Source organism: Saccharothrix sabaoui, assembly GCF_051756985.1.
Lineage (GTDB): Bacteria > Actinomycetota > Actinomycetes > Mycobacteriales > Pseudonocardiaceae > Actinosynnema.
This window is the reverse complement of record NZ_JBPKJK010000072.1, coordinates 1-43,464: the sequence shown is the minus strand read 5'-3', so window position 1 is coordinate 43,464 and position 43,464 is coordinate 1. Positions and strand designations below refer to the sequence as shown.

At 75.9% G+C, this 43,464-nt stretch carries 11 protein-coding genes and 3 pseudogenes; 3 read left to right on the top strand and 11 right to left on the bottom strand.

Annotation, left to right across the window (positions count from 1 at the left end; all coding sequences use genetic code 11):
* Window positions 1-49: 49 nt before the first annotated feature.
* A complete protein-coding gene (locus tag ACR807_RS22530) occupies window positions 50-8,128 on the bottom strand; it encodes a type I polyketide synthase (RefSeq protein WP_438923362.1) in 8,079 nt (2,692 codons plus the stop codon).
* A 283-nt stretch (window positions 8,129-8,411) separates the two neighbouring features.
* Between ACR807_RS22530 and ACR807_RS22525 the strand changes: the two genes are divergently transcribed.
* Window positions 8,412-8,909 carry a flavin reductase family protein gene (locus ACR807_RS22525; RefSeq protein ID WP_438923361.1) on the top strand — a complete coding sequence of 166 codons (498 nt, stop codon included), beginning with the start codon at window positions 8,412-8,414 and terminating at the stop codon, window positions 8,907-8,909.
* A 9-nt stretch (window positions 8,910-8,918) separates the two neighbouring features.
* Here ACR807_RS22525 and ACR807_RS22520 read toward each other — a convergent pair whose 3' ends face one another.
* From ACR807_RS22520 to ACR807_RS22505, 4 genes are all read right to left on the bottom strand, one after another.
* Entirely contained in the window at window positions 8,919-9,713 is a 795-nt protein-coding gene (locus ACR807_RS22520) for an AfsR/SARP family transcriptional regulator (protein WP_438923360.1), read from the bottom strand.
* Between the two features lie 373 nt (window positions 9,714-10,086).
* Window positions 10,087-11,079, bottom strand: a complete 993-nt coding sequence (locus ACR807_RS22515; RefSeq protein WP_438923359.1) for a helix-turn-helix transcriptional regulator — start codon at window positions 11,077-11,079, stop codon at window positions 10,087-10,089.
* 30 nt (window positions 11,080-11,109) lie between these two features.
* Window positions 11,110-12,339: an Nramp family divalent metal transporter gene (locus ACR807_RS22510; RefSeq protein ID WP_438923358.1), complete on the bottom strand. Its 1,230-nt coding sequence runs from the start codon at window positions 12,337-12,339 to the stop codon at window positions 11,110-11,112.
* 234 nt (window positions 12,340-12,573) lie between these two features.
* A complete protein-coding gene (locus ACR807_RS22505) occupies window positions 12,574-13,434 on the bottom strand; it encodes a helix-turn-helix transcriptional regulator (RefSeq protein WP_438923357.1) in 861 nt (286 codons plus the stop codon).
* Between the two features lie 458 nt (window positions 13,435-13,892).
* On the opposite strand from ACR807_RS22505, the gene ACR807_RS22500 reads away from it, so the two are divergent.
* Window positions 13,893-14,669, top strand: a complete 777-nt coding sequence (locus ACR807_RS22500; RefSeq protein WP_438923356.1) for a helix-turn-helix transcriptional regulator — start codon at window positions 13,893-13,895, stop codon at window positions 14,667-14,669.
* A gap of 42 nt (window positions 14,670-14,711) precedes the next feature.
* Here ACR807_RS22500 and ACR807_RS22495 read toward each other — a convergent pair whose 3' ends face one another.
* From ACR807_RS22495 to ACR807_RS22470, 6 genes and pseudogenes are all read right to left on the bottom strand, one after another.
* Window positions 14,712-14,918: a DUF5988 family protein gene (locus tag ACR807_RS22495; RefSeq protein WP_438923355.1), complete on the bottom strand. Its 207-nt coding sequence runs from the start codon at window positions 14,916-14,918 to the stop codon at window positions 14,712-14,714.
* A gap of 121 nt (window positions 14,919-15,039) precedes the next feature.
* Window positions 15,040-21,285 (bottom strand): annotated as a pseudogene (locus tag ACR807_RS22490) (type I polyketide synthase); the annotation flags it as partial.
* Window positions 21,286-21,580: 295 nt separating this feature from the next.
* Window positions 21,581-29,665, bottom strand: a pseudogene (locus tag ACR807_RS22485) (SDR family NAD(P)-dependent oxidoreductase); the annotation flags it as partial.
* A gap of 37 nt (window positions 29,666-29,702) precedes the next feature.
* Window positions 29,703-39,848 (bottom strand): annotated as a pseudogene (locus ACR807_RS22480) (SDR family NAD(P)-dependent oxidoreductase); the annotation flags it as partial.
* 197 nt (window positions 39,849-40,045) lie between these two features.
* A complete protein-coding gene (locus tag ACR807_RS22475; RefSeq protein WP_438923354.1) occupies window positions 40,046-41,332 on the bottom strand; it encodes a PucR family transcriptional regulator in 1,287 nt (428 codons plus the stop codon).
* Window positions 41,333-41,340: 8 nt separating this feature from the next.
* Window positions 41,341-42,909 (bottom strand): aminotransferase class III-fold pyridoxal phosphate-dependent enzyme, encoded by a 1,569-nt coding sequence (locus ACR807_RS22470; protein ID WP_438923353.1) that lies wholly within the window; start codon window positions 42,907-42,909, stop codon window positions 41,341-41,343.
* 177 nt (window positions 42,910-43,086) lie between these two features.
* Between ACR807_RS22470 and ACR807_RS22465 the strand changes: the two genes are divergently transcribed.
* The coding region (locus ACR807_RS22465) for a YybH family protein (protein WP_438923352.1) at window positions 43,087-43,464 on the top strand (378 nt) is incomplete at its 3' end.

Genomic DNA, 43,464 nt, shown 5'->3' with positions numbered 1-43,464 from the left:
TACGGCGACGACGAGGGCCGCGTGCCGCCCGCCGGTGGTCCCGCGCGGGTCAGGGCGCGTGCAGCTCCTGGTCGATCAGGGCGAACAGCTCGTCGTCGGAGGACCCGGCCAGCTCGGCCACGGCCGTGGCCTCCGGGTCGAGGCGGCGCAGCAGGTCGCCCAGCCTGGTGACGACGGCCGCGCGGTCGGCGGTCGGGTCGGCCAGCACGGCGTCCACCGCGGCGTCGATCCGCTCCACGCCGGTCGCCGGTCGGTCGCCGGCCAGCAGTTCGTCCAGGTGCGCGGCCACCGCCCTCGGGGTCGGGTGGTCGAACACGAGCGTCGTGGACAGCCGCGCGCCCACCGCCGCGGCGAGCCGGGTGCGCAGTTCCAGGGCGGTCAGCGAGTCGAACCCGTCGTCCAGGAAACCGGCGTCCGGGCGGACGGCGCCGGGGTCGTCGTGCCCGAGGACGCCCGCGGCGGTGCTCTGCACCAGGTCCAGCAGCAGGGCGAGCCGGTCCTCGTCCGCGAGCCCGACCAGGTCGTCGGCCACGGACCGGGTGGGCGGGGCGGGCCGGCGGGGCGCGGCGCGCACCAGGCCGGCCACCAGCGGCGACCCGGTGTCGGCCGACCAGCCGGCGGTGTCCAGGCGGGCCGTCACGAGCAGCGGTCCCGGTGCGGCGAGGGCGGAGTCGAGCAGCGCGAGGCCGTGCGCGGCGGACATGGTCGCGAGGCCCCGCCTGCCCAGCCGGGCGACGTCGGCGGCGGACACCCCGTCCGCCATGCCGCCCGCCCCGGCCCACGGGCCCCACGCCAGGGAGGTCGCGGGCAGGCCGCGGGCCGTGCGGTGGTGGGCCAGCGCGTCGAGGAACGCGTTGGCCGCCGCGTAGGCGGACTGGCCCTGGTTGCCGAGCACGCCGACCGCCGAGGAGAACAGCACGAACGCGGCCAGGTCGGCGTCGCGGGTGAGCCGGTGCAGGTGCCAGGCGGCGTCGGCCTTGGGCCGCAGCACGGCGTCGGCGTCGGCCTCGGTCAGGCGGTCGAACGTGGCGTCGGCGAGCACGCCCGCCGCGTGCACGACGGCGGTCAGCGGGTGGGCGGCGGGGACGCCCGCCACCAGCGCGGCCAGGTCGTCCGGGTCGCCCGCGTCGCAGGCGACCACCCTGGCCTCCGCGCCCAGCGCCGCCAGGTCGGCGACCAGGTCGGCCGCACCGGGCGCGCCCGGTCCCCGCCGGCTGGTGAGCAGCAGGTGCCGGGCGCCGTGCGCGGTGACCAGGTGCCGGGCGGTGAGCGCGCCGAGCGTGCCGGTGCCGCCGGTGACCAGGACCGTGCCGGCCGGGTCGAGCGGCCGTCCCGGCGCGCCGCCGGTCGCGCGGGCCAGGCGGGGCGCCAGCACGACCCCGCGCCGCACGGCCACCTGGGGCTCGCCGGCGGCGAGGGCGGCCGACACGTGCCGGTCGCCGTGGTCGTCCACGTCGAGCAGCACGACCCGGCCGGGTTCCTCGGCCTGCACCGCGCGCACCAGGCCCCACAGCGCGGACGCCGCCAGGTCGGGCACGTCCTCCCCGGGCGCGGTGGCCACCGCGCCGGAGGTCAGCACCACCAGCGGCCGGTCCCGCACCGCCGCCGCCCGCAGCGCGCCGACCACGTCGGCCAGCACGCGCCGCGCCTCGGCGGGCACGTCGTCGCCGCGCGCGCCGCGCGTGTCGAGCACCAGTGCCGACCGGCCGGGCGGCACCGGGTCACCGGGCCGGACCAGCGCGAACGGCTCGGTGCCCGCGGTGGGCACCGGCGACCAGGCCACGACGTGCGGCCGGGCGCCACCGGCGGCGACCTGGTCGGGCGTCACGGGCACCAGGCGCAGCGACCGCGCGGACGCCACCGGCCGGCCGTCGACGTCCACGACCGCCAGCGCCACCCCGTCGGGCGACGGCGTCAGCCTGGCGCGCAGCACCGCGCCGGTCGGCCCCGCCACCCCGACGCCGGACCAGGAGAACGGCAGCGCCACGCCCTCGCCGACGCCCACCAGCGGGTGCAGGGCGGCGTCGAGCAGCACGGGGTGCAGCGCGAACCCGCCCGGCACGCCCTCGGGCAGCTCCACCTCGGCGAACAGCTCGTCGCCGTGCCGCCAGGCCGCGCGCAGCGCCCGGAAGGCGGGCCCGTAGTCGTAGCCGCGGTCCGCCAGGTCGCGGTAGAGCGCGTCCACGTCGAGCCGCTCCGCCCCGGCCGGCACGTCGACCGGTCCGGGCGCGGCCACCGGGTCCGGGGCCAGCAGGCCCTCGGCGTGCCGGACCCACTCGTCGTCGCCCGCGCGGGCGTGCACGGCCACCGGCCGCCGGCCGTCGCCGTCCGGGTCGCCCACCTCGACCTGCACCCGCACCACGCCGTCCTCCGGCAGCACCAGCGGGCGCAGCAGGGTCAGCTCCTCGACCGCCGCGCAGCCCGCGTCGGCGGCGGCGCGCAGCGCGAGGTCGAGGAACGCGGTGCCGGGCAGCAGCGGGCCGCCGAGCACGGCGTGGTCGACCAGCCAGGGGTGCGCGCGGAGCGACAGCCGCCCGGTGAGCACCGCGCCGCCGCCCGCCAGCCCGACGGAGGCGTCGAGCAGCGGGTGCCCGTCGACCGGCGCGTCGGCGCCCGCGTCCAGCCAGTGCCGGCGGCGCTGGAACGGGTAGGTCGGCAGCGCCGCGCGCGCCGCGCCCGCGCCGAACACCGCCACCGGGTCGAACCCGACGCCCGCGACCCACAGCTCGCCGAGCGCGCGGACCGCGGCCACCGCCTCGTCCTGGTCGGCCCGCGAGGCGGGCACCACCGCGGCGTCCTCGGCGGTCCGCCGCGCCTGCGCGGTCAGCGCCCCGTCCGGCCCGACCTCCAGGAAGCGACCGGCGTCCACCGAGGACAGTGCCTCGTGGAAGCGGACCGTGCCGCGCACGTGGCGCACCCAGTGGTCGGCGTCGAAGGACCGCGCCGGCTCACCGGTCACGGTGGACACGATCGGGATTTCCGGTGCGCCGAACGGGATCGCGGCGACGACCTCGCGGAACTCGTCGAGCACCGGGTCCATCAGCGGCGAGTGGAACGCGTGGCTCACCCGCAGCCGCTTCACCCGGCGCCCCGCACCCGTGAAGTGCCCGACGACCTCGTCCAGCCGCCGCGCGTCGCCCGAGACGACCACCGAGGACGGCCCGTTCACCGCCGCCACCGCCAGCCCCTCCCCCAGCAGCGGCAGGACCTCGTCCTCGGTGGCCTCCACGGCCGCCATCGCCCCGCCGCCCGGCAGCCCGTCCATCAACCGGCCGCGGGCGGCCACCAGCCGCGCCGCGTCCTCCAGCGGCACGACGCCGGCCACGTGCGCGGCGGCGATCTCCCCCACCGAGTGCCCGATCAGCCGGTCGGGGCGCACGCCCCACGACTCGAACAGCCGGAACAGGGCGGTCTGGAAGGCGAACAGCGCGCCCTGGGCGTAGACCGTGCGGTCGAGCCGGTCGGCGTCGTCCGCGACCACCTCGCGCAGCGGGCGGTCGACGTGGCCCGCCAGCGCGGCGTCCACCGCCGCCACGGCCTCGTCGAACGCCGACGCGAACACGGGGAACGCCCCGCGCAGCCCCGAGCCCATGCCGACCCGCTGCCCGCCCTGCCCCGAGAACAGGAACACCAGCCCGGCCGGGGCCGGTCCACCGACCGGGCCGCCCGTCGCGAGCGCGCGCAACCCCGCGACCAGCTCGTCCGGGGTCCGGCCGGCGACCGCGGCGCGCCGCTCGTGCACCGCCCGCGACGCCAGGGTCAGGCCCGCGTCGGCGGGCCGGTGCGCGCCGACGCGCTCGGCCAGGCGGGCGGCGAGGTCGCGCACCGCCTCGTCCGTGCGGCCGGACAGCACCAGCGGCACCACCGGGGCCACCTCGCCCGCCGGGAGCGCGGCGCCCGGCGCCTGCTCCAGCACCACGTGCGCGTTCGTCCCGCTGATCCCGAACGACGACACGCCCGCCCGGCGCGGCCGGTCCACCTCCGGCCACGGCCGGGCGCCGGTCAGCAGTTCGACCGGACCGGCCGCCCAGTCCACGTGCCGGGACGGGACGTCCAGGTGCAGGGTGCCGGGCAGGGTGCCCTCGCGCAGCGCGTGCACCATCTTGATCACGCCGGTGACGCCGGCGGCGGCCTGGGTGTGGCCGATGTTCGACTTCACCGAGCCCAGCAGCAGCGGCCGGTCGGCGGGCCGGTCGCCGTACGCCGTGATGAGGGCCCGCGCCTCGACCGGGTCGCCGAGCGCGGTGCCGGTGCCGTGCGCCTCCACCGCGTCCACGTCGGCCGGGCGCAGGCCCGCGTCGGCCAGCGCGGCGCGGACCACCCGCTCCTGGGCGGGCCCGCTGGGCGCGGTGAGGCCGTTGGACGCGCCGTCCGAGTTGACCGCCGTGCCGCGCACCAGCGCCAGCACGGGCCGGCCGAGCCGCCGCGCGTCGGACAGCCGGGCCAGCAGCACGAGGCCGACGCCCTCCGCCCACGCCGTGCCGTCCGCCCGGTCGGAGAACGGTTTGCAGCGGCCGTCCGCGGCCAGCCCGCGCTGGCGGCTGAACTCGGTGAACATGCCGGGCGACGACATCACCGCCACCCCGCCGGCCAGCGCCAGGTCGGACTCGCCGCGCCGCAGCGACTGCACCGCCAGGTGCACCGACACCAGCGACGACGAGCACGCGGTGTCCACGCTGAGCGACGGGCCCTCCAGCCCGTAGACGTAGGACAGCCGGCCGGAGGCGACGCTCGCCGTGCCGCCGGTCAGGGCGTGCCCCTCGTGGCCGCGCGGCGTGCGGTGCAGGGGCGGTCCGTAGTCGTGGGGCGTGAGGCCGACGAACACGCCGGTCCGGCTGCCGCGCAGCGATCCCGGCTCGATGCCCGCGTTCTCCAGCAGCTCCCAGGACGACTCCAGCAGCAGCCGCTGCTGGGGGTCCATGACGGCGGCCTCGCGCGGCGGCACCCCGAAGAAGTCGCCGTCGAACCGGTCGGCGTCGTGCAGGAAGCCGCCCTGCCGGGTGTAGGTGGTGCCGGGCGCGCCGCCCGGGTCGTACAGGGCGTCCAGGTCCCAGCCGCGGTTGTCCGGGAACGGCCCGATCGCGTCGACCCCGTCCAGGGCCAGCCGCCACAGCGCGTCGGGCGTGTCCGCGCCACCGGGCCACCGGCCGCTCACCGCCACGATCGCGATGGGCTCGTCCTCGACGACCCGTGCGGCCGGGGGCGGCGCGGGCGCGGGGGTGTCGCCGGAGAGGTGGCGGACCACGGCGGCGGGCGTCGGGTGCTCGAAGGTCAAGGTGGCGGGCAGGCGCAGGCCGGTGGCCTGGCCGAGCAGGTCGCGGAACTCGACCACGCCCGCCGAGTCGAACCCGAGGTCGCGGAACGGCCGGTCGAGGTCGAGCGGGTCCGGCGCGGTGCCGAGGACGACGGCGGCCGTCTGCCGCACCAGCGCCGCGAAGTCGACCCGGTCGGGCGCGGGCCCGTCCACCGCTCGCCCGACGCCGGCCGGTTCCGCGAGGTCCGGCTCCACGACGTCGGCCCGATCCGCGAGGGGCGCGGCCGGTCCGGGGGCGCCCGGCAGCCAGTGCCGCCGCCGGTCGAACGCGTAGGTCGGCAGTTCCACGCGGCGGGCGCCGGCGCGCGCGGTCGCCCGCCAGTCCACCTCGACGCCGCTCGCGTGCACGCGCCCCAGCGAGGTCAGGAACGTGCCCCGCCCGCCGTGGTCGCGGCGCAGCGTGCCGGTGACGAGGCCGTCCACGCCGGCCTCCGCCAGCAGCGCCTCGATGCCGACCCCCAGCACGGGGTGGGCGCTGACCTCGACGAACGTCCGGTGCCCGGCCTGCACCGCCCGGGACGCCGCGCCCTGGAAGTCGACGGTGCCGCGCAGGTTGCGGTACCAGTACCCGGCGGTCAGGCCGGTGGTGTCCAGGGGGCCGGCGGTCACCGTCGAGTAGAACGGCAGCTCGGCGGCGCGCGGCCGGACGCCGGACAGCACGCCCAGCAGCTCGTCGCGGATCTCCTCCACGTGGTCGCAGTGCGAGGCGTAGTCCACCGGCACGACGCGGGCGTTGACCCCCTCGTCCCGGTAGTCCGCGACGAGCCGCTCCAGCGCGTCCCGGTCGCCGGAGACGACGGTGGACGACGGCCCGTTCACGGCGGCGACGGCGAGCGGCCCGCCCGCGACCCGGTCGCGCACCCCGGCCGCCGGCAGCGGCACGGACGCCATGCCGCCGGCCCGGGTGATGCCGGTGAGGGCCCTGCTGCGCAGCGCCACCACCGCCGCCGCGTCGGCCAGCGTCAGCGCGCCCGCGACGTGCGCGGCGGCGATCTCGCCCTGGGAGTGGCCGATCACCGCGTCCGGCCGCACGCCCGCCGAGCGCCACAGCGCGGCCAGCGACACCATGACCGCGAACAGCACCGGCTGCACCACGTCCACCCGGTCGAGCGACGGCGAGCCGGGCCGTTCCCGCAGCACGTCGAACAGCGACCAGTCCACGTGCGGGGCGAGCGCGTCGGCGCAGTCGACCAGGGAGGCGGCGAACACCGGTTCGTCGGCGAGCAGGGCGCGGGCCATGCCCGGCCACTGGGTGCCCTGACCGGGGAAGACGAACACCGTGCCGCCGGTGGTGCTCCGGCGCCGGCCGCGCACCAGGCCCGCGGCCTGGCCCCCGTCGCGCAGCGCGGCGAGCCCGTCCAGCAGGGCCTCCCGGTCGGCGCCGACCACGACGGCGCGGTGGTCGAGGTGCGGGCGGTCCACGGCGAGGGACAGGGCGACGTCGTGCGGCGGCAGGTGCTCGTGCGCGGCGACGTGGTCGTGCAGCCGCCCGGCCTGGCCGCGCAGCGCGGCGGGCGAGGCCGCCGACACCGGCCAGGCGACGGCGGTCGGGCGGCGCCGGGCGCGGAACGGCACCGGGGTGCGCGGCGGGCTCGCCACGACGACGTGGCAGTTCGTGCCGCCCATGCCGAACGCGGACACACCGGCGACCGCGGGACCGGGCAGCTCCCGGTACTCCCGCTGCACGGCGAGGCCCAGCGCGTCGAGCGGCACGTCCGGGTGGGGGCGCTCGAAGTTCAGGCTGGGCGGCAGGCCGCCGTTGGCCAGCGACAGCAGCACCTTGAGCAGGCCGGTGATGCCCGCCGCGCCCTCCAGGTGGCCGGTGTTGGTCTTCACCGAGCCCACGGCGAGCGGGGTGGCGGCGTCGCGCCCGAACACCGCGCCCAGCGCCGCCGCCTCGACCGGGTCGCCGACCCTGGTGCCGGTGCCGTGCAGCTCCACGTAGGCGACGTCGGCGGGGTCCACCCCCGCCCGGCGGTGCGCGGCGGTGATCACGGCGGCCTGGCCGCGCGCGTCCGGGGTGGTGAGCCCGTCGGTCGCGCCGTCGCTGTTCACCGCGCTGCCCAGCAGCACGCCGAGCACCCGGTCGCCGTCGGCCTCGGCCGCCGCGAGCGGTTTGAGCAGCAGGGCCACGCCGCCCTCGCCGCGCACGTAGCCGTTGGCGCGGGCGTCGAAGGTGAAGCTGCGGCCGTCCGGGGACAGCGCGCCCAGCCGTTCGACGCGGACCGTGCTGTCCGGTGCGAGGTTGAGGTGCACGCCCGCCACCAGGGCCAGCTCGGACTCGCCGCGGCGCAGGCTCTCGCACGCCAGGTGCACCGCGACCAGCGACGAGGACTGCCCGGAGTCGACGGTCAGGCTGGGGCCGTGCAGGCCGAGGGCGTGGGACAGGCGGTTGGCGAGCATCCCGCGGTTGAGGCCGGTCAGCGTGTGCCGGGTGATCGCGCCGGTGCCGCCGCGCGCCGCGAGCACCGCGTAGTCGTCGGCCATCGCGCCGACGAACACACCGGTCGCCGTGCCGCGCAGCGCGGTGGGCGGGGTGCCCGCCCGTTCGACGGCCTCCCAGCCCAGCTCCAGCACCAGCCGCTGCTGCGGGTCGAGGTCGGCGGCCTCCCTCGGGGTGATGCCGAAGAACGCCGCGTCGAACAGGTCCGCACCGGGCACCACGCCCGCCCAGCGGCCGGGTTCGACCTCGACCACCGCGCTGCGGCCCTCGGCCAGCTGCCGCCAGAACCCGGCCGGGTCGTCGGCGCCGGGCAGGCGGCAGGCCGCGCCGACGACCGCGATGGCGTCGGTCCGGGTGATCGGTGCGCTCATGTGTACCCCGTTCTCGCTCGGGAAGGGCGGGCCCGCGCCGTCGCGGCGCACGGGGCTCGCGGAGTGGCGCCCGAGCCGTTCGGCTGCCGCGTCCACTTCATCCTGGTGATCCCGGATAACCCACCGCTAACCCGCGGATAACGCGGCGCGGGTGGCGTTCCCGGGCGGTCCGGCGCGCCGGGGGACCAAATCCGCGGCGGACTTTGGTGCCGCGGCCACAGCTGTCGCGGCGGGCGCGGGACTACCGTTTCCCCACGACCGCGCGAGAAGAACGGGGACGAACGTGGGCAGGATCGACGCAACGCGTTTCCGGAACACCCTGGGGCACCTGCCGACCGGGGTCGTGGTGATCACCGCGACCGACCGGCTCGGGCTCCCGGTGGGCCTGGCGTGCAACTCGTTCACCTCGGTGTCGCTGGAGCCCCCGCTGGTGCTGTTCTGCGTGGGGCTCGGCTCGTCCACCTGGCCCGCGGTCCGGGCGGCGGGCAGGTTCCGGGTGAACGTCCTGGACCGCGGCCACGAGCACCTGAGCCGCCGGTTCGCCGCGCGCGGCGTGGACCGGTTCGCCGGCGTGCCGTGGACGCCCACCCCGTTCGGGCCGGCCCTGGAGGGGGCGGTCGCGGGCATCGGGTGCGAGGTGGCGGCGGAGCACCCCGGCGGCGACCACGTGATCGTCGTCGCCGGGGTGCTCGCGCTGGAGGTCGGCGAGTCGCCCGCCGAGCCCCTGGTGTTCCACCGCGGCCGCTACGGCTCCTTCGCCGAGTTCGACCCGGCGCGGTGAGGTGGGCCCTCAGCGCCCGCCTCGGGTGCCCGCCGGGGCGAGTGCCGCGTCGGGGCCGGGCTCGCGGTCGAGGATCGCCCGCTCCAGCTCCCGCAGCGGCGGGCTGGGTTCCAGCCCGAGCCCCTCGACGAGGGCGGCCCGGGTGCGCCGGTAGACGCCCAGGGCGTCCGACCGCCGCCCGCACCGGTAGAGCGCGAGCATGAGGTTGCCGCACGCCCGCTCGCGCAGGGGTTCGGCCTCGACCAGCGCCGCCAGGTCGCCGATGACGTCGCGGTAGCGGCGCATCGCCATGTCCGCCTCGACCCGGTGCTCCACGGCCGCGGTCCGGGCGTCGCGCAGCGCCCTCATCTCCGGCCAGTCGTAGCCGTGCTCGACGAGGTCGGCCAGCGCCGGTCCCCGCCAGCAGTCCAGCGCCGCGCTCAACGTGGCCGACGCCCGTTCCCACAGCCCGGCCGACAGCTCGGCCCGGCCCTGCTCGGACAGGGTGCGGAAGCGGGCGAGGTCCACCCGGTCGTCGTCCACGCTGAGCAGGTAGCCGGGTCCCCGCCGCAGCAGCAGCGGCGGGTCGGCACCGGGCGCGCCCGCCAGGGCGGTGCGCAGCCGGAACACCGCGTTGTGCAGCACCTGCTTGCCCGACGGCGGTGCCGCCGCCGGCCAGACCGCGTCCATCAACCTGCTCACCGGGACCATCTCGTTGCTGTACAGCAGCAGGTAGCAGAGGGTGGCGGTCCGCCGGACGCCGCCGAGCCGCACCTGCCGATCACCGTCGTGGACCCGGAGCGGGCCCAGCACCTCGAACCACATGACTCACCTCGATGGGGTGTCGCCGTGCTCGTGCGCGGGAGGGAAGTCGTGCCGGGGCGACCACCGGTCAGTCCTGCGCGCCCCAGCCGGTGTCGAGCGCGGTGCGGTTTCCACGGTTTCGATCGAACATTTCTTCTCCCAAGTACCGGTTGATTCGGTCGGGCAAAACGCCCGGGATGTACCCCCGAGGTCTTCCCGCAGCCATTTCGAGGTTAAACACGGAATCAGCCGGACTTCCACCGCGCCCCTGCGCAGGAAGCTGCACTTCATCTTCCGGAACGACTCGGGCGGTCGGCCGGGAAACGCGCCGGGAGCGGGCACGGCGGACGGCGGAACCGCCGAGGGCGGTTCCGCCGTCCCGAGCACGGGTGGGTCAGGACTCGTCGTACCGCATCTCCCGCACGGCGTAGCCCAGCTGGAAGCGGCTCGTCGCGCCGAACCGCTGCATGAGCTGGCCGATGTGCTTGCGGCAGGTGCGCACGGACAGGCCCAGCCGTCGGGCGATGGCGTCGTCCTTGGCGCCCGCCTCCAGCATCTTGACGATCTCGACCTTGAGGTCGTCGCCGATCACGTCGGGCGCCGCGCGGCGCGTGTCGAACTCCTTGGCGCCGCCCCACGCCTGCTCGAAGCAGGAGTGCAGGAACCCCACGAGGGCGGGGTCGCGGACCACCGCCGCGGCGCCGGGGCCCGCCGCCGGGGCGGGCACGAAGGCCGTGGCCTGGTCGAAGATGATGAGCCTGCCGAACAGCGCCTCGGCGGTCCGGAACTCGGCGCCCTCGGTGATGAGCTTCTCGGCGTGCTCGCGGGTGTTCGGGTCGAAGCGGGCGGTGTGCTGGTAGAGCACCCGCATCCGCACGCCACGGGCCAGCATCCGCCGGTCGCGTTCCTCGGCCTCGTGCAGCTCCTGCGCCGAGCGCGGTCCGCCCGGTTGCACGGACACCACCTCGATGGTGCAGTTCGCGGCCGCCTCACGGAGGAGCGCGAGGACCGAGACGACGTCCGGCACCACACCCCACCCGGACGCGCCGCGGATGCCGAAACGGCTCTCGCGGAATTGTTCAGCGGCATTCCTCAACTCTTCCCGGAAATGATCGAGCTCGGCTTGCCGTTCCAGCACCTCGAGTTCCGCCGACGGCAGGAGGGTGTTCACCGCGACGCTCGGGTTGCTCGGCACGTAACGTCCCGAGGCCGTTCTCCTGATCAACCTCATGGCGAGCAGGTTGGCGATCACCCGCTCGCCCTCGTCGAGGGTGCGGCCCAGTGCGCCGGCCGCCTCCGCGGCGCTGAAGTCGTCCTGGCCGAGCGCCCACCGGTAGACCTCGAAACTGCCGTCCAGCGGTTTCGGGATACCTTCCGCCCAGTCCACTGCCGTCCTCCTGGTGATCGCGCGCGCCGCTCATGCCGTGAACCCCCGGACGACCAGGAAGAGGTTGAGCCCGGACACCAGCGCGGCCGCGACCACGCCGACCGCCGTCGTCGCGCGGCGGTTCACCAGGGCTCCCATCACGTCGCGCCGCCTGCCGAGCAGCACCAGCGGGACGAGCGCGAACGGGATGCCGAAGGACAGCACCACCTGGCTGAGCACGAGGGCGCGCGTCGGGTCGACGCCGGACGCCAGCACGGCCAGCGGGGGCACCATGGTCAGCAGCCGGCGCAGCCACAGGGGTATGCGCCGGCGCAGGAAGCCCTCCATGATCACCTGACCGGAGTAGGTGCCGACGCTGGACGCGGCCAGCCCCGAGGCCAGCAGCGCCAGGGCGAACGCCAGCGCCGCGCCCGTCCCGAGCACGGCGCCGAGCCCGGCGTGCACCTCCTCCAGCGACTCGCCGACGCCGGTGCCGTGCAGCGCGTCGGCCGCCACCACCAGCATGGTGGCGTTGACCAGCGCCGCGAGGCCCAGGGCGACCGCGATGTCCACCCGGGCCGCGCGCACCAGCACCCGTCGACGGTCCACATCGGACGAGTGCAGGTGCTGGGTGAGCGCCGAGTGCAGGTAGATCACGTGCGGCATCACCGTCGCGCCGAGCATCCCGGTGGCCAGCAGCACGCTGTCCACGCCCGCGAAGCCCGGCACCAGCCCGCCCGCCAGGCCGTCGAGCGGCCCGAGCTGCAACGCCTGGTAGAGGAAGCCGGCGAGCACGACCGCCAGCATCCCGCCGATCACCGTCTCGAAGCGCCGGCGTCCCGAGGGCGCCAGCGCCAGCACCCCCGCCGAGACCACCGCCGCGATGACCGCGCCGACCAGCAGGGGCACGTCGAACAGCAGGTTCAACGCCACCGCCGCGCCGACGAACTCGGCCAGGTCGGTGGCCATGGCCACCAGTTCCGCCTGCACCCACAGCAGGCGGGTGACCGGCCGCGGGTAGTGCTCCCGGCACAGCTCCGCCAGGTTCCGGCCGGTCGCCACGCCGAGCTTGGCCGACTGGTGCTGCACGAACATCGCCAACGCGCTCGCGCTCACGATCACCCACAGCAGCAGGTAGCCGTGCGCGGCGCCCCCAGCCGTGTTGGTCGCGAAGTTGCCCGGGTCGACGTAGGCCACCGCCACCACGAACGCGGGCCCGATCGCCACCGCGGCGGACCCGATCCCGGTCCGCCCCGTTCGGCGACGCAAGGTCCAAACCATGCTCGCATCCTCTCCGCCGCGAAGTCCACGCACCGGGCGGCCAGGGGCCGGTCCGGAGCCGAGGGGAGCCTGCGCGGGCGGAAGGCGGTGCGCCCGCGACATCGGAGACGGGGAGCGCGGCGGCACGCGGCGGCCCCGACGAATCCTCTTCCGGCCGGTGGCGCACCGCTCACACCCGCGCCGACCCCCGCAGACGAACGTATTCACAGTTGAAGGAGTGCAACCAGTGTCGTCTTATCGTGGTACTGGCACCACCAGTCGCTCCAGGTAGGTCAACCGCTCGACCGTGTCGGAGGCGGGATCGGGCATGTAGAGCATGAGCCGGTGGTCCGGCCGGTCGATCGGGGTCAGGGCCACGTGCTCGAAGGCGAGGACGCCCACGACGGGGTGGCGGAACCGCAGCAGCCGCAACGGGGTCTCGACCAGTTCCTGCAACCCCCACAGGGACACGAAGCGGTCGCTGGACGCGGACAGGTCCAGCACCAGCCGCTCCAGCACCGGGTCGTCCGGGTAGCGGGCGACCTGGGCGCGCAGCTGCGCCACGAGTTCCCGGGCCAGCTCCTCCTCCTGGGGGTAGAAGTCCGTGACGCCCTCTTCGAGGAAGAACGAGTGGAAGCAGTTCTCGTGCGGCGCGGCGAGGTTGAACGCGCGCTGCGCCACCACGTTGGCGGCGACGACGTTCCAGTGGCGGTCCAGGACGTAGGCCGGGTTGGGCGACCAGCCGTCGGCCAGCAGGACCAGGTCGCGGACGTCGCGGCCGGGTGGCTCGACGTGCCGGGCCGGTGGTACCAGGCCGACCAGGTTGTAGAGGTGCGCGCGTTCGGCGTGCGACAGCTTCAGCGCCTGACTGACGGAGTCGAGGACGCGCTCGGACACGTTGATGTCCTTGCCCTGCTCCAGCAGCGTGTACCAGGACAGCCCCACGTTGGCCAGCACCGCCACCTCCTCGCGGCGCAGGCCCGGCGTGCGGCGGCGGCCGTCGACCGCGAGCCCCACGTCGGAGGGGGCGAGCCTCGCCCGGCGAGAACGGAGGAAATCGCGCAACTCGTGCCGGCGGGCGGGCGCGCTCAGCGCCGGCGAGGTTCTCTTGTCCATACTTCGAAAGTAGGACGGCCACCGACCGCGCGGCAACATCCCGGGAAGCGCGGAGGAATCACGGGATTGACGCGGAAGACGTGCCGAAGTGTGCACCAAAAGGCACCACACAAAGTCTTCACCCGGACGGACGAAAAAGAATCTTGGACACCGGGGGGACGTCACAGCGCGCACACGGAAGATGCCGCAAATGGGGCACGACTAGGCTGATCGAGCCGGTCCCCCGAGCGCCGGCCACCCACCAAAGACGCTCTGAGCAGCGAGAAAAGCCTTGTTCGACGCGGTTTACGGAGCGGAACCGAAAGACTTTCCCAACACTGAGAAAGGAGTGATCCTAATCACATCCAATTGGCGGAACAAGATCGAAGCTTTCCACCGGTGCGCCTGATGGACAGGCCGCGCGGCAGCGAATAGGCTGACCGGTGTTCGACCACGTCGACTCGGGGGATGCGGTGGTCTTGCGTGAGAATGCGGTGAAGAAGACCATGCGCCGGGAGTTCCTGCATTCACGGAGGGCACGCCTTTCCCCGAGCGACGTCGGGTTGCCGTCCAGCGGCCGGCGCGGCACCCCGGGGTTGCGGCGCGAAGAGGTGGCGGCGCTCGCCGGGGTCAGCGCGTCCTGGTACACGTGGCTGGAGCAGGGCCGCGACATCAAGGTCTCCGACGCGGTGCTCGACGCGGTCAGCGAGGCGCTGCGGCTCAGCCCGGCCGAGCGCGCGCACCTGTACCGGCTGGCCGACCGCACCCCGCCGCCGCACGCCGCCCCGACCGGCCTCCAGGCGGCCGGGCTGGCCCGGTTGGCGCACGGCTGGCGCACCGGACCGGCCTACGTGCTGGGCCGCCTCTGGGCGGTCGAGGCGGCGAACGCCGAGGCGCGCGACACCCTGGGCGTGCGGGTCGGCCGCAACCGCCTGGTCGACTTCTTCACCGACGCCGCGTTCGGCGAGCGGCACCACCGCTGGCTCGACACCGCCGAACTGCTGCTCGGCGCGTTCCGGGTGCAGGCGGCCCGCTTCCCCGGCGACCCGGGGGTGGCCGCCCTCGTGCGCGAGCTGTCCGCCACCAGCCCGGTGTTCCGCGAGCTGTGGCGCGAGCAGCACATCACCGACGGCGCGTGCGCGGTGGTCGAGGTCCGGCGGGCGGACGGCGCGCACACCCGGCTGCGGCGGGCCGTGCTCGGCGCGGACGAGCGCGGCGACGCCTGCCTGGTCGTGTACTCCCCCGCCGACGCGTGAGGCGGGCGGACGGGCCCTCGCCGAGGACCCGTCCGCCGGGGCTCACTCCGCGATCTTCGTCCGGTACGACCAGGTGAACACCGGGAGGTGCTCCCCGTCCACCAGCCTGCTCTCCTCGCTGCGCGTGAAGTGCTCGTGGCCCGAGGCGTGCGGGACGCGGACCTTCGCGTCGAGCCCGTCCACCAGCTCGACGACCTCGCCGTCGAACGTCCGGGGCCCGCCGGTCAGCACTGCCTTCCTGCTCTGCACGATGTCCACCTTTCGCCGGGCCCGCCTCGGCGGGCCGCCCGGTGTGCGCGAATCCACTGTGTGCCGGCAGGGCCGGGGAACGGCCCCGCGGAGGTGCTCGGGAACCTGCACGCGACGAGCCTCAGCGGCCCGGCGGCGGCGGGAAGTAGCCGCTGCGCACGAAGAACCCCAGGTAGGTGTCCAGCAGCTCGCGGGTCACCCGCGGGCAGCCGACGGAGGTGCCCGCCAGCGCCGCGTCGAGCTTCTTGGTGTCGATGTCGGGGTAGCCGCCGCCCACCGCGAACGCGGTCTCGAACACGTCGAGCAGCGGGGTGAGCGCGTTCGCCGGGTCGCGGCGGACCAGCCGCACCCACTCCTCCCTCGGCAGCTCGGCGATGTCGTAGCCCGACTCCCGCAGCCGGTCGACGACCTGGCCGAAGGTCAGCGCGTCCTCGTTGGACACGTTGTAGGTCTCGCCGACGCTCTCCGGCCTGCCGAGCAGCGCGACGACCGCGCGGCTGACGAAGTCCACGGGCGTGGGGTGGAAGGCGAGGGCGGCGCCGGCCGGTGCCGCCCCGGCCTGGAGCATCCCGCGGACGCTCAGCCAGACGAAGTCCTGCGTCTGGCAGGTGCCGCGCTCGTGGTCGCCGGAGACCGAGTCCACCCGGTACACCGAGACCGGGACGCCGCGCTCCCTGGCCAGCTCGATCATCCCCTCCGCGACCCACTTGGACCGGCGGTAGCCGTTGGACAGGGCCTCCGGCGGGCCGATGGGGTCCGACTCGGTGACGGGCGCGCCGCCGGGCAGCTGGCCGTAGACGCCGGTGGACGACACGTAGTGCACCGGCACCGTGCGGTGCCGGGCGGCCAGCCGGAGGACCTCCTCGGTGCCGCGCACGTTGACCGGCTTCAGCTCCGGGTACGGGTAGATCCAGTTGACGTTCGCGCCCGCGTGCACCACCACGTCCGCGGTGCGGGCCAGCTCGTCGAAGACGCCCTCGGCGAGGCCCAGGCCCGGTCGGCCGAGGTCGCCGCGGACGACGCGGACCCGGTCGTCCAGCTCGACGCCGGTGTCGTACTGGACGACCGCCCGGCGCAGCCGGTCCTCGGCCTCCCGGTCGTCGGCGCCGCGCACCAGGCAGTGCACCCGGGCCCCGGTGTGCCGCAGCAGGTCGCGCAGCAGGAACGACCCGAGGAAACCGGTCGCCCCGGTGAGCAGCACGTGCCGGGGGTCGGCGGTGCGGTGCGGCGACGTCGCCGCGGTGATGTCCGGCGCCAGGACGACCTCGCCCGCGAAGTCGACGCCCGCGGTGTCCGCCGCCGGCTCGCCGAGCAGGTCGGCGAGCAGCCGCTCGACCAGGGCGTCCGGCGTGCGGTGGTCGAACACCGCGGTGGCCGGGAGCTGCACGGGCACCGCCTTGGCCAGGCGGTTGCGCAGGTCCACGGCGGTCAGCGAGTCGAAGCCCGCCTCCTGGAACACCTGGTCGGCGGTCAGTCGCTCGTCCCGGCCCAGCACCGCCGTGGCGTGGTCCAGCACGACGTCGCGCAGCAGGGCGCGGCGGTCGGCGTCGCCCAGCGCGGACAGCCGGTCCAGCAGCGCGCCACCGCCGACCACCCCCGCCGCGGCCGACCCCGGCCTGACCCGGGTGCGGGTCAGGCCGCGCATCAGCACGGGCTGCGCGGGGTGGGTGCGGGTGGCGGACAGGTCCACCGGCATGCCGATCACCGCGGGTTCCGGCTGCGCGGCGGCGGCGTCCAGCACGGCCATGCCCAGCTCGACGGGGAGCAGCAGCAGACCTTCCTTGGCCATGCGCTGGAGGTGCACCTCGGTCAGGTGCCCGGTCATGGCGCTGGTGCCCTCCCACAGGCCCCAGGCCACGGACACCGCGGGCAGGCCCCGCGCGGCGCGGCGCGCGGCCAGGGCGTCCATGAAGCTGTTGGCCGCGGCGTAGTTCGCCTGCCCCGGCGTCCCCATCACGCCGCTCACCGAGGAGAACAGCACGAACGCGGACAGGTCCAGGTGCTCGGTCAGCTCGTGCAGGTGCCAGGCGGCGTCCACCTTGGGCCGCAGCACCGCGTCCAGGTCGTCGGCGGTCAGCGAGGTGAGCAGGCCGTCCGCCAGCACGCCCGCGGTGTGCACGACGGCGGTCAGCGGGTGGGCGTCCGGGACGCCGGCCAGCAGGTCGCGCACGGCCTCCCGCCGGTCGACGTCGCAGGCGGCCACGGTGACCCGGGCGCCGGCGGCCTCCAGTTCGGCGACCAGCTCGGCGGCGCCCGTCGCCGCCGGGCCGCGCCGACCGGCCAGCAGCAGGTGCCGGACCCCGTGCCGGGTGACCAGGTGCCGGGCCACGGTCGCGCCCAGCGCGCCCGTGCCGCCGGTGATGAGCACGGTGCCGTCCGACCGCCAGGTGGCGGCCGGGGAGGCCGGCAGCGGCAGTCGGGCCATCCGGGGCACCAGCACGCGGTCGGCCCGCAGCGCGAACTGGGGTTCGCCGACGGCCAGGGCGGCGGCGAGCACCCGGTCGACGTCCGGTTCGCGGCCGGGCTCGGTGTCCACCAGCACGACCCGGTCCGGGTGTTCGGACTGCGCGGACCGCACCAGCCCGCACAGCGCCGCACCCGCGAGGTCCGCCTCCTCGCCGGGGGCGGTGGCGACCGCGCCCTCGGTGAGCACGACCAGCCTGGTGCCGGCGAGCCCCGGTTCCGCCAGCAGGTCGCGCAGTTCGACCAGGGCGCGGTGGAGCACGGCGTGGGCGGACCCGACCGGGTCGTCCGGCGACCCGGCGGGGTACGGGCCGACGAGCAGCACCTCCGGCGGGTCGTCGAGGGCGCCGGGGTCCGTCGCCCGCGCCCAGCCGGGCCGCCGGGCCGGGGTGGGCAGCGCGGTGGGCACCCAGGTCACCCGGAACACCGCGTCGCGCTCCGGCCCGCGGGCCGCGGTGGCCGGCGCGGTGCCGATCTCGTCGACGGTGAGCACGGGCTGCCCGGCGGGGTCGGTGGCCCGCAGCGCCCACGCGTGCTCACCGGTCGCGGTGAGGCGCACCCGCAGGCCGGACGCGACGGACGCGTGCAGCCGGACGCCCCGCCAGCGGCGCGGCACCAGCGCGCCCCCGCCGGGTCGCGGGCGCAGCGCGGCGTGCAGGAGCAGCGGGTGGACGGCGAACCCGGCGACCGCGCCGAGGTGCTCGGCGGGCAGGGCCAGCTCCGCGAACAGCTCGTCCCCGCGGCGCAGCACGGCGGTCACGCCCAGCGCGGCCGACTCCGCGTCGACCTCCTCGGCGACCGCGCCGGCCGGTGGCCAGTCGGCGTCGGGCGGTTCGGCCAGCGCCACCTGCCTGGCCAGCGTGCCGTCGGCCACCAGCACCCACGCGCCGTCCACGGTGTCCTCGCGGGCGTGGACGGTGAACCGGCGCTCGCCGAGCTCCCCCGGCGGTTCCACGGCCAGCCGCACCCCGGTGGCGGACCGCGCGGCCGGCCGGATCGGGCTGTGCAGGACGAGGTCCCGGACCACGTCGCAGTCGGTCTGGTCGGCGGCGTGCAGGGCCAGGTCGGCCACGACCGCGTCGGCCACGTCGGGCACGTCGGCCAGCCACGGGTGCGCGGAGGTGGACAGCCGCCCGGTGAACAGCACCCCGGCCCCGTCCGGGTGCTGCGCGAGCGAGCCGAGCAGCGCGTGCCCGGCCGGGACGAGGCCGAGGTCGCCCGCCTCGGCCGGGGACCCGGCCGGCAGCCAGTACCGGCGTCGCTGGAACGGGTAGGTGGGCAGGTCCACCGCGGCCGCGGAACCGCCGAACACCGCGGACCAGTCCGGGGTGGCGCCGGCCTCGTACAGGCTGCCCAGCGCGCCCAAGGCGGTGCGCGGCTCGTCCTGGTCGGGCCGCAGCGCCGGCACCACCAGGTGCCGGTCGCGCGGCGAGTCGTCCAGGACGCGCTGGGCCTGCGCGGACAGCGTGCCGTCCGGGCCGAGTTCGACCAGCGCCGTCACGCCCGCCGCGTCCAGCGCGGTCACCGCGTCCAGGAACCGGACGGCGTGCCGGGCGTGCCGGACCCAGTAGTCCGGGTCGGCCATGTCGTCCTCGACCGGGCGGCCGGTCACCGTGGACAGGATCGGGATGTCCGGTTCGCCGAAGGACAGCGTGCCGAGCACCTCGCGGAACCTGTCCAGCACCGGCGTCATCAGCGGCGAGTGGAACGCGTGGCTCACCCGCAGCGCCTTGGTCCGACGTCCCTGGGCGGCGAACCGGACCGCCGCCGCCTCGACGGCCTCCCGGTTGCCGGACAGGACGACCGAGCGGGGTCCGTTGACCGCCGCGAGGCCCACCTCGTCGTCCAGCAGGGGCAACACTTCGTCCTCGGTGGCCTCGACGGCGATCATCGCGCCACCCTCCGGCAGGGCCGCCATCAACCTGCCCCGTGCCGTGACCAGTCGCGCCGCGTCCTTGAGGGAGAAGACACCGGCGACGTGCGCCGCCGCGATCTCGCCCACCGAGTGCCCGACCAACCAGTCCGGCCTGAGCCCCCAGGACTCGTAGAGCCGGAACAACGCCGTCTGCACCACGAACAACCCGGCCTGCGCGTAATCCGTGCGGTCCAACAACTCCGGGCGCCCGGCCAACACCTCCCGCACCGACGGGGACACACCGTCCTCCACCGCGTCCAACGCCGCGTCCCACGCCGCCGCGAACACCGGGTACGCCGCGTACAACCCCTGCCCCATGCCGACCCGCTGCCCGCCCTGACCCGAGAACAGGTAGGCCAAGCCGCCGGGACGCGCAGACACGCCCTCACCGCTCTCGGCGAACTCCTCCAGCCCCGCCACCAACTCCTCCCGATCCGCACCGACCACAGCGGCCCGCAACGGGAACGCCGTGCGCGTCGTGGCCAGGGAGAAACCGACATCCACCGGCGGCACGTCCGGACGCTCACGCAGGAACGCGGCGATCCGCTCCGCCTGCGCCCGCAACGCCGGTGCGGTCCGCGCGGACAGCACCAGGGGCGTCACCGCGATGGACGGCGCGCTCCGCTCCTCCGCCGGTTCCACCTCCTGTTCGACGATCACGTGGGCGTTGGTGCCGCTGATCCCGAACGACGACACCCCCGCCCGACGAGGACGACCCACCTCAGGCCACGGCCGCGACTCCGACAACAACCGCACCGCACCCGACTCCCAATCCACCTCCGAACTCGGCCGATCCACGTGCAACGTCCTCGGCAACACACCGTGCCGCATCGCCTGCACCACCTTGATCACACCCGCCACACCCGCCGCGGCCTGCGTATGACCGAAATTCGACTTCACCGACCCCAACCACAACGGACCACCACCGGAACGCCGCCCATAAGTCGCCAACAACGCCTGCGCCTCAATCGGATCACCCAACGTCGTACCCGTCCCGTGACCCTCCACCAAGTCCACGTCCTCCGGGCGCAGCCCCGAGGCGGCCAGCGCCTGGTTGATCACCCGCTCCTGCGCGGGGCCGTTGGGCGCGGTCATGCCGTTGCTCGCGCCGTCCTGGTTCACCGCGCTGCCCCGGATCACCGCCAGCACCGGGTGGCCGAGCCGGCGCGCGTCGGACAGCCGGGCCAGCAGCAGCAGGCCCACGCCCTCCGACCAGCCGGTGCCGTCGGCGGTGTCGGCGAAGGACTTGCACCGGCCGTCCGGGGCCAGGTTGCCCTGCGCGCTGAACTCCAGCCAGCCGTCCAGGCTGCCGGTGACGGAGGCCCCGCCGGCCAGCGCGAGGGAGCACTCCCCGCTCCGCAGCGCCTGCGCCGCCAGGTGCATCGCCACCAACGACGACGAGCACGCGGTGTCGACGGTGACCGCCGGCCCCTCCAGCCCGAGGGTGTAGGCGATGCGGCCGGAGGCGACGCTGCCGATCACGCCGGTCGCCAGGTAGCCGGCGTACTCCTCCTGGTCCAGGGACTGGTTGTAGGTCTGGGCGGCGATACCGGTGAACACACCGGTCTTGGTGCCGCTCAACGAGCGCGGGTCGATGCCGGCGTGCTCCACCGCCTCCCAGGCGACCTCCAGCAGCAGGCGGTGCTGCGGGTCCATGACGGTGGCCTCGCGGGGCGAGATCCGGAAGAAGTCGGCGTCGAACTCGGCCGCGTCGTGCAGGAAGCCGCCGTGCCTGGTGTAGGTCTTGCCGGGCTTGCCGGGCTGCGGGTCGTACCGCCCGGCGACGTCCCAGCCCCGGTCGGCGGGGAACTCGGTGATCGCGTCCCGTTCGTCCGCCACCAGCCGCCACAGCTGCTCGGGCCCGGCGACCCCGCCGGGGAACCGGCAGCCCATGCCGATGATCGCGATCGGCTCGCGTTGCGCGCTCTCCAGTTCGGACAGGCGTTCACGGGTGCGCCGCAGGTCCGCGGTCACCCACTTGAGGTACTCGACGGCCTTGTTGTCGTCGGACACCGGCTCGTCCTCCTTCGGGCTGGCTTGGTCAGCGGGTCGCTCGGCCGAGCTGGTTGTCGATGAAGTCGAAGATCTCCTCGGTCGAGGCGGTCGCCAGCTCACCGGGCACGGCCCGCTCGCCGGTCAGCGCCGTGAGCAGGTCCCGCAGCCGGTCGGCGATGGCGACGCGGTCGTCCGGGTCCAGGTCGGCCCGGGTGAGCCGGCCCTCCCACTCGTCGAGCCCGGTCCGCAGCCCGGTCAGCGGGTCGTCGTCCGGCACGAGCAGCGTCCGCAGGTGCGCGGCGACCGCTCGGGGCGTGGGGTGGTCGAACACGGTGGTGGCGGGCAGCCGCACGCCGGTGCGGGCACCGAGCAGGTTGCGCAGCTCCACCGCAGTCACCGAGTCGAAGCCGAGGTCCTGGAACGGGAAGTCCGGGTCGACGTCGGCGATCCCGTCGTGGTCCAGCACGGCCGCCACGTGCTCCCGCACCAGGTCGAGCACCAGTTCCTGCTGCTCGGCCGGCGGCAGCCCGGTGAGGCGGTCCGCCAGGGTCGCCGGGTCCGCCGGGTCCGGCGGGGTGGCCGCCGGGTCCGGTCCGGGCGCGGGGGTGTCGCGCCGGGCGCTCCGGGGCGCGGAGCCGTCCGCCGGCACCGGCGTCCCGTCGACGTCCAGCCAGAACCGCCGTCCCCGGAAGGCGTAGGTGGGCAGCGGGACCGCGACGGCGTCCTCCCCGAAGACCGCGCGCCAGCGCGGGGCGACCCCGGCGGAGTGCAGCGCGCCCAGGGCGGTGAGCGCGGTGCGCGCCTCGTCCTTGCCGGCGCGCAGCGCGGCGGTGAGCACGTGGTCGCCGCCGTCGAGGACGCGTTCCGCCTGCGTGGCCAGCACGGTGTCCGGGCCGATCTCCAGGAACTTCGTGCCGCCCGCGACGTCCACCGCGCGCACCGCGTCGGCGAAGCGGACGGTGTCCCGGACGTGCCGGACCCAGTACTCCGGGTCGGACATGTCGCCGTCGACCGGCTGCCCGGTCACCGTGGACAGGATCGGGATGGCCGGTTTCCCGAAGGACAGCGTGCCGAGCACCTCGCGGAACTCGTCCAGCACCGGCGTCATGAGCGGCGAGTGGAACGCGTGGCTCACCCGCAGCCGCTTCACCCGGCGGCCGGTGAACCGACCGGCGACGGCCGACACCCGCTCCTCGCTGCCGGACAGGACGACCGAGCGGGGTCCGTTGACCGCCGCGAGCCCCACCTCGTCGTCCAGCAGGGGCAACACTTCGTCCTCGGTGGCCTCGACGGCGATCATCGCGCCACCCTCCGGCAGGGCCGCCATCAACCTGCCCCGTACCGCGACCAGTCGCGCCGCGTCCTTGAGGGAGAAGACACCGGCGACGTGCGCCGCCGCGATCTCCCCCACCGAATGACCCACCAACCAGTCCGGCCTGAGCCCCCACGACTCGTAGAGCCGGAACAACGCCGTCTGCACCACGAACAACCCGGCCTGCGCGTAATCCGTGCGGTCCAACAACTCCGGGCGCCCGGCCAACACCTCCCGCACCGACGGGGACACACCGTCCTCCACCGCGTCCAACGCCGCGTCCCACGCCGCCGCGAACACCGGGTACGCCGCGTACAACCCCTGCCCCATCCCGACCCGCTGACCACCCTGACCCGAGAACAGGTAGGCCAGACCACCGGGGCGCGGGGTGGTCGGGGTGATGTCGGCGAGGCGGTCCGCCAGCTCGTCGACGTCCTCGCCGACCACGAACGCCCGCCGGTCGAACGGGGTGCGCGTGGTGGCCAGCGACCAGCCGGTGTCCGCCGGTCGCCGGTCCGGGTGCCGACGCGCGTGCTCCGCCAACCGGGCGGCCTGGGCGCGCAGCGCGTCGTCGTCGCGGGCCGACAGCACCCACAGCACCGGACCGCGCCGCTCCTCGGCGGTCGTGGTGGTGGGCGCGGGCTCGTCCGGCGCCTGCTCCAGGATGAGGTGCGCGTTGGTGCCGCTGATCCCGAAGGCGGAGACGCCGGCCCGGCGCGGGCGGCCCGTCTCGGGCCACTCGCGGTTCTCGGTGAGCAGGGCGACCTCGCCGGTGCCCCAGTCGACCTGCGGGGTGGGCTCGTCCGCGTGCAGGGTCTTGGGCAGCACGCCGTGCCGCATGGCCTGCACCACCTTGATGACGCCCGCGACCCCGGCCGCGGCCTGGGTGTGGCCGATGTTGGACTTGACCGCGCCCAGCCACAGCGGGCGGTCGGCGGGGCGCTGCCCGTAGGTGGCCAGCAGCGCCTGCGCCTCGATCGGGTCGCCGAGCGTGGTGCCGGTGCCGTGCGCCTCCACCGCGTCCACGTCCTCCGGCCGCAGCCCGGCGACGGCCAGCGCCTGGCTGATCACCCGCTCCTGCGCGGGACCGTTGGGCGCGGTCAGGCCGTTGCTCGCGCCGTCCTGGTTCACCGCGCTGCCCCGGATCACCGCCAGCACCGGGTGGCCGTTGCGCCGCGCGTCGGACAGCCGCTCCAGCAGCAGGAACCCGACGCCCTCGGCGAACCCGGTCCCGTCCGCACCGGCGCCGAACGCCTTGCACCGGCCGTCCGGGGACAGCCCGCGCTGCCGGCTGAACCCGGTGAACAGGCCGGGCGTGCCCATGACGGTGGCGCCGCCGGCGATGGCCAGCCCGCACTCCCCCGCGCGCAGGGACTGCGCCGCCACGTGCATCGCGGTCAGCGAGGAGGAGCACGCGGTGTCCAGCGTCAGGGCCGGGCCCTCCAGCCCGAGCGCGTAGGCGATGCGGCCGGAGGCGATGCTGGCGGCCCCGCCGGTGAGGAAGTGGGTCTCGTGCTGGTCGGCGATCACGTCCGACCGGGGGCCGTACTCCTGCCGGATCAGGCCGACGAACACGCCCGTGCGGCTGCCGCGCAGGTCGGCGGGGTCGAGGCCGCCCGCCTCCAGCACCTCCCAGGCCGACTCCAGGAGCACCCGCTGCTGCGGGTCCATGATCGCCGCCTCGCGGGGGCTGATGCCGAAGAAGTCGCTGTCGAAGGTGGCGGCGTCGTGCAGGAAGCCGCCGGTGCGGGCGTAGGTGCTGCGCGGGCGTTCGCCGGTGGGGTCGTACAGGCCGTCGACGTCCCAGCCCCGGTCGGTGGGGAACTCGCCGATGGCGTCGACCCCCTCGACCACCAGCCGCCACAGGTCGTCCGGGTTGCGCACGCCGCCGGGGTAGCGGCAGGCCATGCCCACGATGGCGATGGGTTCGTCCGCGGCGGCCACCGCCGTCACCGGTGCCGCGGCGGCCCGCCCGCCCAGCAGGGCGGTGCGCAGGTGGTCGGCCAGGGCCACCGGGGTCGGGTAGTCGAAGGCGAGCGTGGCGCGCAGGCGCAGGCCGGTGGCCCCGTTGAGGCGGTTGCGCAGCTCGACGGCGGTCAGCGAGTCGAAGCCCAGCTCCCCGAACGCCTGGTCGGCCCGGATGGCCGCCGGGTCGGCGTGGCCGAGGACCGTGCCGACGTGCTCGGTGACCACGCGGAGCAGCAGGTCGCGCTGCTCCGCCTCGGGCAGCCGGGCGATCCGCTCGGCCAGGGCGCTCCCGCCGGGTCCGCGCCCCGCGGCGGTCCGCCGGGTGGTGCCGCGCACCAGGCCGCGCAGCAGGGCGGGCACGTCCGGCCGGGCCCGGAGCGCGACGAGGTCCACCGGCACGGCCGCGAGCGCGGGCACGTCGCCCGGCAGCGCCGCGTCGAGCATGGTCATGCCCTGCGCGGCGGTGACGGGCCGCAGGCCGTCCCTGGCCATCCGGGCGTGGTCGGCCGCCGACAGGGCCTCGACCATCCCCTCGGCGACGTCCCACAGCCCCCACGCCAGCGACAGGCCGGGCAGCCCCAGGCCGGCGCGGTGCTCGGCGAGGGCGTCCAGGAAGGAGTTGGCGGCGGCGTAGTTGGCCATGCCGGGGTTGCCCATCGCGCCGGCCGTCGAGGAGTACAGCACGAAGGCGGCCAGGTCGTGGCCCTCCGTCAGCTCGTGCAGGTGCCAGGCGGCGTCGGCCTTGGTCCGGAGGACGCCGGTCAGCTGGTCCTCGGTCATCGCGGTGACCAGCGCGTTGTCGCCCACGCCCGCGACGTGCACGACCGCCGTGAGGGGGTGCTCGGCGGGGATGCCCGCCAGCAGCCCGGCCACGGCCCGCCGGTCGGTGACGTCGCAGGAGGCCACGGTGACCTCCGCGCCGAGCGCCGTCAGCTCCGCCACCAGCTCCGCCGCGCCGGGTGCGGCGGCACCGCGGCGGCTGGTCAGCAGCAGGTGCCCGACGCCGTGCCCGGTCACCAGGTGGCGGGCCGTGATGGCGCCCAGCGCCCCGGTGCCGCCGGTCACCAGCACGGTGCCGGTCGGGTCGAGGGTCCGGCGGGCGTCCCGGTCGGCGGGCGGGCCCTGCGCGACCAGCCTGGGGACGAGCACGGCGCCCTCCCGCACGGCCACCTGCGGCTCGTCCAGCGCCAGGGCGGTGGCCACCGCGTCGGCCAGCTCCACGGTCGCGCCCGGCGCGGTGTCCACCAGGACCAGGCGGTCGGGGTGCTCGGTGCGCGCGGTGCGCACCAGGCCCGCGACGGCGGCGGCGGCCGGGTCCACGGCCTCCCCGGGTCGCACGGCCGCGGCGCGCTCGGTGCGCACCACGACGAGCCCGTCCCCGGCGAGCAGTTCCCGCAGCGCCGCCAGGGTCTCGCGGGTCGCGGCGTGGGCGGCGGTCAGCGGGTTGCCGGTGGTGTCAGGGGTGAGCACGGTGTGCCCGCCGATCGGCGCGGTGCTCACGGGCACCGGGGACCAGGTCGTCCGGAACAGCGACGGGTGGGCGGACGCCGCGCTGGGCGCGGTCAGCCGGTCCGCCGTCACGGGGCGCGTGGTCAGCGCCTCCACCGTGCACACCGGGGCGCCGGTCGGGTCCGCGACGTGCAGCCGCACGCCGTCCGCGCCCCGCGGGGTCAGCCGGACGCGCAGCGCGGTGGCGCCGGTGGCGTGCAGCCGGGCGCCCGACCAGGCGAAGGCCAGCGCGGCCTGCCCGGCACCCAGGTTGTCGTGCGCGTACAGGTGCAGCGCGGCGTCGAGCAGCGCGGGGTGGATGCCGAAGCCCTCGGTGGGCGCGGCGGGCAGCTCCAGTTCGGCGTACAGCTCCTCGCCCCGCCGCCAGCCGGCGACCAGGCACCGGAACAGCGGGCCGTAGTCCAGGCCGTGGTCGGCGAGGTCCGGGTAGACCGCGCCGACGTCGAGGGGTTCGGCCCCCGGCGGCGGCCAGGCCGCGAGGTCGTCGTCGGGTGGGGCGGTGCCGGGGCCGAGCACCGCGGTGGCGTGCCGCGTCCACGGGGTGTCCGGGACGTCCGGTCGCGAGTGGACGGTCAGCGACCAGCCGTCGTCGTCGCCGGGGGTGGCCACGAGCTGGAGCTGGAGCGCGCCGTCCACGGGCAGCACCAGGGGCGATTCGGTGATCAGCTCCTCCACGGCCGGTGAGCCGAGCTGGTCGCCGACGTGGAGGGCCAGGTCGATCAGCGCCGAGCCGGGCAGGACCACCCCGCCGAGCACGGTGTGGTCGGCCAGCCAGGGCTGGGACGCCGGGCTGATCCGGCCGGTGAACACCGCGCCGTCGCCCTCGGCGGGCCGCAGCACGCCGCTGAGCAGCGGGTGCCCGGCGGGTGCGAGGCCCAGGTCGGCGGGGTCGGCGGGCCGGGTGCCGGTGAGCCAGTGGCGCTGCCGCTGGAAGGCGTAGGTGGGCAGCTCCACGGTGGTCGCCGGGCCGAGCAGCGCCGACCAGTCCGGGGTGACGCCGCGGGTGTGCGCCCGGCCGACGGCGGTGAGCCACTGGCGCTGGTCGCCGTGGTCGCGGCGCAGGGTGCCCAGCGCGGCCACCGGGGCGTCCGCCAGGGTGTCCTCGATGGCGGCCACCAACACCGGGTGGGCGCTCACCTCGATGAACACCGCGGGTCCGAGCGCGTCGGCGACGGCCCGGGTGGTGTCGGCGAACAGCACGGGCCGCCGCAGGTTGCGGTACCAGTACCCGGCGTCCAGCCCGGCCGTGTCGGTGAGCGCGCCGGTCACCGTGGAGTACAGCGGCACCCCGCCCGAGCGGGGGGTGATCCCCGCCAACTGCTCCAGCAGCCGCGTCTCGACCGACTCGACCTGCGAGCTGTGGGAGGCGTAGTCCACGGCCAGCAGCCGGTGCCGGGTGCCGCGCTCGGCGCACCGCGCGGCGAGCACGGCGAGGTCGTCGGGCGCCCCGGCCACCACGACCGAGGTCGGCCCGTTGACGACCGCGACCTCGGCCAGTCCCCCGGCCAGTTCGGCGGCCTCCGCCGGGGAGAGGGCCAGGGACAGCATGCCGCCCTTGCCGCTGAGGTCCTCGGCGATGGCCTTGGCGCGCAGGGCGACCACGCGGGCGGCGTCGGCGAGCGACAGGCCGCCGGCCACGACGGCCGCCGCGATCTCGCCCTGCGAATGACCCACCACCGCCGACGGCTCCACACCCACCGAACGCCACAACGCCGCCAACGCCACCATCACCGCGAACGACACCGGCTGCACCACATCCACCCGGTCCAACCCCGGCGCACCCGGCACACACCGCACCACATCCACCACAGACCAACCCACGAAGGACGACAACGCCGCATCACACTCGACCAACGCGTCCCGGAACACCGGCAACCCCAACAACCCCGCCGCCATCCCCACCCACTGCGCCCCCTGACCCGGGAACACGAACACCACGTCGGGGTCCGCGCCCACGGTCCGCGCGGTGTCCTCGGCGGTCACCGCGCGGAGCCTGCCGATCAGCTCCGCGGTGTCCCGGCCGACCACCGCCGCGCGCACCCCGAGGTGGGCGCGGGTGGTGGCGAGGGAGTGGGCGACGTCGGCCGGGTGCTCGCCCGGGCGGCCCGCCAGGTGCTCGGCGAGCTTGGCGACCTGGGCGAGCACCGCCTCCCCGGTCCGCCCGGACACCACCCACGGCACGAGGTCGGGCAGGTCGCGGGGGCCGACCGGGTCCGGTTCGGGCGCCTGCTCGACGACCACGTGCGCGTTGGTGCCGCTGATGCCGAACGACGACACCCCGGCCCGACGCGGCCGACCCACCTCCGGCCACGGCCGCGACCCGGTCAGCAGCTCCACGCCGCCGGCCGACCAGTCCACCCGGCGGGTCGGCTCGTCCACGTGCAGCGTGCCGGGCAGCACGCCGTGGCGCATGGCCTGCACCACCTTGATCACCCCGGCCACGCCCGCCGCCGCCTGGGTGTGCCCGAGGTTGGACTTCACCGACCCGAGCCACAGCGGGCGGTCGGCGGGCCGACCGCGACCGTAGGTCGCCAACAACGCCTGCGCCTCGATCGGATCACCCAACGGCGTACCCGTACCGTGCGCCTCCACCACGTCCACATCGGACACCGACAACCCCGCCGACGCCAACGCACCCAGGATCACCCGCTGCTGCGACGGCCCGTTCGGCGCGGTGAGGCCGTTGCTGGCGCCGTCCTGGTTGACCGCGCTGCCCCGGACCACGGCCAGGACGCGCCGCCCGTTGCGCCGGGCGTCCGACAGCCGCTCCAGCGCGAGCAGGCCGACGCCCTCCGACCAGCCGGTGCCGTCCGCCGCGTCCGCGAACGCCTTGCACCGCCCGTCCGGGGCCAGTCCCCGCTGCCTGCTGAACTCCAGGAACACCGTCGGGGTGGCCATGACGGTGACGCCGCCGGCCAGCGCCAGGTCGCACTCCCCGGCGCGCAGCGCCTGCGCGGCCAGGTGGAGGGCCACCAGCGACGACGAGCACGCCGTGTCGACGGTGACCGCCGGCCCCTCCAGCCCGAGGGTGTAGGCGACCCGCCCGGAGACCACGCTCCCGGCGGTGCCGGCGGCCAACAGGCCCTCGACCTCCGGCGGTGCCTGGCCCGCGGGCGGCGCGTAGTCCTGGTACATGGCGCCGGCGAAGACACCGGTGCGGCTGCCGCGCAGGCCGCTCGGGTCGATCCCGGCGTGCTCCAGCGCCTCCCACGAGGTCTCCAGGAGCAGGCGGTGCTGCGGGTCCACGGCCTGCGCCTCGCGCGGCGAGATGCCGAAGAACCCGGCGTCGAACTCGCCGGCCCGGTAGAGGAAGCCGCCGTTGCGGGTGTAGGTGCTGCCGGTGCGGTCCGGGTCCGGGTGGTGGATGCGGTCGGTGTCCCAGCCGCGGTCCGCGGGGAACTCGCCGATGGCGTCCCGGCCGTCGCGCACCAGCTCCCACAGCTCGTCCGGTGAGCCGACGTCGCCGGGGTACCGGCACGCCATGCCCACGATCGCGATGGGTTCCCTGGCCTGCTCCTCCAGCTCGCGCAGCCGGCCCTGGGCCTGCCTGGTGTCGGAGATCGCCTTCTTCAGGTACTCGCGGAGCTTCGCCTCGGTGGACTTCGCCTCGGTGGACATCGCCTCACTCCTTCCCGGTGGCGTCGACGAGGCGGAACAGCTCGTCATCGCTCGCACTGTCCAAATCGGGTTCGTCCGCCGCCGCGTCGACCTCGCGCCAGCGCTGGAGGACCTGCTCCAACCGCTCGGTGACCCGGCCCCGGGCGTCGGCGTCCAGCGCCACGTCCGCCAGCAGCACGTCCACCTCGTCGATCTTCGACCGGACCACGTCCGCGACCTCCGGGGCGAGCTGCGCGCGCAGGTGCTTCGCCAGCGCGGCGGGCGTGGGGTGGTCGAACACCAGGCTCGCGGGCAGCCGCAGGCCGGTGCCGGCCGCGAGCAGGTTGCGCAGCTCGACGGCGGTCAACGAGTCGAAGCCCAGGTCCAGGAAGGCCTGGTCCCGGTCGATCGCCGCGGGGTCGCGGTGGCCCAGCACCCGGGAGATCCCGGTGCGCACCACCTCCAGCAGCAGTTGGTCCTGCTCCCGCTCGCCCAGCCCGCGCACGCGGTCGGCCAGGTCGGCCACCGGTTCGGCGGCGGCCCGGCGCGGCGCGGTGGGGACCAGCCCGCGCAGCAGGGCGGGCACCTCCCCGGAGCGCGACGCGGCCCGGTCCACCGGGGCCAGGACGACCACCGGGTCCGGACCGGCCAGCGCCAGGTCGAACAGCGCGGCGCCCTCCGGGTCGGTGATGGGCAGCAGCCCGCCCCGGCGCAGCCGGTCGCGGTCGCCGCCCGACAGCCGGTCCGCCATGCCGCCGCCCGACCACGGCCCCCACACCAGCGACCGGGCGGGCAGCCCGAGGCGCGCGCGGTGGGTGGCCAGCGCGTCGAGCGCCGCGTTCGCCGCGGCGTAGTTGGCCTGGCCGGGGCCGCCCAGCAGACCCGCCACGGAGGAGAACAGCACGAACGCCTCGACCGGCCCGGCCAGCTCGTGCAGGTGCCAGGCCGCGTCCACCTTGGCCCGCAGCACGTTGTCGAACCGCTCCTCGGTGAGCGCGGTCAGCACGCCGTCGTCGAGCACCCCGGCCGCGTGCACCACGGCCGTGACCGGGTGCTCGCCCAGCAGGTCGGCCACGGCCGCGCGGTCGGACACGTCGCAGGCGACCGCCGTGACCTCGGCACCCCGGTCGGTCAGCTCCCCGACCAGCTCGGCGGGCACGCCGCGCCGACCGACCAGGACCAGTCGCCGCACGCCGTGGGCGAGCACCAGGTGCCGCGCGATCACCGAGCCGAGCGCGCCGCCCGCCCCGGTGACCAGCACCCGGCTGCCCGGCGTCCACGGGGAGCCGTCCGCCGCGACCGGCACGGCGGTCAGCCGGGGCGTGCTCGCCCGGCCCGCCCGCACGGCGACCTGCGGCTCCCCGGTGGCGGCGAGCGCGGCCAGGTCGGGTTCGGCGCCCGGTTCGGCGTCGACGAGCACGATCCGGCCGGGGTGCTCGGCCTGCGCGGACCGCACCAGCCCCCAGACCGCGGCACCGGCCGGGTCCGGTGTCTCCCGGTCGTCCACCGCCACCGCCGAGGTGGTGCGCACCACGATCGTCCCCTCGGAGCGGGTCAGCTCGTCCCGCAGCCCGAGCAGCACGGCGTTCAGCGCCTGCCGGATGTCCGAGAGGGGTTCGGCGGCCGGTTCCGGCAGCTCGACCACCCGGACGTCGGTCCGCCCGGCGTCCCGGTCCGCCAGGGGGTGCCAGGCGAGCACGTGCACCGCGTGGCCGGTCCGGGGCCGGGTGGCCAACTGGTCCGCGCTGACGGGCCGGGTGGTCAACCGGTCGACGGTCAGCACGGGCAGCCCGGCGGCGTCCACCGCGTGCAGGGTCAGCGAGTCCTCGCCGTGCCTGGTCAGCCGAACCCGCAGCAGCCGCGCGCCGGTGGCGTGCAGGTGGACGCCGGTCCAGCCGAACGGCAGGCGCAACCGGCCGTCGGCGTGCGCCGCCGGGTGCAGCGCCGCGTCCAGCAGGGCCGGGTGCAGGCCGTAGCCGTCCTGGTCCAGGGCCACCTCGGCGTACAGGTCCGCCCCGTGCCGCCAGGCGGCGCGCAGCCCCCGGAAGGTGGGCCCGTAGTCCAGGCCGCGGTCGGCCAGGTCCTCGTACAGCTCGGCCACCCCGACCGGCGTCGCACCGGCGGGCGGCCACTGGCCGATCGGCGTCGGCGTCGGGACCGGCGCGTCCACCAGGGTCGCGGTGGCGTGCGGGACCCAGTCCGCGTGCGGGTCGTCCGGCCGGGAGTGCACCCGGACCCGCGTCCGGTCGTCCGCCGAGGACACCGTCAGCTGCACCTGGCGCGGTCCGTCCAGCTCCAACGGGGTCTCGACGAGCAGTTCCTCGATGGTGGTCGCGCCGGTCCGCGCCGCCGCGTGCAGGGTCAGCTCCACCAGCGCCGCGCCGGGCAGGACCACCCGGCCGAGGACGCGGTGCTCGGCGAGCCAGCCCGGCTCGTCCGGCGTCAACCGCCCGGTGAACACCAGCGCGCCGTCCTCCGCCAGCGGCACGGCCGCGCCCAGCAGCGGGTGGTCGGCGGACTGCTGGCCGACCGCGGCCGGGACGCCGGTGACCGGCGGGCTGTCCAGCCAGTAGCGCTCGTGCTGGAACGGGTAGGTCGGCAGGTCCGCGACCCTGGCCCCGGCGAACACCGCGGCCCAGTCCGGTTCGTGCCCCGCCGAGCGCAGCGCGCCGAGCGCGGTCGTCGCGCTGCGCTCCTCGTCCTGCCCGGCGCGCAGCGCGTGCGCCACGACGCGGTCGTCCAGCACCCGCTGGGCCTGCGCCGCCAGCACGCCGTCCGGCCCCAGCTCCAGGTAGGTCGACACGGACCGGCCGTCCACCGCCGTCAGCGCGGTGTGGAAGCGGACCGGGTCGGTGACGTGCCGGAGCCAGTACCCAGGGTCGGCCATGTCGCCGTCGACCGGCTGCCCGGTCACCGTGGACAGGATCGGGATGGCCGGTTCGCCGAAGGACAGCTCACCGAGCACCTCGCGGAACCTGTCCAGCACCGGCGTCATCAGCGGCGAGTGGAACGCGTGGCTCACCCGCAGCGCCTTGGTCCGACGTCCCTGGGCGGTGAACCGGGCCGCCACCGCCTCGACGGCCTCCCGGTTCCCGGACACCACCACCGCGTCCGGGCCGTTGACGGCCGCGAGGCCCACCTCGTCGTCCAGCAGGGGCAACACTTCATCCTCGGTGGCCTGCACGGCGATCATCGCGCCACCCTCCGGCAGGGCCGCCATCAACCTGCCCCGTACCGCCACCAACCGCGCCGCGTCCTTGAGGGAGAAGACCCCGGCGACGTGCGCCGCCGCGATCTCCCCCACCGAATGACCCACCAACCAGTCCGGCTTGATCCCCCACGACTCGTAGAGCCGGAACAACGCCGTCTGCACCACGAACAACCCGGCCTGCGCGTAATCCGTGCGGTCCAACAACTCCGGGTGCTCGGCCAGCACGGTGCGCACGGGCAGCGGTACCCAGTCCGCCAGTTCGGCGTCCACGGCGTCCAGCGCCGCGTCCCACGCTTCGGCGAACGCCGGATATGCCGCGTAGAGCCCCTGCCCCATCCCGACCCGCTGACCACCCTGACCCGAGAACAGGTAGGCCAGACCACCGGGGCGCGCGGTCACACTCTCACCGCTCTCGGCGAACTCCTCCAGCCCCGCCAGCAACTCCTCCCGATCCGCACCGACCACAGCGGCCCGCAACGGGAACGCCGTGCGCGTCGTGGCCAGGGAGAAACCGACATCCACCGGCGGCACGTCCGGGCGCTCACGCAGGAACGCGGCGATCCGCTCCGCCTGCGCCCGCAACGCCGGCACCGTCCGCGCGGACAGCACCAACGGCACGGTCGCGGTCGGTGGGGTGGTCCGCTCCTCGGCCGCCTCCTCCGCCTGCTCCACGATCACGTGGGCGTTGGTGCCGCTGATCCCGAACGACGACACCCCCGCCCGACGAGGACGACCCACCTCCGGCCACGGCCGCGCCTCCGACAACAACCGCACCGCACCCGACTCCCAATCCACCTCCGAACTCGGCCGATCCACGTGCAACGTCCTCGGCAACACACCGTGCCGCATCGCCTGCACCACCTTGATCACACCCGCCACACCCGCAGCGGCCTGCGTATGACCGAAATTCGACTTCACCGACCCCAACCACAACGGACCACCGGAACGCCGCCCATAAGTCGCCAACAACGCCTGCGCCTCAATCGGATCACCCAACGTCGTACCCGTCCCGTGACCCTCCACCACGTCCACATCGGACGGACCGAGCCCGGCGGCGGCCAACGCCGCCCGGATCACCCGCTCCTGCGACGGACCGTTCGGCGCGGTCATCCCGTTGCTCGCACCGTCCTGGTTCACCGCGCTGCCCCGGATCACCGCCAGTACCCGACGCCCGTTGCGCCGCGCGTCGGACAGCCGCTCCAGCAGGAGCAGCCCGACGCCCTCGGACAGGCCGGTGCCGTCGGCGGCGTCGGCGAACGACTTGGAGCGCCCGTCCGCCGCCAGGTTGCCCTGCCTGCCGAACTCCGCGAACGTCTCCGGGGTGGCCATCACCGTGACGCCGCCGGCCAGCGCGAGGGAGCACTCCCCGCTCCGCAGCGCCTGCGCCGCCAGGTGCATCGCCACCAACGACGACGAGCACGCGGTGTCGATGCTCATCGCCGGTCCCTCCAGGCCGAGCACGTAGGACAGGCGGCCGGACAGCACGCCGCCCGCGTTGGCCGCGCCGAGCACGTCCTCGTAGCCGCCGGCGGTACCGGTGAACCGGGCGCTGTAGTCCCGGTACATGGAGCCGGCGAACACGCCGGTGGCGGTGCCGCGCAGGGACGCCGGGTCGATGCCCGCGCGTTCCACGGCCTCCCACGCGGTCTCCAGCAGCAGCCGCTGCTGCGGGTCGATGGCCACGGCCTCGCGGGGCGAGATGCCGAAGAACGCGGGGTCGAAGTCGGCCGCGCCGGCGAGGAAGCCGCCGCGCCCGGTGGGGACGGTGTCCAGGGTCGGCCAGTTCCGGTCCGCCGGGAACGCCGACAGCCCTTCCCGCCCGGCCGCGAGCAGCTCCCACAGCTGCTCGGGGTCGTGCACGTCGCCGGGGAACCGGCAGGCCATGCCGATGATGGCGACGGGTTCGTCGGCGGCGGACCCGGCGGTGGGCCCGGCGGTCGGCGCGGTCGGCGCGGCTGGCGCGACGCCCAGGGTGGCGAGCAGGAACCCGGCCAGCGCCGCGGGGGTGGGGTGGTCGAACACCAGCGTGGCGGGCAGTCGTGCGTCGATCGCCCTGGACAGCCGGTTGCGCAGCTCGACCGAGGTCAGCGAGTCGAACCCGAGGTCGCGGAACGCCTGGTCGGCGGGCACGGCGGCCGGGTCGGCGTGGCCGAGGATGTTCGCCACGTGGCCGCGCACCACGTCGAGCAGCGCGGCGTGCCGCCGCGGTTCGGTGAGCGCGCGCAGCCGGTCGGCCAGGTCGGTGGCGTCGCCGGGGACGGCCCGGCGACGGGCGGGCGGCACGAGGCCCCGCAGCAGCACCGGCACCTCCTCGGCGGTGCGCAGCGCGGCCAGGTCCAGCGGCGTGACGGCCAGCACCGGCCGGTCGGCGGCCACGGCGGCGTCGAAGGCCGCCAGGCCGGCCCCGGTGTCGAGCGCGGCGAGGCCGTCGCGGGCCAGCCGGGCGTGGTCGGTGCCGTCGAGGTGGCCGGTCATCCCGCTGGCCTGCGCCCACAGCCCCCAGGCGAGCGAGGTCGCGGGCAGCCCGAGGTCGCGGCGGTGGCGGGCCAGGGCGTCGAGCGCCGTGTTGGCCGCCGCGTAGTTGGCCTGGCCGGCGCTGCCGATCAGGCCGGCCAGCGAGGAGTAGAGCACGAAGGCGTCCAGGTCGCCGGTCAGGTCGTGCAGGTGCCAGGCGGCGTCCACCTTGGCCCGCAGCACCCGGTCGACCTGCTCGTGGGTCAGCTCGGTGAAGGTCGCGTCGTCGAGCACCCCGGCGGTGTGGACCACGGCGGTCGGCGGCCGGTCGAGGTCGGCCAGCAGCGCCCGCACGGCCTCGCGGTCCGCCACGTCGCAGGCCGCCACGCGCACCGCCGCGCCCAGCCCGGTCAGCTCGTCGGCCAGTTCCCGGGCGCCAGGGGCGTCCGGGCCGCGCCGGCCGGCCAGCACCAGGTGCCGGACGCCGTGCTCGCGGACCAGGTGCCGGGCCAGGGCCGCGCCGAGCACGCCGGTGCCCCCGGTGATCAGCACGACGCCGTCCGGCCGCCACCCGGCAGCGGGGGCGGCGGGTGCGGTGAGCCGGGCCAGTCGGGGCACCAGCGCGGTGGCCGCGTCGGCGTCCCGGACGGCGAGCTGCGGCTCCCCGGTCGCGGCCACCCGCGCGAGGTCGGTCCCGGTGGGCGCGTCCACCAGCACGATCCGCCCGGGGTTCTCCGACTGGGCGGAGCGGAGCAGCCCCCAGACCGCGGCGGCGGCCGGGTCCACCCGGTCCCCCGGTGCGGCGGCCACCGCGTGCCGCGTGGTCACCACGAGGGTGGAGTCGGCGAACCGGTCCTCGGCGAGGAACCGCCGGACCGCGTCGAGGGCCTGCCCGACGACCTGCCGCACGGCCGTCGCGGGGTCGGCGTCGGCGGCGGGCGCGTCCCAGCGGACCAGCGGGCCGGGCCGGTCGTCGTCCAGCGCGGACACGACGGCCGCGGTGCTCCCCGGCACGGCCACCGGCCGCCAGGTCTCCTCCAGCAGCAGGTCGCCGCCGGGCACGCGGGTGGTGAACGGCTCGGCGGGCCGGGTGGTGAGCGAGTCCGCGGTGAACACCGGCTGCCCCGCCGGGTCGGTGGCGCGCACCGCGACCGCGCCCTCCCCGGCCGGGGTGAGCCGGACCCTCAGCCGGGTCGCCCCGACCGCGTGCAGCCGCACGCCGTGCCAGCTGAACGGCAACCGGACGCCGTCGGTGAAGTCCTCGTGCGCGAACAGGTGCAGCGCGGCGTCGAGCAGCGCCGGGTGGATGCCGAAGCCCTCGTCCGGCTCGGCGGGCAGCTCCACCTCCGCGCACAGCTCGTCGCCGAGGCGCCAGGCGGCGGTGAGGCCCTGGAAGGCGGGCCCGTACCGCAGGCCGCGACCGGCCAGCTCGGCGTAGGCGCCGGTGACGTCCACGGGCCGCGCGTCGGCCGGTGGCCACTGGTCGGTGTCGGCGGGTTCCGGGCGCTGCCCGCCGCTCAGCACGCCGACGGCGTGCAGCACCCACGGCTCGTCCTCGGCGCGGGAGTGGACGGTCACCGTCGCCCGGCCGTCCCCGTCGCGGTGCGCGTCGACCTGGAGCCGGCGCGGCTCGGTCAGGTCCAGGGGCGCTTCGACGACCAGCTCGTCCACGGTCGGCAGGCCGAGGTGGTCCCCGGCGTGCACGGCCAGTTCGACGAGGGCCGCGCCCGGCAGGACGACGGTGTCGCCCACCGCGTGGTCGGCGAGCCACGGGTGGGTCGCCAGGCCGACCCGACCGGTCAGCAGCACGCCGTCGCCGGTCGCCGCGGGGAGCGCGGCGGTGAGCAGCGGGTGGCCGGTGGCGTCGAGGCCCAGGCCGGCGGGGTCGCCGCCGGCCTGGTCGGTGTCGAGCCAGAACCGGCGGCGCTGGAACGCGTAGCCGGGCAGCGGCACGCGGGCGGCGTCCGGCCCGAGCACGGCGGTCCAGTCGACGGCCACGCCCCGGCTGTGCGCCCGGCCGACGGCGGTGAGCCACTGGCGCTGGTCGCCGTGGTCGCGGCGCAGGGTGCCCAGCGCGGCCACCGGGGCGTCCGCCAGGGTGTCCTCGATGGCGGCCACCAGCACCGGGTGCGTGCTCACCTCGATGAACACGGCCGACCTGAGGTCGTCCACGACGGCTCGCGCGGTGTCGGCGAACAGCACGGGCCGCCGCAGGTTGCGGTACCAGTACCCGGCGTCCAGCCCGGCGGTGTCGACCGGTCCGCCGGTGACCGTGGAGTAGAACGGGACCCCGGCGGACACCGGCGCGACGCCGGACAGCCCGGTGTGCAGCGGGTCGGCGATCCGCTCGACCTGCGCGCTGTGCGAGGCGTAGTCCACGGGCAGCAACCGGTGCCGGACGCCGTCGCGCTCGCACCGGGCGGCCACCTCGGCGAGCACGTCGGGCGCGCCGGCCACGACCACGGAGGCGGGTCCGTTGACCACCGCGACGTCGGCGCCCGCGGCCAGTTCGGCGGCCCGCTCGGCGGACACCGCCAGGGACAGCATGCCGCCCAGGCCGCTGAGCTCGCGGGCGATCAGGCCGCTGCGCAGCGCCACGACCCGCGCCCCGTCTGCGACGGTCAGCGCACCGGCCACCACCGCCGCCGCGATCTCGCCCTGCGAATGACCCACCACCGCCGACGGCTCCACACCCACCGAACGCCACAACGCCGCCAACGCCACCATCACCGCGAACGACACCGGCTGCACCACATCCACCCGGTCCAACCCCGGCGCACCCGGCACACACCGCACCACATCCACCACAGACCAACCCACGAAGGACGACAACGCCGCATCACACTCGACCAACGCGTCCCGGAACACCGGCAACCCCAACAACCCCGCCGCCATCCCCACCCACTGCGCCCCCTGACCCGGGAACACGAACACCACGCGACCGGGCCGGACCCGGTGCACGTCGGCGCGCCCGTCGGCCACGGCGGCCAGCTCGGCCGGCAGGGTGTCCCGGTCGCCGGCCACCGCGGCCCGGTGGTCGAACCGGTCCCGGCCGGTGACCAGCGAGAAGGCCACGTCCGCCGGGTGCGGGTCCGGGAACCGGGCGACGTGCTCGGCCAGCCTCGCGGCCTGCGCCCGCACCGCCTCCTCGCTGTGCCCGGACAGCACCCACGGCACGACGGCCGGCAGGTCGCGGGGCCCGGCCGGCTCGGGCTCCGGGGCCTGCTCCAGGATGACGTGCGCGTTGGTGCCGCTGATGCCGAACGACGACACCCCGGCCCGACGCGGCCGACCGACCTCCGGCCACGGCCTCGACTCGGTCAGCAGCTCCACGCCGCCCGCCGACCAGTCCACCTCGGGCGTCGGCTCGTCCACGTGGATGGTCCTGGGCAGGACGCCGTGGCGCATCGCCTGCACCACCTTGATCACGCCGCCGACGCCGGCCGCCGCCTGCGTGTGGCCGATGTTCGACTTCACCGACCCCAACCACAGCGGGCGGTCGGCGGGCCGACCGCGACCGTAGGTCGCCAACAACGCCTGCGCCTCGATCGGATCACCCAACGGCGTACCCGTACCGTGCGCCTCCACCACGTCCACATCGGACACCGACAACCCCGCCGACGCCAACGCACCCAGGATCACCCGCTGCTGCGACGGCCCGTTGGGGGCGCTGAGCTGGCTGCTCTTGCCGTCCTGGTTGACCGCGCTGCCCCGGATGAGGGCCAGCACCGGGTAGCCGAGCCGCCGCGCGTCGGACAGCCGGGCGAGGACGAGCGTGCCGACGCCCTCCGACCAGCTCGTGCCGTCGGCGGCCTTGGCGAAGGACTTGCACCGGCCGTCCGGCGCCAGGCCCCGCTGCCTGCTGAAGTCGATGAAGAAACCCGGGGTGGACAGCACCGCGACGCCGCCGGCGAGCGCCAGCCCGCACTCCCGGCCGCGCAGCGCCTGCACCGCCAGGTGCATCGCCACCAGCGAGGACGAGCACGCCGTGTCGACGGTGACCGCCGGTCCCTCCAGGCCGAGGGTGTAGGAGATGCGGCCGGAGGCGACGCTGAGCTGGTTGCCGGTGACCAGGTAGCCGTCGGCGGCGGCGACCGTCGGGTTCAGCAGGCTGGGGCCGTACTCCTGCGCCATGACGCCGACGAACACGCCGGTGTCGCTGCCGCGCAGCGTGCCGGGCGCGATGCCGGCGTCCTCCAGCGCCGAGTACGCGGACTCCAGCAGCAGCCGCTGCTGCGGGTCCATGGCCTGCGCCTCGCGCGGCGAGATGCCGAAGAACTCGGCGTCGAACTCGTCGGCGTCGTGCAGGAAACCGCTCTCCCGCAGGTAGGAGGTGCCCGGCCGGTCCGGGTCCGCGTCGTAGAGGGCGTCGAGGTCCCAGCCCCGGTTGGTGGGGAAGTCGGTGACCGCGTCCCGCCCTTCGGCGACCAGCTCCCAGAGGTCGTCCGGGTCGCGCACGTCGCCGGGGTAGCGGCAGCTCATGCCGACGACGGCGATGGGCTCACCGGCCGCGTCGTCCAGCTCGCGGATGCGGCTGCGCGCCTGCTTGAGCTGCACGGTGACCTTGTTGAGGTAGTCGCGCAGCTTCTCGGCTTCCGCCACGGTGGTACACCTTCCTCGTGCTCGTGCGGGCTGGGTGCTCGTGCGGCCGGGTTGCTCGTGCGGGCCGGGTGCTCGTGCGGGCCGGGCGGGGCCCGGTGCGGTCAGGCCGTCGCCGCCGTGCCGACGGGCCGGGGGTCGCCCGTGTCCAGGACCTCGGCCAGGTGCAGGGCGGCGTGCAGGTGCAGGCGGTTGTCGCCCAGCGGGCTGCCGCGCAGCCGCTCGGCCTTCTTCACCCGGTACAGCACGGTGTTCTTCGCGACGTGCAGGCGCCGGGCGGCGACCGCGGGGCTGCGGTCCTCGTCGAGGTAGCTCTTGAGCGTCGCCCGGAGCACCCGCGCGGACGGGGTGTCCGCGCCCAGCGGCCCGAGCTGCCGCGCCACGAAGGCCGCCGCCGCGGTCTCGTCGGCCGCCAGGAGCGCGACGAACTCCAGGTCGCGGTACTCGTGCACCGCGGACGCGCCGGAGCGCGCCCCGATCCGGGCGGCGGTCACGGCCTGGAGGTGCGAGGCGCGCAACCCGGCGAGCCCGGCGGCCGGCAGCCCGACCGCCGCGCGCACGTCCTCGGGCAGCGGCACGTCGGCCAGCCCCGTGCCCGTCGCCGGTTGCGCGCCCCACGCCCACAGCCCCGCGGCACCGGCCGGGATGAGCAGCGTCGCCGCGCACCCCGCGCGGCCGAGGAGGCGCAGCGCGGCCAGCTCCAGGTCGGCGTCGCGCCGGTCGGCGCGCTCGGACCACACCAGCACGGCGAGGTGCTGCCGGGTCACGTCGTAGCCGAGCCGGCGGGTGGCCCGGTCCTCGGGCACCGGTTCGCCGCGCAGCACGCCGCGCACCAGCTCGCGGCGCTGTGCGACCAGCCCGCCGCGCCACCTCTCCCGCTCCCGCAGGAACCGGGTGGACACCAGCCTGCACAGGGTCTCCACCGCGTCGAACAGCGCCTCGGACAGCTCGCACATCACCGCCACCGGCTGGTGCTCCTCGTCCAGCCGGCCGCACCTGCCCATCAGGTCCCGGGTGATCCGGGCGTGCGCCATGCGGACGAGGGCCAGCGAGCCGTCCAGCTCGAAGCCGCGCTCCACGTGGGTGCGCACCGCCGCCTCGACGCCCTCGGTGAGCGGCGCGGGCAGCCGCCGCGCCCCGCTCAGCCGCAGCGCGCACCACAGCGCGATGATCTCCAGGAACGCGTGGTCCTCCCGGGTGAGGCGGGTGTCGCCGCACTCGGCCAGCTCGCGGGTGATGGCCGTCCGCAGGCCGAGCGCGGTGGACACGGCCCAGCCGACCCCGTCCCGCCCGCAGTGGGTGGCCGCCTCCTCGATCACCTCGGAGCGGCAGGCGGTCTGGCCCGCCGCCCCGGGCGCCGCGGACAGCAGCAGCCTCGCGGTGTTCGTCATCCCACTCCCTAGAAGGCGCGTTCGGCGACGAACGCGGTGAGCCCCTGGTCGTCGCCGGCGCGCAGCAGCGCGCACAGCGCGCGCAGGCCGGCGGCCAGCCGGTCGATCTCCTCGTCGGTGACGTGCACCGAGGGCTGCAACCGCAGCGTGTTCGGCGCGCTGCCGGTGGGGAACAGCCGGACGCGGTGCTCGTGCAGCAGGTAGCCGCTGGCCAGGAAGCCGAACTGGCCCGCGGCCTGGAGCTGCGCGGCGAGGGCGGAGCCCGAGGTGGACAGGTCGCCGAACTCGACGCCCTGGAGCAGGCCGGGGCCGCGGACGTCGACGAGGATCTCGGGGTAGTCCGCCCGCACCGACCGCAACGCCCCGGCCAGCCGCGCGCCGCGCTCGCGCACCCGGCGGTAGAGCGCCCCGCCGTCGGCCTCCAGCAGCTCCAGCACGGCGGCGGCCACCGAGGTGGACAGGCCGTCCTTGGCGAAGGTCGAGCTGTGCACCATCTCGAACTCGGGCCGGTACCGGGAGGCCCGCACGAGGGTCACCGAGAGCTTGGCGAGCCCGCCGCCCAGGCTCTTGGACAGCACGTAGTAGTCGCCGAGCAGCTCCTGCTGGGCGGAGGCGAAGAAGGTGCCGCTGCGGCCCATGCCGCTCTGCACCTCGTCCACGACGACCGGGCAGCCGAACTCGGCGGCCAGCGCCTGCACCTGCTTGGCGAACTCGGTGGTGAGCGGCACGATGCCGCCCTCGCCCTGCACCGGTTCCAGCAGCAGCGCGCAGAAGACCGGGGCGTCGCGCCGCACGACCTCGACCCGCGCGCCGGTGGTCCGCAGGTCGTACGCGACGACGCGGGCGTCCTCGAACACCGCCCGCAGCGCCTCCGGGTCGTTGGCCGGGGCGAAGGTCGCCTGCGCGGCCAGCGAGGAGAACGGCAGCCGGTAGTCCCCGTTGTGGGTGAGCTGGCTGGTGCCCACCAGCTTGCCGTGGAACCCGCCGCTCAGCGCGAGGAGCCGGGGCGGGGTGGCGAGAGCGGCCTCGTTGCGCTCGCGGACCGCCGCCACCACCTCGTCGAGCCCGGTCCCGGCGGGCAGCCCCAGCGCGGAGGCGTCGACCTCCGCCGGCGCGGCGGCCAGCGCGGCGGCGACGTGCTCCTCGACCTCGGCGCGCAGCGCGCCCTCCCGCATCCGGCGGTCCAGCTCGGCGTGCTTCACCGCGACCTCGACGCCCTCGGCGCCGCTGTTGGCGAAGACCCCGAAGTACGGCTCGTCGGTGTCGAACTCCCGGTGCAGGACGCGGTTCAGCGCGTGCACGACCTCGTTCGCCCGGGGGCGCAGCGACAGCGGCGTCAGCACGGGGGCGTCACGGCGGAGCAGGTCCGTGAGGTGGGCGACCAGGACCGGGTGGTTGTGGCCCAGCAGCAGCGCCCCGTACCCGCCGAGGAAGTCCGCCACCGGCACCTCGGTCCCGTCCACCCCCTTCGCGAACAGCGTGTTGCCGGTGGCCCGCACGTATTCCACGTCCAGGCCGACTTCGCCCGTCGCCTGGTGCAGGGCGCCGTCGACCAGTTCGTTGACTTGGGACGTCATGGCCCTCTCTTTCCCCTCGGCCTGAGTTCATTCTTTCCGACCGGCTTAACTGCTCACTAATCCACCGCTAACGCCTGCGGGGCGTTAGCGGTGGATTAGCGGGCGGTTATCGCCGGAACCGGTCCGGACTTTAACCTTGCCCCAGCGGGACACATTCCCGACACAGAGGAGCGGGAAATGTTCAGAGAGGATCTGTGGATGTTCGCCGAAATCCAGAAGAAGTACACGGAAGCGTTCAACGCGGGGGACGTCGACGGGGTGCTGGCCACCTTCGTCGACGACGGGGCCACCGTGGTCGAGCCGGGCCTGGCCCTGCCCAAGAGCGGTGACCTTCGCGAGGCGCTGGCCGGGTACTTCGCCGAGTCCAAGCCGCAGGTCCACTTCGAGTTCGTGCACACCTACCTGGCCGGCGACGTGGCCCTGGCGGTCACCGAGTGGTCGCTGGACGAGCTCGGCCCGGACGGCGCCCGCCACACGCAGAGCGGGCGGGCCACCGACGTGCTGGTGCGCGACCCGGAGGGCGGGTGGAAGTTCGCCATCGACAACCGCTTCGGC

Coding starts and splice junctions, on each gene's coding strand:
- ACR807_RS22470 (WP_438923353.1), bottom strand. CDS start 42,909: ATGACGTCCCAAGTCAACGAACTGGTCGACGGCGCCCTGCACCAGGCG.
- ACR807_RS22510 (WP_438923358.1), bottom strand. CDS start 12,339: ATGGTTTGGACCTTGCGTCGCCGAACGGGGCGGACCGGGATCGGGTCC.
- ACR807_RS22530 (WP_438923362.1), bottom strand. CDS start 8,128: ATGAGCGCACCGATCACCCGGACCGACGCCATCGCGGTCGTCGGCGCG.
- ACR807_RS22475 (WP_438923354.1), bottom strand. CDS start 41,332: ATGACGAACACCGCGAGGCTGCTGCTGTCCGCGGCGCCCGGGGCGGCG.
- ACR807_RS22505 (WP_438923357.1), bottom strand. CDS start 13,434: ATGGACAAGAGAACCTCGCCGGCGCTGAGCGCGCCCGCCCGCCGGCAC.
- ACR807_RS22520 (WP_438923360.1), bottom strand. CDS start 9,713: ATGTGGTTCGAGGTGCTGGGCCCGCTCCGGGTCCACGACGGTGATCGG.